55 protein-coding genes (2 of these 55 cut by a window edge) are annotated in these 55140 nt (G+C 57.7%); 24 read left to right on the top strand and 31 right to left on the bottom strand.

Going from position 1 to position 55140, the window contains the following annotated elements; genetic code table 11:
• Positions 1 to 208: the 5' portion of a peptidylprolyl isomerase gene (locus ACGK9W_RS10930; protein WP_088556638.1), read on the bottom strand. The gene continues 71 nt to the left of window position 1, outside the view; 208 of the gene's 279 nt are visible here — the first part of the coding sequence; it begins with the start codon at positions 206 to 208; its stop codon lies off the left edge, out of view.
• A gap of 183 nt (positions 209 to 391) precedes the next feature.
• Between ACGK9W_RS10930 and ACGK9W_RS10925 the strand changes: the two genes are divergently transcribed.
• The 4 genes from ACGK9W_RS10925 (at position 392) to ACGK9W_RS10910 (ending at position 4584) form a co-directional block, all read left to right on the top strand.
• A complete protein-coding gene (locus ACGK9W_RS10925) occupies positions 392 to 1978 on the top strand; it encodes an ABC-F family ATPase (RefSeq protein ID WP_405416790.1) in 1587 nt (528 codons plus the stop codon).
• A gap of 192 nt (positions 1979 to 2170) precedes the next feature.
• On the top strand, positions 2171 to 2725 hold the full coding sequence (locus ACGK9W_RS10920; protein WP_092033599.1) for a DUF1415 domain-containing protein: 555 nt from the start codon (positions 2171 to 2173) through the stop codon (positions 2723 to 2725).
• A gap of 209 nt (positions 2726 to 2934) precedes the next feature.
• Positions 2935 to 3666, top strand: a complete 732-nt coding sequence (locus ACGK9W_RS10915) for a hypothetical protein (protein ID WP_008173917.1) — start codon at positions 2935 to 2937, stop codon at positions 3664 to 3666.
• A 15-nt stretch (positions 3667 to 3681) separates the two neighbouring features.
• Positions 3682 to 4584, top strand: coding sequence for an NAD-dependent protein deacetylase (locus ACGK9W_RS10910; protein WP_008173920.1), 903 nt, complete (start codon positions 3682 to 3684; stop codon positions 4582 to 4584).
• Positions 4585 to 4591: 7 nt separating this feature from the next.
• Here ACGK9W_RS10910 and ACGK9W_RS10905 read toward each other — a convergent pair whose 3' ends face one another.
• Positions 4592 to 6004 carry a sodium-dependent transporter gene (locus ACGK9W_RS10905; RefSeq protein ID WP_273017470.1) on the bottom strand — a complete coding sequence of 471 codons (1413 nt, stop codon included), beginning with the start codon at positions 6002 to 6004 and terminating at the stop codon, positions 4592 to 4594.
• A 90-nt stretch (positions 6005 to 6094) separates the two neighbouring features.
• Positions 6095 to 7192, bottom strand: coding sequence for a Glu/Leu/Phe/Val dehydrogenase (locus ACGK9W_RS10900; RefSeq protein ID WP_273069497.1), 1098 nt, complete (start codon positions 7190 to 7192; stop codon positions 6095 to 6097).
• Positions 7193 to 7563: 371 nt separating this feature from the next.
• Here ACGK9W_RS10900 and ACGK9W_RS10895 point away from each other — a divergent pair, with 371 nt between their 5' ends.
• From ACGK9W_RS10895 to ACGK9W_RS10885, 3 genes are all read left to right on the top strand, one after another.
• Positions 7564 to 8310 carry an AzlC family ABC transporter permease gene (locus ACGK9W_RS10895; RefSeq protein ID WP_008173926.1) on the top strand — a complete coding sequence of 249 codons (747 nt, stop codon included), beginning with the start codon at positions 7564 to 7566 and terminating at the stop codon, positions 8308 to 8310.
• Complete coding sequence (locus ACGK9W_RS10890) at positions 8300 to 8611, top strand: AzlD family protein (protein WP_008173928.1); 312 nt, start codon at positions 8300 to 8302, stop codon at positions 8609 to 8611. Before ACGK9W_RS10895 ends, ACGK9W_RS10890 begins: the two co-directional genes overlap by 11 nt.
• Before the next feature lie 88 nt (positions 8612 to 8699).
• Positions 8700 to 10016, top strand: coding sequence for a hypothetical protein (locus ACGK9W_RS10885; RefSeq protein WP_008173930.1), 1317 nt, complete (start codon positions 8700 to 8702; stop codon positions 10014 to 10016).
• Positions 10017 to 10150: 134 nt separating this feature from the next.
• On the opposite strand, the gene ACGK9W_RS10880 is transcribed toward ACGK9W_RS10885, so the two are convergent.
• The gene (locus tag ACGK9W_RS10880; protein WP_008173932.1) at positions 10151 to 10924 is read right to left on the bottom strand and encodes a DUF3750 domain-containing protein; all 774 of its coding nucleotides are present in this window, start codon (positions 10922 to 10924) and stop codon (positions 10151 to 10153) included.
• A gap of 192 nt (positions 10925 to 11116) precedes the next feature.
• On the opposite strand from ACGK9W_RS10880, the gene ACGK9W_RS10875 reads away from it, so the two are divergent.
• Entirely contained in the window at positions 11117 to 11332 is a 216-nt protein-coding gene (locus tag ACGK9W_RS10875) for a dodecin (protein WP_008173934.1), read from the top strand.
• 11 nt (positions 11333 to 11343) lie between these two features.
• Here ACGK9W_RS10875 and ACGK9W_RS10870 read toward each other — a convergent pair whose 3' ends face one another.
• Together ACGK9W_RS10870 and ACGK9W_RS10865 are read right to left on the bottom strand one after the other, a co-directional pair.
• Complete coding sequence (locus ACGK9W_RS10870) at positions 11344 to 12009, bottom strand: hypothetical protein (RefSeq protein ID WP_039882019.1); 666 nt, start codon at positions 12007 to 12009, stop codon at positions 11344 to 11346.
• 48 nt (positions 12010 to 12057) lie between these two features.
• On the bottom strand, positions 12058 to 13224 hold the full coding sequence (locus tag ACGK9W_RS10865; protein WP_405416787.1) for a GNAT family N-acetyltransferase: 1167 nt from the start codon (positions 13222 to 13224) through the stop codon (positions 12058 to 12060).
• Between the two features lie 173 nt (positions 13225 to 13397).
• On the opposite strand from ACGK9W_RS10865, the gene ACGK9W_RS10860 reads away from it, so the two are divergent.
• Both ACGK9W_RS10860 and ACGK9W_RS10855 read left to right on the top strand, forming a co-directional pair.
• Positions 13398 to 14084 carry a response regulator transcription factor gene (locus tag ACGK9W_RS10860; RefSeq protein ID WP_008173941.1) on the top strand — a complete coding sequence of 229 codons (687 nt, stop codon included), beginning with the start codon at positions 13398 to 13400 and terminating at the stop codon, positions 14082 to 14084.
• A complete protein-coding gene (locus ACGK9W_RS10855; protein ID WP_008173942.1) occupies positions 14081 to 15403 on the top strand; it encodes a HAMP domain-containing sensor histidine kinase in 1323 nt (440 codons plus the stop codon). The genes ACGK9W_RS10860 and ACGK9W_RS10855 overlap by 4 nt, the downstream gene beginning before the upstream one ends.
• Here ACGK9W_RS10855 and ACGK9W_RS10850 read toward each other — a convergent pair.
• Positions 15359 to 15559, bottom strand: a complete 201-nt coding sequence (locus ACGK9W_RS10850) for a hypothetical protein (protein WP_008173944.1) — start codon at positions 15557 to 15559, stop codon at positions 15359 to 15361. The two genes, ACGK9W_RS10855 and ACGK9W_RS10850, sit on opposite strands and share 45 nt — an antisense overlap.
• Before the next feature lie 12 nt (positions 15560 to 15571).
• Between ACGK9W_RS10850 and ACGK9W_RS10845 the strand changes: the two genes are divergently transcribed.
• From ACGK9W_RS10845 to ACGK9W_RS10830, 4 genes are all read left to right on the top strand, one after another.
• The gene (locus ACGK9W_RS10845; RefSeq protein WP_008173946.1) at positions 15572 to 16177 is read left to right on the top strand and encodes a YigZ family protein; all 606 of its coding nucleotides are present in this window, start codon (positions 15572 to 15574) and stop codon (positions 16175 to 16177) included.
• A gap of 81 nt (positions 16178 to 16258) precedes the next feature.
• Positions 16259 to 16786 (top strand): DUF4136 domain-containing protein, encoded by a 528-nt coding sequence (locus ACGK9W_RS10840; RefSeq protein ID WP_169702224.1) that lies wholly within the window; start codon positions 16259 to 16261, stop codon positions 16784 to 16786.
• A 34-nt stretch (positions 16787 to 16820) separates the two neighbouring features.
• Complete coding sequence (locus ACGK9W_RS10835; RefSeq protein ID WP_104269875.1) at positions 16821 to 17177, top strand: translation initiation factor Sui1; 357 nt, start codon at positions 16821 to 16823, stop codon at positions 17175 to 17177.
• A gap of 143 nt (positions 17178 to 17320) precedes the next feature.
• Positions 17321 to 18574, top strand: coding sequence for a D-amino acid dehydrogenase (locus ACGK9W_RS10830; RefSeq protein ID WP_405416784.1), 1254 nt, complete (start codon positions 17321 to 17323; stop codon positions 18572 to 18574).
• A gap of 53 nt (positions 18575 to 18627) precedes the next feature.
• Here the strand turns inward: ACGK9W_RS10830 and ACGK9W_RS10825 are convergent, their stop codons facing one another.
• The 15 genes from ACGK9W_RS10825 to ACGK9W_RS10755 all read right to left on the bottom strand — a co-directional run bounded on the left by ACGK9W_RS10825 (position 18628) and on the right by ACGK9W_RS10755 (position 32489).
• Entirely contained in the window at positions 18628 to 20271 is a 1644-nt protein-coding gene (locus ACGK9W_RS10825; RefSeq protein WP_008173954.1) for a fatty acid--CoA ligase, read from the bottom strand.
• 169 nt (positions 20272 to 20440) lie between these two features.
• Positions 20441 to 20722, bottom strand: coding sequence for a pyrimidine/purine nucleoside phosphorylase (locus ACGK9W_RS10820; protein WP_008173956.1), 282 nt, complete (start codon positions 20720 to 20722; stop codon positions 20441 to 20443).
• 66 nt (positions 20723 to 20788) lie between these two features.
• Positions 20789 to 21199 (bottom strand): monovalent cation/H(+) antiporter subunit G, encoded by a 411-nt coding sequence (gene mnhG / locus ACGK9W_RS10815; RefSeq protein ID WP_053112757.1) that lies wholly within the window; start codon positions 21197 to 21199, stop codon positions 20789 to 20791.
• Positions 21192 to 21464 carry a monovalent cation/H+ antiporter complex subunit F gene (locus ACGK9W_RS10810; RefSeq protein ID WP_008173960.1) on the bottom strand — a complete coding sequence of 91 codons (273 nt, stop codon included), beginning with the start codon at positions 21462 to 21464 and terminating at the stop codon, positions 21192 to 21194. The genes mnhG and ACGK9W_RS10810 overlap by 8 nt, the downstream gene beginning before the upstream one ends.
• Before the next feature lie 9 nt (positions 21465 to 21473).
• Positions 21474 to 21947 carry a Na+/H+ antiporter subunit E gene (locus ACGK9W_RS10805; RefSeq protein WP_008173963.1) on the bottom strand — a complete coding sequence of 158 codons (474 nt, stop codon included), beginning with the start codon at positions 21945 to 21947 and terminating at the stop codon, positions 21474 to 21476.
• Positions 21944 to 23458 (bottom strand): Na+/H+ antiporter subunit D, encoded by a 1515-nt coding sequence (locus ACGK9W_RS10800; protein WP_405416780.1) that lies wholly within the window; start codon positions 23456 to 23458, stop codon positions 21944 to 21946. The genes ACGK9W_RS10805 and ACGK9W_RS10800 overlap by 4 nt, the downstream gene beginning before the upstream one ends.
• A complete protein-coding gene (locus tag ACGK9W_RS10795) occupies positions 23455 to 23802 on the bottom strand; it encodes a Na+/H+ antiporter subunit C (protein WP_008173967.1) in 348 nt (115 codons plus the stop codon). The genes ACGK9W_RS10800 and ACGK9W_RS10795 overlap by 4 nt, the downstream gene beginning before the upstream one ends.
• Positions 23803 to 23850: 48 nt before the next feature.
• The gene (locus ACGK9W_RS10790; protein WP_008173968.1) at positions 23851 to 24276 is read right to left on the bottom strand and encodes a Na+/H+ antiporter subunit B; all 426 of its coding nucleotides are present in this window, start codon (positions 24274 to 24276) and stop codon (positions 23851 to 23853) included.
• The gene (locus ACGK9W_RS10785; protein WP_405420957.1) at positions 24273 to 26582 is read right to left on the bottom strand and encodes a putative monovalent cation/H+ antiporter subunit A; all 2310 of its coding nucleotides are present in this window, start codon (positions 26580 to 26582) and stop codon (positions 24273 to 24275) included. Before ACGK9W_RS10785 ends, ACGK9W_RS10790 begins: the two co-directional genes overlap by 4 nt.
• Before the next feature lie 121 nt (positions 26583 to 26703).
• The gene (locus ACGK9W_RS10780; protein WP_405420954.1) at positions 26704 to 27036 is read right to left on the bottom strand and encodes a Na+/H+ antiporter subunit G; all 333 of its coding nucleotides are present in this window, start codon (positions 27034 to 27036) and stop codon (positions 26704 to 26706) included.
• Positions 27037 to 27051: 15 nt separating this feature from the next.
• The gene (locus ACGK9W_RS10775; RefSeq protein ID WP_008173972.1) at positions 27052 to 27321 is read right to left on the bottom strand and encodes a K+/H+ antiporter subunit F; all 270 of its coding nucleotides are present in this window, start codon (positions 27319 to 27321) and stop codon (positions 27052 to 27054) included.
• Positions 27318 to 27806 (bottom strand): Na+/H+ antiporter subunit E, encoded by a 489-nt coding sequence (locus ACGK9W_RS10770; protein WP_405420951.1) that lies wholly within the window; start codon positions 27804 to 27806, stop codon positions 27318 to 27320. The genes ACGK9W_RS10775 and ACGK9W_RS10770 overlap by 4 nt, the downstream gene beginning before the upstream one ends.
• Positions 27806 to 29323: a monovalent cation/H+ antiporter subunit D gene (locus ACGK9W_RS10765; protein WP_008173978.1), complete on the bottom strand. Its 1518-nt coding sequence runs from the start codon at positions 29321 to 29323 to the stop codon at positions 27806 to 27808. The genes ACGK9W_RS10770 and ACGK9W_RS10765 overlap by 1 nt, the downstream gene beginning before the upstream one ends.
• Positions 29320 to 29688 (bottom strand): Na+/H+ antiporter subunit C, encoded by a 369-nt coding sequence (locus ACGK9W_RS10760; RefSeq protein WP_008173979.1) that lies wholly within the window; start codon positions 29686 to 29688, stop codon positions 29320 to 29322. The genes ACGK9W_RS10765 and ACGK9W_RS10760 overlap by 4 nt, the downstream gene beginning before the upstream one ends.
• Complete coding sequence (locus ACGK9W_RS10755) at positions 29688 to 32489, bottom strand: monovalent cation/H+ antiporter subunit A (protein WP_008173981.1); 2802 nt, start codon at positions 32487 to 32489, stop codon at positions 29688 to 29690. Before ACGK9W_RS10755 ends, ACGK9W_RS10760 begins: the two co-directional genes overlap by 1 nt.
• 353 nt (positions 32490 to 32842) lie before the next feature.
• On the opposite strand from ACGK9W_RS10755, the gene ACGK9W_RS10750 reads away from it, so the two are divergent.
• Positions 32843 to 34897 carry an FAD-dependent oxidoreductase gene (locus tag ACGK9W_RS10750; RefSeq protein ID WP_405420947.1) on the top strand — a complete coding sequence of 685 codons (2055 nt, stop codon included), beginning with the start codon at positions 32843 to 32845 and terminating at the stop codon, positions 34895 to 34897.
• Complete coding sequence (locus ACGK9W_RS10745; RefSeq protein WP_273084279.1) at positions 34894 to 35916, top strand: CNNM domain-containing protein; 1023 nt, start codon at positions 34894 to 34896, stop codon at positions 35914 to 35916. Before ACGK9W_RS10750 ends, ACGK9W_RS10745 begins: the two co-directional genes overlap by 4 nt.
• A 15-nt stretch (positions 35917 to 35931) precedes the next feature.
• Here ACGK9W_RS10745 and ACGK9W_RS10740 read toward each other — a convergent pair whose 3' ends face one another.
• Entirely contained in the window at positions 35932 to 36096 is a 165-nt protein-coding gene (locus tag ACGK9W_RS10740; protein ID WP_014577861.1) for a hypothetical protein, read from the bottom strand.
• Positions 36097 to 36206: 110 nt separating this feature from the next.
• Positions 36207 to 37202, bottom strand: coding sequence for a GlxA family transcriptional regulator (locus tag ACGK9W_RS10735; protein ID WP_273084276.1), 996 nt, complete (start codon positions 37200 to 37202; stop codon positions 36207 to 36209).
• Between the two features lie 114 nt (positions 37203 to 37316).
• Between ACGK9W_RS10735 and ACGK9W_RS10730 the strand changes: the two genes are divergently transcribed.
• Positions 37317 to 39119, top strand: a complete 1803-nt coding sequence (locus ACGK9W_RS10730) for an acyl-CoA dehydrogenase (RefSeq protein WP_088556670.1) — start codon at positions 37317 to 37319, stop codon at positions 39117 to 39119.
• Positions 39119 to 39898 (top strand): crotonase/enoyl-CoA hydratase family protein, encoded by a 780-nt coding sequence (locus ACGK9W_RS10725; protein ID WP_273084270.1) that lies wholly within the window; start codon positions 39119 to 39121, stop codon positions 39896 to 39898. The genes ACGK9W_RS10730 and ACGK9W_RS10725 overlap by 1 nt, the downstream gene beginning before the upstream one ends.
• A 214-nt stretch (positions 39899 to 40112) precedes the next feature.
• On the opposite strand, the gene ACGK9W_RS10720 is transcribed toward ACGK9W_RS10725, so the two are convergent.
• Positions 40113 to 41381: an alkane 1-monooxygenase gene (locus tag ACGK9W_RS10720; RefSeq protein ID WP_405420941.1), complete on the bottom strand. Its 1269-nt coding sequence runs from the start codon at positions 41379 to 41381 to the stop codon at positions 40113 to 40115.
• 183 nt (positions 41382 to 41564) lie between these two features.
• Between ACGK9W_RS10720 and ACGK9W_RS10715 the strand changes: the two genes are divergently transcribed.
• The gene (locus tag ACGK9W_RS10715) at positions 41565 to 41816 is read left to right on the top strand and encodes a hypothetical protein (protein ID WP_288365144.1); all 252 of its coding nucleotides are present in this window, start codon (positions 41565 to 41567) and stop codon (positions 41814 to 41816) included.
• 91 nt (positions 41817 to 41907) lie between these two features.
• Entirely contained in the window at positions 41908 to 42201 is a 294-nt protein-coding gene (locus tag ACGK9W_RS10710; RefSeq protein WP_405420938.1) for a hypothetical protein, read from the top strand.
• 83 nt (positions 42202 to 42284) lie between these two features.
• On the opposite strand, the gene ACGK9W_RS10705 is transcribed toward ACGK9W_RS10710, so the two are convergent.
• A complete protein-coding gene (locus tag ACGK9W_RS10705) occupies positions 42285 to 44471 on the bottom strand; it encodes a PhoX family phosphatase (protein ID WP_405420935.1) in 2187 nt (728 codons plus the stop codon).
• Positions 44472 to 44796: 325 nt separating this feature from the next.
• Here ACGK9W_RS10705 and ACGK9W_RS10700 point away from each other — a divergent pair, with 325 nt between their 5' ends.
• Both ACGK9W_RS10700 and ACGK9W_RS10695 read left to right on the top strand, forming a co-directional pair.
• Positions 44797 to 46437 carry a methyl-accepting chemotaxis protein gene (locus ACGK9W_RS10700; RefSeq protein WP_405420932.1) on the top strand — a complete coding sequence of 547 codons (1641 nt, stop codon included), beginning with the start codon at positions 44797 to 44799 and terminating at the stop codon, positions 46435 to 46437.
• 68 nt (positions 46438 to 46505) lie between these two features.
• On the top strand, positions 46506 to 46871 hold the full coding sequence (locus tag ACGK9W_RS10695) for a hypothetical protein (protein WP_053112750.1): 366 nt from the start codon (positions 46506 to 46508) through the stop codon (positions 46869 to 46871).
• Between the two features lie 14 nt (positions 46872 to 46885).
• Here ACGK9W_RS10695 and ACGK9W_RS10690 read toward each other — a convergent pair whose 3' ends face one another.
• From ACGK9W_RS10690 to ACGK9W_RS10670, 5 genes are all read right to left on the bottom strand, one after another.
• Positions 46886 to 48199, bottom strand: coding sequence for an MFS transporter (locus ACGK9W_RS10690; RefSeq protein WP_053112749.1), 1314 nt, complete (start codon positions 48197 to 48199; stop codon positions 46886 to 46888).
• An 83-nt stretch (positions 48200 to 48282) separates the two neighbouring features.
• On the bottom strand, positions 48283 to 49377 hold the full coding sequence (locus tag ACGK9W_RS10685) for a DUF1513 domain-containing protein (RefSeq protein ID WP_053112748.1): 1095 nt from the start codon (positions 49375 to 49377) through the stop codon (positions 48283 to 48285).
• A gap of 13 nt (positions 49378 to 49390) precedes the next feature.
• Positions 49391 to 50425, bottom strand: a complete 1035-nt coding sequence (locus ACGK9W_RS10680) for an imelysin family protein (RefSeq protein WP_053112747.1) — start codon at positions 50423 to 50425, stop codon at positions 49391 to 49393.
• Between the two features lie 9 nt (positions 50426 to 50434).
• Positions 50435 to 51841: a di-heme oxidoredictase family protein gene (locus ACGK9W_RS10675; RefSeq protein ID WP_053112746.1), complete on the bottom strand. Its 1407-nt coding sequence runs from the start codon at positions 51839 to 51841 to the stop codon at positions 50435 to 50437.
• 2 nt (positions 51842 to 51843) lie between these two features.
• Positions 51844 to 53130 (bottom strand): imelysin family protein, encoded by a 1287-nt coding sequence (locus tag ACGK9W_RS10670; RefSeq protein ID WP_092031047.1) that lies wholly within the window; start codon positions 53128 to 53130, stop codon positions 51844 to 51846.
• 193 nt (positions 53131 to 53323) lie between these two features.
• Here ACGK9W_RS10670 and ACGK9W_RS10665 point away from each other — a divergent pair, with 193 nt between their 5' ends.
• Together ACGK9W_RS10665 and ACGK9W_RS10660 are read left to right on the top strand one after the other, a co-directional pair.
• A complete protein-coding gene (locus ACGK9W_RS10665) occupies positions 53324 to 54163 on the top strand; it encodes a 23S rRNA (adenine(2030)-N(6))-methyltransferase RlmJ (RefSeq protein ID WP_405420926.1) in 840 nt (279 codons plus the stop codon).
• A 32-nt stretch (positions 54164 to 54195) separates the two neighbouring features.
• Positions 54196 to 55140, top strand: partial view of a hypothetical protein gene (locus tag ACGK9W_RS10660; protein WP_241956150.1) — the 5' portion only. It continues 324 nt past the right edge of the window; only the first 945 of its 1269 coding nucleotides appear in the window; its start codon is at positions 54196 to 54198; its stop codon lies off the right edge, out of view.

Here is a 55140-nt window from a genome sequence, read left to right as displayed (position 1 = left end):
CTTCACCGTTGAAAACCGCTTTGTCGAACTCGGGAACCATCTGGCCCGGGCCAAAGGAGCCAAGATCTCCGCCGTTGCGACCGGAGGGGCAGGAGGAGTGCTGCTTTGCCACTTCGGCAAAGTCCTGTCCGCCTTCAATCGCCTTTTTCAGTTCTTCGCATTTCGCTTCGCTGTCTACCAGAATGTGACGCGCTGTAGCCTGTGCCATGATCAATGTCCTTGTGTCGGATGAATGTATACATCAGAACCGGAATGCTGCCCGCAGAGCTCGTCAGAGGCAAGCCCTTTTTATCCGTGTTTCTGCGGCCTCACAGTCCACCGGGCAAACCTGTACAATGCCGGCTTTCTTTTCGCCGGCGCATGCCCGGCCCCACATCGACAGGTTTGTTTCTTGATCTCCACCGCCAATATCACCATGCAATTCGGGGCTAAACCCCTGTTTGAAAACGTCTCCGCCAAATTTGGTAACGGTAATCGCTATGGCCTGATCGGGGCCAATGGCTGTGGCAAGTCCACACTGATGAAAATCCTGGGTGGCGATCTCGAGCCCTCCGCCGGCCAGGTCATGCTGGAGCCCAATGTCCGTCTGGGTAAACTGCGCCAGGACCAGTTTGCCTATGAGGATTGCTCGGTGATCGATACCGTGATCATGGGCCATGAGGAACTCTGGAACGTCAAGAAAGAGCGTGATCGGATCTATTCCCTGCCCGAGATGAGCGAAGAAGACGGGATGGCGGTCGCGGACCTGGAAGTCCAGTTCGCTGAAATGGACGGCTATACCGCCGATGCCCGCGCCGGCGAGCTGTTGCTTGGCCTGGATATTCCGCTGGAGCAACACAACGGCCCAATGAGCGCGCTGGCACCGGGCTGGAAGCTGCGGGTGTTGCTGGCCCAGGCGCTGTTCTCCGATCCTGATGTGTTGCTGTTGGACGAGCCCACCAACCACCTGGACATCAACACCATCCGCTGGCTGGAAAACATACTGGTGGCCCGCAACAGCACCATGATTATCATTTCCCACGACCGCCACTTCCTGAACAGCGTGTGCACCCACATGGCGGATCTGGACTATGGCGAACTGCGCCTGTTCCCGGGCAACTACGACGAATACATGACCGCCGCCACCCAGGCTCGCGAGCGTATGCTGTCGGACAACGCCAAGAAAAAGGCGCAGATTGCCGAACTGCAGCAGTTTGTCAGCCGCTTTTCGGCCAACGCCTCCAAGGCCAAGCAGGCTACCTCCCGTGCCCGCCAGATCGACAAGATCCAGCTGGAAGAGGTGAAGCCCTCAAGTCGGGTGAGCCCGTTTATCCGTTTTGAACAGGGCAAGAAACTTCACCGTCAGGCGGTGACTCTCAAGAACATGACCAAGGGCTTTGATGATAAGCCCCTGTTCAAGAATCTGAACCTGCAGGTAGAAGCCGGTGAGCGAATCGCCATCATTGGTCCCAACGGCATCGGCAAAACCACGCTTCTGCAATGCATGTCAGGGGCCTACACGCCCGACAGTGGCGAGGTGAAGTGGACCGACAGCGCGGAAGTGGGCTACTTCGCCCAGGACCACACGGCGGACTTTGCCGAGGATGAAACCCTGACCGACTGGATGGCCCAGTGGACCAAGGGTGGCGAACAGCTGGTGCGCGGCACCCTGGGCCGCATGCTGTTCTCCGGTGACGATATCGGGAAATCGGTGCGGGTGATCTCGGGCGGCGAGCAGGGCAGGATGCTGTTCGGCAAGCTGATTCTGCAGAAGCCCAATGTGATGCTGATGGATGAGCCCACGAACCACCTGGATATGGAGTCCATCGAGGCATTGAACCTGGCGCTGGAGAACTATCCGGGTACACTGATTTTCGTCAGCCATGATCGGGAGTTTGTTTCTTCGCTGGCTACGCGAATTATTGAGCTTAAGGCTGATGGGGTGACTGACTTCAGTGGCAACTATGATGATTATCTTCGGAGTCAGGGATACGTCTGAGCCTCTGAGTTTTCTCTTGAACCCAAGATTTGGGGGCTGGGCAGCCGGGGAGGGCTGTCCAAAACACGCTCCTGGCGGCACATCCCTGTGACGCTTGGGCTCCGCCATCCATGGCTCCGCACAGTTTTGGACAGCCCTCCCCGGCTGCCCGACCAGACTTCTGTGCGGGCCTCGAAAAAAAGAGAATCCAGTATGGATGAAACAGGGATTATTGCTGCAACCCGAAAGTGGGTCGAGGACGTGGTCGTCGGCTACAACTTGTGCCCGTTTGCCAAACGGGAACTGGTCCGCAACCGGGTTCGGTTTGTGGTGTCGGAAGCCGAAACGGAAGACGAGCTGTTACAGGCCCTGCACTCGGAGCTTCAGAGGCTGGAAGACGAGCCGGAGATTGAAACCACACTCCTGATTCATCCGGCTGTATTGCAGGATTTCGGGCCCTACAATGAGTTTCTGGATGCGGCAGATGGTTTGTTGGCGTATCTGGAGATGGAAGGGGTGTACCAGATCGCCAGTTTCCACCCGGATTACCAGTTTGCGGGCACCGAGCCTGATGCGGCGGAGAACTACACCAATCGGTCGCCATTTCCCATGCTGCACCTTTTGCGGGAAGCCAGTCTGGAAGCGGCGATTGACAGTTATCCTGATGTCGATGCGATCCCCGAGCAAAACATTGGGTTGATGGAGAAGCTGGGTGCAGAGAAGATGCAGCGGATTTTAAAGTCGTGTCTTGAGGTGCCTAATCCATAGCGGACCGGGGAGTATGCGGTAGGAGCGGCTGGGAGGGCCCTTTCAAAACTGTGCGGAGCCAGGGATGGCGGAGCCCAAGCGTCACATGGATGTGCCGCAAGGAGCGTGTTTTGAAAGGGCCCTCCCAGCTGCTCCTGGCACGGACTTTAAGGCTGGTAGCGACGAACTCAGGGGTATCGTTTTCAGCTAAAACATAAGAGTTGGAATTAATGGGACTGCTTTTCGAGCAAATTGACAGCCAGCCTTCGGTAATCGGTGAGATCACGCTTCGCAGACGCCGGATTCCGGCGATTGGCGACAGGGATATCTACGAGGTGAAGCTGGGCGAGGAATTCCTGATGTCCAGCATGTTCGTGGATGCCGAAGTGGCTCTCTCTGATATCGGGCTGGGCGAAACCGAGGGCGATGATCTCCGGGTAGTTGTTGGTGGCCTGGGCCTGGGTTACACCGCGGTGGCGGCGCTCAGGCACGAGCGTGTTGCCGAACTGCTGGTGGTTGAGTATCTGAAACCCGTTATCGGATGGCATCAGCAGGAGCTGGTGCCTCTTGGTAAAGATCTGAATGCCGATCCCCGGAACCGCTACGTCCATGGCAGTTTCTTCGACCTGGCAATTGCCGATCCGGCAGAGGGTGGTTTCGATCCGAAGAACCCCGGCAAGCCATTCGATGCCATTCTTCTGGATATCGACCATTCCCCCCGGGCGCTGCTGCACGATTCCAGTGCCAGCTTCTACACAGCCAACAACCTGCGGCTGATGGCGCGGCAACTGAAGCCCCGAGGGGTGTTTGCCATGTGGTCGAACGAGGGCGAAGATGACGAGTTCATGGCCGTTCTCAACGAGGTGTTCACCGATGTGGCCTGCCATGTCGTATCCTTCTTCAATCCATTTCAGAACAGGGAATCGTTCAACACCGTGTATGTGGCCCGTAAGCCGGGCTGAGAAACCGGAGCCTGTATGTCTTTAACCACGCACCGCAGCCGACCTTTCAGCTCCAGCCAGCGCCTGCCCGAGCCGGAGCAGCCGCCGGTGTTGCATGAGCCGGAGGAGGCCGGGGCGTTGCTGGCGGAGTTTATCCAGCGCCATCCTCGCTTGCTGATCCTGACTGGCGCAGGGGTCAGTACCGATTCGGGCATCCCGGACTACCGGGACGGCGATGGCGCCTGGAAGCGCAAGCAGCCGGTTCAGCACAAGGCGTTCATGGAAGACGTCTACACCCGCCAGCGCTACTGGGGCCGGAGCCTGATTGGCTGGCCGGTCATGCGTAATGCCAGGCCCAATCCTTCCCACCATTACATCTCTGACCTGGAACTGCTCAACCACAGCAGTCTGGTGGTTACCCAGAACGTGGATCGGTTGCACCAGAAGGCAGGCACCCGGGGGGTGACGGACCTGCACGGGCGGGCCGATCAGGTGGTGTGCATGAGTTGCGGCTACCGTTGCCCGCGGGATGAGGTGCACGACCGTTGCGCCGATCTGAACCCGGGGTTCCAGAAATACACCGCCGAGACAGCGCCGGATGGCGATGCCGATCTGGATGTGGATTTCGAGGATTTCCGGCTGGCGGATTGTCCGAAGTGCGAAGGGATTCTGAAGCCGGATGTGGTGTTCTTTGGTGACTATGTTCCAAAAGACCGGGTGTATTCGGCCCTGGATACGCTGAAGGCCAGTGATGGCCTCTTGGTAATCGGTTCGTCGTTGATGGTGTATTCCGGGTTCCGTTTCTGCCGGTACGCCAACGAATGGAACAAGCCCATTGCCACCCTGAACCTGGGGCGGACGCGGGCTGAAGATCTGGTAGATTTGAAGTTGAACGCGAGGATCGGGGAGACCCTGAAGGCCTCCCTCGATCAGCTTTAGCGGCGGCTTACATCAGGTTGTAGATAAACACCACTGCCACGGCAACCGGAGTGATGAAACGCACGGTGATCAGCCACAGGTTAAACATGGCCGGTGACAGTGCCAGTTCACGCTCCATGGCCTGACGTGACATCACCCAGCCCGCAAACAGGGCCACCAGCAGTCCGCCCAGGGGCAGCATTATGTTGGCGGTGAAGAAGTCCAGCAGGTCGAAAATGGTCTTGCCTTCCAGCATGGGGACAAAGCCAAGCGGTGCGAAGTCGGACCAGAGGTTCAGGGACAGAATCGAGGCAATGCCCAGTCCCCAGCAGACAAAACCGGCGCCCAGTGTGCTGACGGTGCGGTTCATGCCTTTACGCTCTTCCAGCCATTCCACAATCGGCTCCAGAAGCGAAATCCCCGACGTCCAGGCGGCAAAGATCAGAAGTACAAAGAACAGGGTGCCGAACAGGGAACCCATGGGCATCTGACCGAAGGCCAGCGGCAGGGTCTGGAAGATCAGCCCCGGCCCCGCTCCCGGCTCAAGGCCGTTCGCGAACACAATCGGGAAGATGGCCAGGCCTGCGAGCAGCGCCACGCCGGTGTCGATGACCGATACGCTGATCGAGGTCTTGGCAATGGAAATGTTCTTAGGCAGGTAAGAGCCATAAGCCATCATGACCGCCATACCAAGGCTCAGGGTGAAGAACGCGTGCCCCAGGGCTACCAGTATTCCGGATGTTGTGAGCTTGGAGAAATCGGGCTGGAACAGGAATGCGGCGGCTTGCCCGAAGTGCCCGGTTGTCATTGCATAGCCGACCACGATCAGCAGCAGTACGAACAGGGCCGGCATGAGAATGCTGACAGCCCGCTCAAGCCCCGAGCGAACGCCTCGCACTACCACAACCATCACCATAGCCATGAACAGGGTATGCCAGGCCAGCAGTTTGGTGGGATCGCTTAGAAGGCCCGAGAATATCGCGCCTACGGCATCGGCAGACTGCCCGGCAAGCTGGCCGCTGGCGGTTGTGCCTACGTAGGAAATGGCCCAGCCGCCGATGACCGAGTAGAACGACAGAATCAGAAAACCCGCCAGAATGCCGATGGCACCGACCAGCTTCCAGGCCGGCTTGAGTCGGTCATGCTCGGCGATCAGGCTCAGACTCTTGACGGGGCTCCTGCCACCGCGACGACCGATCATGACTTCCGCCATCATGATAGGAATCCCGACGACCGCGATGCACAGCAGATACACCAGCACGAAGGCGCCGCCACCGTTCTCACCGGTGACATAAGGAAATTTCCAGATATTGCCCAGGCCCACGGCAGAGCCGGTAGCGGCAAGAATAAAGGCCAGACGTGATGACCAGAGCCCGCGTTGGGCGTTTGAACCTTCAAGCGCCCCGGAATAAGCGGCGGAATCTGAAGAAGTGACGGACATAACTATCTCCCGGAGTATTTGTTTTTGTATCAGGGTTTAAGAGGGAAGCTGCAGCTATCCGCAGCTTCCTGGGGGTGCGCCGGTGTCAGCTCAGCCGGTGCGGGCCAACCGCTCGGACGCCTGTCCGGCTCCGGCGATGTGCTTTTTGAACCGTTCCTCGGCAAGCTCGTTGGCAATCTCCCCGGTGGGGCGACCCGAGCGGTCGGAACGGTTGAAGATTTCGGTCAGGGTATCGCCGATGGTATCGACGTGGGCGCGAACGGTTTCCGGTGTGGCGCCGGCGCGCTCGTAGAACACATCGATGATGCCGCCGGCATTGATGGCAAAGTCCGGTGCATAGAGAACGCCCCGGTCCCGCAGCATGGCATCGTGCTCAGGGTGTTCCAGCAGATTGTTGGCGGCGCCGGCGACGATCCGGGCCTTCAGTTGGGGAATGCTGTCATCGTTCAGTACTGCCCCCATGGCACAGGGCGCTACCACGTCCACAGGCAGTGACAATATGTCCTCGGCAGCCGCTGGCTTGGCTCCCAGCTGATCCACGGCCCGCCGCATATTGTCGTCATGGATGTCATAGACCCAGAGATCAGCGCCGGCGTCCTTCAGGTGTCTGGCCAACCGGAAACCGACATTACCGATGCCCTGAATGGCTACTTTCAAACCGTTGAGGTCGTCCCGCCCAAGTTTGTGTTTTACCGCTGCTTTGAGGCCGATAAAGGTGCCGTAGGCTGTCGCCGGTGACGGGTCGCCGTTGCTTGGGTTGCCGTCGAAGCCGGTGCGCGAGGCAATTCCCGCAACGTGGCTGGTGTGTCGGCCCATGACCTTGAGGTCGGGGACGCTGGTGCCCGAGTCTTCTGCCGCAATGTACTGCCCGCCAAGACTTTCCAGATGGCGGCCCATGGCCTCCATCATCGCTTCGGTTTTCTGTTTGCGCGGGTCGCCAATAATCACGGACTTGCCGCCACCCAGATCCAGGTTGGCGAGGGCCGATTTGTAGGTCATACCCCGCGAAAGCCGCAAGACATCGCGAACCGCCTCTTCATCGGAGGCATAGGGAAACATTCGGCAGCCTCCCAATGCGGGGCCGCGGGAAGTGTTATGTATGGCAACGATGGCCTTCAGGCCGGTTTCGGGATCGCAGAAAAAGGACAGATGTTCGTGGTTATCGAACTCGGGATGGCTGAATAGCATTGTGAAATCCTCTCCCACCGGCCGGATCTCGGCATGAGCGGGTATCTTGTTCTTGTCTGCCGGCTTGTGGCCGGCGTTCCGATTTCAGGTGTCCGGTATATCCGCTGGGGGGTGGCCCACCGAAAGTGCCCTTTTGGGGCTGGACGAAAAACAAACTAGCGGCAATTGACGTTAACGTCAACATGCGAATGTGAACTATCCGATACAAGGCTCATCCCCGGATTCGGGCGCCTCCCCGGTAAACATTTGAGGCAATCATGAGGTTAAATGCCCTCATGCGTTGCGCGGATCTGGTCCATTAGTCGCAGATGTGCCCCTTTCTGCGGAAACTACCTATACGCGGATCGGGGAAACTGACCTAGTTTCCCCGGATGTCTGTCGCTTCCTATTCTTATCAGCTACAGCCGGCCCGGGTACGGGTGGAGTTTTTCCGGCTGCTTCCCATCTCGTTATTCGTGGTGGCGTTTGGCGCTGCCTTTGGATTGGCAGCTACCCAGAAAGGCCTTGAGCCGCTCCAGGCGGTGCTGATGAGTGCGACGGTGTTTGCCGGGGCCTCCCAGTTTGCCGCCGTCGATATGTGGGGCACCGAGGTATCTGTACTTCCGATGATCGCGGTGGTCTTTGCCATCAATTCCCGCCATCTGCTTATGGGCGCTTCGCTGTACCCGATGCTGAAAGATGTATCGCCGGGCAAGCGCTATGGTCTCTTGCTGTTGCTGACCGATGCCAACTGGGCGGTTTCGGCCCAGGAATACCAGAGTGGCCGACGAAACCTGGAGGTTATCCTTGGTGGCGGGTTGGCTCTTTGGCTGGCCTGGATCATCGGGACCGGTCTGGGCGTCTATTTTGGTGGCCTTCTGCAGGATCCCAAATCCCTGGGCCTGGACATGGTTCTCGGCTGCTTCCTCCTGGCCATGGCACTGGGCGGCAAGAAATCCCCGAGAGTGCTCGTGGCCTGGACCGTCACAGCGCTGGCTTCATTGGCGGCCTGGAAATGGTTGCCGGCGAATACCCACGTCGTCGTGGGCGCGCTCGCCGGTGGTGCGATCGGGTTCTTCTGGCTCGAGCGAAAGCCTGCGCCTGCTTCTGACGCGGAGGACAGCACCCATGACCGTTGAGACCACCACAGCCGGTATTCTGTTCCTGATTGCGATCATGACCGCCGTTACACTGGTAACCCGTTTTGGCGGCGTGTTCATCATGTCGTTCGTGAAGATCAATCCTCGTATCGAGAGCTTTATCAACACCATGGCCAGCTCGGTCCTGATTGCCATCATTGTGCCCATGGCCGTGACGGGGGACGCTGGTGCGCTGGCGGCCCTGACCACGACGGCGGTTACCATGCTGGCGTTGCGTAAACCTCTCCCGGCCATTGCCGCCGGGATTGCCGCTGCCGGAATCGTGCGGTTTCTGGCCTAACCTCTCGAATCTGAAGTGATTAAAAAGTGCTCAAGTCCGGGGGGCTGCGGCCGATATACCTGTGTAGTAATTACAGGTGCCCAAAGCCATGATTTCCTCCAGCCAGATTTCGCTTTTCCAGGACAGTTCCCGCCAGGTATCGGCTTTCGACAGCACGCAGCTCCGCATCAACCGGCAATCTGCCGCTGCGCCGCAGGCCAATGAGAACGCGGTTGGCTCAGAGTTAACGCTCATGCGCCAGGCTGCCTATCGTTACAGCAGCCAGGAGCAGCTCGCCTTCAGCGGCAGCAGCACCGTGACGGATGGCGGTCAGCAGAGCGTCTTTACCAGTGCGCAGCTTGCCGAGAAAACTTCAGAGTTGTTTCTGATGGGCCAGCAGGCACTGAGCGTTAGCCGTGCCGCGCTCGGTGGTGATGCGGGTGTCGAGGGTCGGGGCAGTCTCTCGGTTTCTGCCGGACGCTATATGTTTTACTCGGAGAGCGAATCCAGAAGCTTTGCCTCCACTGGCACCATCGCATTGGAGAATGGCGAGACCATCGACTTCACCCTCTCACTGCGACAGTCCCAGTCCCGGACCTACGAGTACTCGGAACTGGTGCAGATTCAGGAACGGCCACTCACCGACCCTCTGGTGATCAACTTCGGCACTGCCACAGCCCGCCTGACCGATACCCTCTTCGAGTTCGACCTGAACGGTAACGGTGAAACCGGGCAGTTTGCCACCCTGGGCAGCGGTAGCGGCTACCTGGTGCTGGACCGAAATGGCAACGGCAAGGTGGACGACGGCTCCGAACTGTTTGGTCCCCGGAGCGGCTCCGGCTTTGGCGAGCTGGCCCGGTTCGATGACGACGGTAACCGCTGGATTGATGCCAGTGATGAGATCTTTAAATCGCTGTCCGTGTGGGTGCAAACCGCGGACGGCTCCCAGGCTTTGAAATCCCTGGAGGAAGTCGGGGTTCAGGCGCTGTACGTGGACAATGTAGAAGACCGCTTCACGCTGGCCAACAGTCAAGGTGTGCCGCTGGGCCAGATCAAGGGTTCGGGAATCTATCTGACGACCGACGGTGAGGTTCGCACCCTGGAAGAAATTGATCTTGCCGAGCAGAACACCGCCGACGCGCCGGCCGCCGAGACGGTACTGAGTCGCGACAGTGGCTCGCCGGATCGCGGTGGTAACGGTCTGGTTGAGGCCCGGGTGGAAGCGATCCGCTCCGCGCTTGAGAAGCTCAATGAAATCCGCGAGAAGCAGAAGGCATTTATCGAAGAGTCAAAGGATTCCGGTAAGCCGGAATCTCCCATCGTCGATTACCTGAAACTGATCGACAAGATGCGCTTGGAGATGCTGAACAGCCAGGATGAGAAGAAGCAGGCGGCGAGCCGGTATCTGGAGTTTGCCAGCTTGTAGGGATTGACTCCGAGGCAGGTCCGGTCGGGGGCAAGGCTCCCAAAAATGTGCGGAGCCAGGGATGGCGGAGCCAAGCGTACACGGACGTATTCACAGCGTTTTTTGGGAGCCTTGCCCCCGGCCGCGCCGTCTGTTTACTCCATGGAGGGCTTGGTCATTGGATTGGTATTTATCAGGGCCAGCTCTCCAATGCCGGGTAGTTTTACCCCCAACGCCAACGGGTTAATACCGAAAGAGAGGCCTAGAAGGTTCAATTCCAGTCCCTCGCGAATGCCTGCCAATACGCCAAAATACCCGCCCAGCGAGACCTGATAACCCGCGCCACCCGGAACCTCTGCGATAATACGGTCGCCGAGGTAGTCCTTGCCGATCGCGTGGTTCGGCAGAGCCACATCGAGACCCTCAACCTCCCTGATTACCCAGGCCACGAAGGTGTTGCTGTTGGGGCCGGGCCAGGCTTCGTATTCGGTCGGGTAGGGGTAGGACGCCACTGCCTGGTAGATGTCGGGAATCAGCTTTTCGGCTTCTTCGCCGCGGATATCGGCATAGAGGTCCGGCTTTGCACCGTACCAGTGTCTGTCGGGCTCACCGGGCCGTGAATTTACCACGTAGCTGCGCCAGCCAGTCACCTCATGAACCCGATAATGGCTGGCCCCTTTTTCCTTGGTGGCTATCCAGGTATGGACAGCAAAGTAACCTCGCCAACTCCAGGCCCGGGCGCCGTATACCTGAACGATGGCTTCCTCGGCCTGTTCTGGCAGAGGGGCAATTCGGGCGCTTTCCCGGGTGGCTGTTTGCCAGCTCTCGGCTCCCTGCAGGCTGCCACTGGTGGCCAGCAGAATCGGGCCAGCCAGCAGCAGGAGCACGGCGCCGAAGAACCAGCCGGTGTATCTGAAAAATCGTTTCATGAACTCAGTCCGAAGCGTGGGGTAGACGGGACCCTCTGAGTGACAGAAAGTTCCTCACGACTACCTGGATTATAGGGGACAGATACGCCAGCCGTGGGTTGGCGGATGAGGCTTGTACCGGTCTGTGGTTTGCCGTGAGGACGCTTGTCTTCTAGGCTCAGACATACAAATCGCAATTCCCAGGAGGCTTTAATGTCTGACCATCACGTGTACAAAAAAGTGGAAATTGTCGGGTCTTCCAAGAAAAGCATTGAAGACGCCATTGAGAATGCACTTGAGGAATGTGGTAAAAGCGTTCGCAACATGGAGTGGTTTGAGGTAACCGAAACCCGCGGCCATATCGTTGATGGCAAGGTGGGCCATTATCAGGTCGTAATGAAAGTCGGTTTCCGTATCGCCAACAGCTGAACAGGCGCTCCCTAGTTACTGCGAATTGCCCGGTGCCGAATGGACGAGACCAGCTGGTTCATCAGCTCCCGGGCCTCGCCCTCGTGCAGGCTGTGGCATTTGTCCTGCAAGACCCGGCGATCGTGATTGGATGAGTCGCTAGGGACATCTTTTAGCAGGTCCAGATACTGGCAGGCCGCAAGGTGCGCCTTGATCTCGGCATCAATCAGCCGGGTAACCAGTTCATCGACGGACTCTGTGCAGAAGGGGCGGTTCCGGTTAAGCAGCTCTCGGGCCTCCAGGGCCGCATTGCGAGCTTCCAGTCTGAGTTCGCCGGCCGCTTCGCCGCCTTCAACCGCCCTCAGGAACATGCCCAGGCGTTCATGAAGATTCCATACCTGTGGCCAGATCCTGGCGTAGGCTTCCACTTCTTTCTGATAGCGGGCTTCTTCAACTGGGGAGCCTGAAGCGCCATTGCCGGACTCACCCGGACGATTGAATTGTGCTACCCGTATGTCGTCAACTTCCCGCCACAGCGTATCGGAATGCTCCCGTAATGCGGTCAACTGGTCCTCGCTACGCCGGCGAGCGCCCGATCCGATGAACAGGGCAATCACGGCCAGGCCCAGGGCGGCCGCTGAAAGCAGAAGCGGCAGGCCGCCTGCCGATAACATGCTCCACAATGGGTCTGTATCCATGGTGTCTGACCCCCGCGTAAATCCAGTCTGGGTCTATCAGTATAGAAGTTAATCCGGCGTCTGCTGTCGGAAGGGCAGGGCGGATTCCGCATCGCTGAAATAAGCACGCACGTGGTCCGCCTCCTCTCGGGTGAAGTTTTCTATGGCTTCGCGGAAGCCGGGGTGCAGAACGCCATGCCAGGAGTGGGTGATTACCGGCTCAAAGCCACGTACCAGTTTGTGTTCGCCCTGGGCGCCGGCATCAATATGGCTGAGGCCGAGGTCCATCGCCAGTTCGATGCCCTGGTAGTAGCAGGTTTCAAAGTGCAGGTGGTTATATTCGTCAAGGCAACCCCAGTAACGCCCGTAGAGGGTGGTTTTGCCCGCCAGGAACAGGGCACCGGCAATCATTTCGCCCTCGCGCACTGCCATCACCAGATGTACGTGTTCGGGTAGCTGTTCCAGAAGCAGCTCAAAGAATCGCTTGTTGAGGTAAGGTCGTTGGCCCCGTTTCAGATAAGTCGCCTGGTAAAACACATAGAACGCGGAAAGCACGTGCTCCGGAATATCCCGGCCATGAAAGCGTGTAAAGGAAATTCCCTGGTCCGCAACCTGGCGACGTTCCTTGCGGATGGACTTGCGCTTGCGGGAAGTCAGCGCCGCCAGGAAGTCCTCGAAATTACGGTAATCATGGTTATGCCAGTGGAACTGGCATCCGATGCGATGTAAGGCCTGCTCGTGTTGAAGCAGCTCCTGGTCCTCTTTGCCGGGAAACAGCAGGTGCCAGGAGTGGGCTCCAAGTTCATCGGTCAGCCTGTCCAACAGGTGATGAACCTGTTCCGGTACCAGCTGTTGTCGAATGTCCGGATCCAGCAGCAGCCTTGGGCCTGAGGATGGCGTGAAGGGAATGGCGATCAGTAATTTTGGATAGTACGCCAGCCCATGCCGCTGGTATGCATCGGCCCAGGCCCAGTCAAACACATATTCCCCCATGGAGTGGCCCTTCAGAAAAGCCGGCGCAAGGCCGACGATTCTGCCAGCCTTTCGGAACACGAGGTGACGTGGCGACCACCCGGTCTCCGGGGATGTGCATCCGGACGCTTCCAGTGCCTGGAAAAACTCGTAACGAAGAAATGGATTGCTATGCCCAGCCAGCCGCTCCCACTCAGGGGCGGGAATATCATTGATGCTGGTGCAGGTTTCCAGTGTGAGAGTCGCTGGTCCGGGTTCTGACATGGTGAGGGAAAACTCCTTTATGTACCCGATACCATACGTCAGAAGACGGCTTTTGATCACCCCGGGGTCAGTGTAAAGGTTCTGCAAAGTGACCTGGCCCGAATCAGTGGTTTGCGGGTAGCGTGTTAGACTTCAGCAGCAACTGTGGTCGGCACGACAGGTGGAGAAGCGACATGCAGAACAGGGTGTTACTGGTCGAGGACGATGATGAATTGCGGGAATTGCTTGCCCGTTACCTGACCAATCAGGGATTTACCATTCGGGAAGCTGCCAATGGCCGGGACGGCCTCGCCCTGGCGCTGGGTCAGGACTGCGATATTGTCGTGCTGGACATCATGCTGCCGGATATCAGTGGCCTCGAGGTGTTGCGGGAACTGAGGGCAGAGACCCATCTGCCCGTGGTATTACTGACCGCCCGGGGCGACGAAACGGATCGAATCGTCGGTTTCGAGGTTGGTGCCGATGACTATATTCCCAAACCCTGTAATCCGCGCGAGCTGGTGGCCCGGCTGCAGGCGCTTTTGCGGCGGATTGCCTGGGACCAGAAAACCGAAGTCAATGCGGCCCGGACCTATGGCGACCTACGTGTCGAGCCGGGCCATCGCCGAATTTACCAGAATGATGTGGCGATGGAGTTGACCGCCACCGAGTACGAGGTTCTGCAGGTTCTTCTGGCACACGCAGGCAGCGTGGTCCGCAAAACCGATCTCATGCAATGGGCGCTGGGCCGGCGCCTTGAAGCTTACGACCGCACCCTTGATATGCACATCAGTAACCTTCGCAAAAAACTGGGCAACGACGACCCGCCCCGTATCGAAACCGTTAGGGGGCTGGGGTACAGCTATCGGGTGCCAGAATGAAACAGCGGCCCATGTTCCCTCTGTTCTGGCGGATCTTCCTGTCGATCTGGCTGGCTATGGCGGTCACCGTGGTGGCCAGTAACCTTGCAACCAGGATGCTTCTGGACCGGGAGCGGGAAGCCATCGAGCGCCAGGCAGGTCTAAGGGATCTGGCCGAAGAAGCTATCGCAATTCGCGAGGCCGGCGACCGTGGCGAAGCGTGGCGTTTTCTGCGGGACGAAGGCGAGCGTCTTGAACTGTTTCTGGTGTTGCTCGAACAGGATGAAAACGATGGCAAGCTGCCCTCGTTCATCCGCGACCGCATGAAATCCGGCTGGTACCCGCAGAAACCCGCGGTACTGGACGTTGGCGGCGGTTACCGGTTGGTGGCCTGGCCACGGGTGCAGGGCGCCGGCTGGCTCAACCCGAGATTCTTCAGGGCCATCGAGCTCGGGCTGGCCCTGCTGATGATTTCACTGGCGTGCTGGTGGATCGCCCGCCTGGTATCGCGACCGTTGAAACACATGGAAAGCACCGCCCAGGCGATTGCGGCCGGTGATAATTCTCTGAGAGTCAGCGAAAAGATCGCCCAACGCCGGGATGAGGTGGGGCAACTGGCCACGGCTTTCAATGCCATGACCGAACAGCTCTGCAGTCTGCTGGAACGCCAGAAACATCTGCTTCGGGATATTTCCCACGATTTGCGAACGCCGCTCACCCGCCAGCGTATAGCCATTGAGCTGGCAAACGAGGCCGGTGCAGATGAAGAGCTGATGGCCAGCATTCTGCGCCAGAACGAACGGCTTGAAACCATGACCGGTCAGATACTGACGTTATACCGGGTTACCGAAGCCGGCGGCGATATCGAGCGCGAGCCCCTCCGGCTGGTGCATGTGATCAATCAGGTTCTCAAGGATGCAGCGGACTATGCCGAACACCAGGGTGTGGACTGCAAACTCGTGGTGTCGCCGGAAAGTTCAAGGGCGTCGGTGCTGGGTGATGAAGGGCTTTTACAGCGAGCCATCGACAACATCCTGCAGAATGCCCTCGACCACACGCCACCTGGCAGGGCTGTTCATCTGGCCGTGACGGTGGCCGATGACTGGTTGACGCTAACGGTTGATGACGAGGGGCCGGGCGTTCCGGATGAGCTGATCGGCCAGCTTTTCGAGCCGTTCTTCCGCGCAGACAAGTCTCGCGGGGGCACGGGCTGGGGGCTTGGCCTGGCCATTGCCAGAGACATCGTAGCGGCCCACGATGGCGTGATCGGGGCAGCAGCGGGAGAAACTGGCGGCTTACGGGTGACGCTTCGCCTTCCGGTGTTTTTCGGGGGCGGCTGACTCCGGCTCCGGGTCGGAAGGTTTCAGTTTTTCGGCGCCGGAAAAGTCGATACCCTCCTGCAGCTCGTCTTCGTCAAAGCGGATTCCGCAGGCCGCTTTCCGAATCTTCGCGGGCTTTGCCGTGCCCGGGTTGTTGTATTCGTCTTCAGAGGCCATAGGTCGTTGTCCATGAAAAAAGATTACCCCGTTCCGGCAGGATACCTTGAGCGTGAAACGGAAGTGAAGAAAAGCCGGTTCATTGCCCGGGTAGCCCCGGTGAGTTCGCGGGAGGAGGTGAAGGACTGGCTGGAACAGGCCCACCAGGACCACCCGGACGCCCGGCATATCTGCTGGGCCTACCAGATCGGGCGTCCCGGTTCTGCCGCCGAAGCTGGTATGAACGATGATGGTGAACCGTCTGGAACGGCCGGGAAGCCGATTCTCAACGTGATTCAGCACAAGGATATGGGAGATGTGCTGGTGATGGTGGTCCGGTACTTTGGTGGCATCAAACTGGGCGCAGGTGGCCTGGTGCGAGCCTATGCCGGAGCTGCAGAGAGCGTGCTGTCGGCTGTTGACCGGGTGGTCCAGAAGCCCATGGTGGACGTGCTGGTGCTCCTGTCATTTGCTGACGAGCAACCGCTGCGGCACTGGTGTGAGATGAACGGGGCATCGGTGGAATCGGTGGATTACGGGGCCTCGGTACGGGCTGGTGTTCTGGTCCCCGAGGATCAGGTCGAGGCATTCGGAGCCTTCTGCGATGCCCATAAACTGGATTACAGTTTAGAAAGGTGACGGATCCCGGGGGCATCGTTGTGCGTCTGCGAGGCGTATACTGTTCGTAAATCTGAGTCTCAATCGAGGACAGGAATCATGATGCGTTTTCTGATGTTAGCGGTTGTCGCACTGGCCATGACCGGTTGTGCCAGCAACGTGGTGACCGACTACAACTCTTCCGTGGTTTTCGGTAATTATTCCTCCTGGGCGTTTGCCGGTGGCACCGATTCGTCTTCCTTTACCTCACTCGACGGCACTCGGGTGCGCAGTGCCGTTGAGCGAGAGCTGAATCGCAAAGCGCTGAAACAGGTCCCTGAAGCAGAGGCGGACTTGCTGGTGAGCTGGCAGATCGTGCCCGAAGAGCGCCTTGAGCAGACGGGGCTGGGACTCGGATTTGGTTTTGGTAGCGGGAATTTCGGCTGGGCCCTGTCTGCGCCGCCACCGGTACGTGAAATTGAAGAGGGAAAGCTGGTTGTAGAGCTGGCAGACAGCAAGTCGAAAGAAGTTGTCTGGCGCGCCGCCAGTCGGCGCTATCTTAATGAAAACCAGTCACCCGAGACCCGAAGAGAATTGATCGACGAAGTCGTGGCCGAAATGTTTACCAAGTATCCTCCTGGTCTCGATTGAAGGCGTTACAAGACAGGAATAGCACGGAGACAGAATGAAGAAGCGATCTGAGGGCGGTCTGGTTTTTTCGACCGAGCAGGGGCGTATGTGCCCGGATTGCCGTAACCCCGTGAATGAATGTACCTGCGGTACATCATCACGGCCTGCCGGGGATGGCATTGTCAGAGTAAGCCGGGAGACCAAGGGCCGCAAGGGTAAGGGTGTCACCCTGATTACCGGCATTCCACTGGACGACAAAGAACTGAAAGCCTATGCCAAGGTGTTGAAAGCCAAATGCGGCACCGGTGGCACAGTAAAAGATGGTGTGGTCGAAATCCAGGGCGACCAGCGGGATCTTCTGGTTCCGCTGCTTGAGCAAAAGGGGTGGACGGTGAAGCGCGCCGGTGGCTGATGGTATAACACGCAAATCCCCCACGCTCACGTTACAATAGAGCCCGCGTTAACAAATCCCGACTTTCATACCAACCGGAATCTGCCCAGAAATCCCTGCAATTATGCCGTTGGATGGCGGATTCTGTTCGACCGGAGGCAAGCATGCATATACTGGTTTTGGGCGCAGGCGTTGTGGGTACTACCACGGCCTGGTATCTGCAGAAGCAGGGGCACCAGGTAACTGTGGTTGATCGCCAGAACCAGGCCGGCCTGGAAACCAGTTATGCCAACGGCGGTCAGATCTCCGTTTCCCATGCGGAGCCGTGGGCCAACCCGTCCGCCCCTCTGAAAGTCATGAAATGGCTGTTCCAGCCCGACGCGCCCCTGCTGTTCCGGCCAAGACTGGATCCCGCTCAGTGGCGCTGGGCGCTCTCTTTTCTGGGGCAGTGCACCTCGGCCCGGGCTGCCCACAACATCCGCCAGATGGTAAATCTCGGCACCTACAGCCGCAGCCAGTTGCAGGCCCTGCGTAAGGAAGCGGGCATCGAGTACAACCATCTCGAGAAGGGTATTCTGCACTTCTACACCAATCCTGCAGAGTTTGACGGTGCCATGGAGCCGACCCGGATCATGCAGGATCTGGGGTGTGACCGTCAGATTATCGATGCAGACCGGGCGGTAGAGCTGGAGCCGGCACTCAAGCCGATCCGCAACCGGATTGCCGGGGCAACCTACACCTCGGAAGACGAATCCGGTGATGCCCGGATGTTTACCCAGAACCTTGCAAAACGCTGCGCGGAGGCCGGCGTAGAGTTCCGGTACGGCACTGAAATCCTGGGCTTCGAACGCGCCGGCGAGCGGGTACTCGGTATCCAGACGCTCCGGGACGGCCATCATGAGACGCTGCGCGCGGATGCCTACGTGCTGAGCATGGGCAGCTTCAGTGCGGCGCTCGCCAGTCAGCTCGGTATTTTCCTCAACATCTATCCGGCCAAAGGCTATTCGATTACGGTACCGGTGAAGAACGAGGAGGCGGCGTTCAACGTCAGCCTCACTGACGACGAGTACAAGCTGGTTTATTCCCGCTTGGGTGATCGCATGCGCGTGGCGGGCACGGCCGAACTGAACGGCTACAGCCGGAAACTGAACTATACCCGCTGCCGCGCTATCGTGCGCCGCACAGCGGAAGTCATGCCCGAAGCAGGTTACTGGGATCAGGCGGAGTTCTGGACCGGTTTACGGCCTGCGACGCCCTCCAACGTGCCGTACATCGGAAAAAGCCACTTCGCCAACCTCTACCTGAATACCGGACACGGCACCCTTGGATGGACCCATTCCTGTGGTTCCGCCGCGGCCCTTGCGGACATTATTGACGGCCGCAAGCCTGAGGTGGATTTTACGTTTTCCGGCCTATAAAAAAGGGGCCAGATGAGGTGTGTCATCTGGCCCCTTCCCAAACGCCTCACTGATTACTGCAACTGATCCCGAATCAGTTTCTTGTTGATCTTGCCAACACTGGTCTTCGGAATATCTTCCACGAAATCAATATGCTCCGGGATCGCCCATTTATTGATCTCGCCGCTTTCCACAAACTGCTTCAGATGGTTCTGGATATCCTCGGCACTGGCTTGCTCGCCCGGCTTCAGGGTGACCAGAGCATGCGGGCGTTCGCCCCATTTCTCATCGGGCACGCCAACGACCGCAGCACCGGCGACAGCGGAATGCTGGCTGATCAGGTTTTCCAGATCCAGTGAAGACAGCCACTCACCACCGGTCTTGATCACGTCCTTGATGCGATCCTTGATGGTGATGGTGTTGTCCGGCTCCATGGAAGCTACGTCGCCGGTGTGTAGCCAGCCACCTTCCCAGAGCTGTTCGCCTTTCTCGGGCTCCTTGAAGTAACCCTGGGTCAGCCATGGCGCGCGGGCCACGATCTCTCCCTTGGCCTCGCCATCATGGGGGACCGGATTGCCTTCGGGGTCCACAATTTCCAGCTCAACCATGGGCGTCGCAATACCGGTCTTCACCCGGATCGCAGTTTGCTGCTCAAGAGGCAGTTCCAGGTCTTCGGGTTTCAGGTGCGACGCGCAGAGCAGCGGACAGGTCTCAGACATGCCGTAGGCGGTGTAAAGTTTGATGCCGAGCTTGGCCCCGGCGTCGCAAAGCCCTTTGGTAAGCGCGCTGCCGCCAATCAAGACGTGCCAGTTGCTCAGATCAGCCGTCTTGATGGATTCGGTGGCCATCATCATCTGCATGATGGTGGGCACGCAGTGAGAGAAAGTCACTTTGTGTTCCTTGAGCAGATCCACCAGCAGCTCCGGCTCATAGCGGCCCGGATATACTTGCTTGATGCCCATCATGGTGGCGGCATAGGGCACGCCCCAGGCATGCACATGGAACATGGGCGTCACTGGCATGTAGACCGACGAGGAACGCATCAGCGGCATCTCGTCGAATGACGCAACGGTGCCCGTCATGGCCAGCGTGTGCAGCACCAGCTGGCGGTGGCTAAAGTAGACGCCTTTGGGATTGCCGGTTGTGCCCGTGGTGTAGAAGGTGGTCGCTACACTGTTTTCGTCGAAATCGGGGAAGTCGAACTTGTCATTGGCCCTGGCGAGAAGGTCCTCATACTCCCCGACAGCCTCAACAGGTGCCTGTTGTGCGGTATTGCTGTCGGTGAGCTGAATCCAGGTCTTGACCGTTTTGATCTCGTCTTTGACCGCCTCAATGATCGGGAGGAAGTCGTCGTGAACCAGAACCACATCGTCTTCGGCGTGGTTCATGGTGTAAACGATCTGGTCCGGCGACAACCGGATGTTGACGGTGTGCAGAATGGCGCCAATCATCGGAATGGCAAAGAAGCACTCCAGGTACCGGGGGGTATCCCAGTCCATGACCGCAACGGTATCGCCCGGTTTCACGCCGGCATCGGTCAATGCGTTTGCCAGGCGGTGAATGCGCTCGACGAGATCGGTATAGGTGTACTTGCTGCGGTTGGAGTAGACAATTTCCTGGTCTGGATTGTACCTGGGGCCCGAGAGCAGGAGTCGTTTGATCAGCAGCGGGTACTCATAGGCGTTTTCAGCCGGGGGTAGAATGCGTGTCTGTGCCATTACGTGTGTCCTCTTTCCCAGTTGTTGGTGTTATCGCGAGAAACAGGGATAAATCTGACACAGTTTGGCTGAAACAGGAACCGGTAATAGTGAAAAAATGCAGAGCGAACGGTGGCTTAGGTGCGAAGTCCGTTTCGCTCTGCGGACGCGCCCGTCAGGGGCGGGGATATTACTCGTAGGTGCAGAGGTAAGCCGTGTCGATGTCGGTCTTTGCCTTGAAGCTGGCCTGGCCCGCTACATCAAAACTCTCGCCGGCACCGTAGGTCATCCACTCTTCCATGCCTGGGAGCAGCACAGTGAGGGCGCCGCTGATGACGGTCATGGTTTCTTTCTTGCTGGTACCGAACTCGTACTCGCCCGGGCTGATCACACCAACGGTGGCTGGCAGAGTCGAGGTCTGGAAGGAGATGGATTTTGCCTTGCCGTCGAAATATTCGTTCACTTTCAGCATTGGCTGAGCTCCGTTAATTGATGGGGAGGCTACTATACGGGAATTTCATGCACTTCCAATGACAAATCACGAATCGATTCGATCTGACTCCTTGCTTGACCCGTCCGGTTTGTCCTGATTCTCAAGACCGCTTTCCAACGTGTGCAGGTGAGTATCGTAGCGCTCCCTAAGCTCATCCTTGACCGTGCCTTCCCAAAGCTCAATGCCGGTAAAGTACCCGGCACGCCCTATCACGTGGGCGGCAATCGGCGCTGTCAGGAAAATGAAGACCACAATGGCAATTGCCCTGGCCGCCACGGTACTGTCGCCGAAGTGGAACGCCACGCTAGCCATGATCAGCATGGCGCCCAGCGCACCGGCTTTGGTGGTGGCGTGCATGCGGGTGGGCAGGTCCGGTAGCCTCAGGACCCCGATGGAGGCCAGAACCATGAACGCAGCGCCCAGGATCAACAGGAAGGAAACCAGCAGCTCACTCATCCTTAACCCCTCCACGTTCGACAAACCGGGCGAAACCAATAGCCGCCAGAAAGGCTGTCAGCGCAATCACAATGGCCACGTCCAGAAGGCTGGCGACGCCTGTTTCTATCGCATGAACGCCCACGTAGCCAACCACAATTGAGGTGATCAGCTCCAGCGCTACCACACGGTCCGGCAACGAAGGCCCTCGGGTCAGGCGAATAAACGCGAACAAAAGCGCGAGAGACAGCATGAAATAGACAACGTTTATTGATACGGAAAGCATTGCAACCCCCTAGCGCATGACCTTCAGCACACGGCGCTCCAGCTCCCTGAGATCATCTCTCAGTTGCTCTTCATCGTGCAGGAACATGGTGTGTATGAACAGTACCTTTCGGTCGTCGGAGACATCCAGGCTGAGCGTGCCAGGTGTTAGTGAAATCACGCTGCTGACAAACAGGATCTCCATGTCGGTTTCCGCGTTCAGAGGAAACGCAATCACGCCTGGCCTCATGTGCCACACTGGTGTGGCCACGTCGTAGGCCACCTTAAGATTGGACTTGACCAGCTCCTTGAGAAAGAAAACGAGAAAAGCCGCAAGGCGGGGGATTCTCCGGGAATAGCCTTTCAGTGCCGGCACCTGCTTTTGCAGCACCATCAGTGCAGCGTAGCCAAACAGTAGGCCGGCCAACAGGTTCATGGCCGTCACGCTGCCGGTGAGGGTGACCCATGCCAGCGCCAGCAGCAAATTCCAGAACAGACCAATCACTGTGACTGCCCTCCAAGCACTGCTTCAATATAAAGCTGTGGATTCATCAGCTGGTCCGCCGCCGTTTCCGCCAGAACGTAAATCGGCTGGCCATATAAACCAATAATCAACGTACACACTGCAAGGCCTGCGACCGGCAGGTACAGGGCCCAGCTTCTCGGGTGCTTCATCTCGCCTTTGAGCGCGCTGTCATCGGTGACGTGCTCCGGCAGCTTCTTCCAGAACACTTCCGCCCAGATCTTGATCATCGAATACAGTGTTAGCAAGCCAACGAGGAGCGCAATCCCCGCAACCAGATACTCGCTTGCCTCAAGACTCGCTCGGACGACGATGAACTTGGCGAAGAAGCCGGACAGTGGCGGAATGCCCGCCAGCGACAGGGCAGGAATCAGGAACAGCAACGCCAGATAGGGGCGCTGGCGGTAGACACCGCCGAGGTCTTTAAGCTCGTAGCTGCCCAGTAGGCGGTAGGTAATGCCGCTGACCAGGAACAGGTTCGTCTTAACAATGATGTGGTGCATGATATAGAACACTCCGCCGATGAGGGCGAGGGGTGTAAACAGGGCGAGCCCCAGGATCATGTAGCCGATCTGGCTGATGATGTGGAAGGATAGTATGCGCCGGAATTCGAACTGCGCGGCCGCTCCCAGAACCCCGGTGAGCATGGTCAGCGTGGCTCCCCAGAGCAGTATCGTATGGGTATAGCCGACATCCTGGGTAAATATCAGCGTAAACACCCGGTAGAGCGCATATACGCCCACCTTGGTCAATAGTCCGGCAAACAGGGCGGAGACGGCCACCTGGGGCGTGTGGTAGGACGCTGGGAGCCAGAAAAAAAGTGGAAACGCCGCAGCTTTGATACCAAAGGAAATCATGAACATCATCGAGACCACGGTCACCATGCCCGGGTCGTCGACGCTGCTCACCTTCTGGGCGATATCGGCCATGTTCAGGGTGCCCACCATGCCATAGAGCAGGCCCACTGCGGACAGGAACATGGCCGATGAGAACAGGTTAAGGGTGACATATTTGATGGCACCTTCCATCTGCGCCCGCTCGCCCCCGAGGGTCAGCAGGGCGAACGACGCCAGCAGCATTACCTCGAACCAGACGAACAGATTGAAGATGTCGCCGGTGAGGAAGGCGCCACCGACACCGGCCAGGAGCAAGTGCATCAGGGGAAAGTAGCCGAACCTCTGGTGCCCGTTGGGAATGGACGCCAGGGAGTAGATGGCAATAGCCAGGCCGATAATACCGGTCAGTACGATCATGATGGCGCTGAGTACGTCGGCCACGAACACAATGCTGAACGGTGCGGGCCAACTGCCCATTTCTACCACCAGGAAGCCTTGGTCCACTGTGAGCAGCAACAGCCAGATACTTGCTGCCAGCAGCAGGCCGGTGGCTACTACGCCAATCAGCCGCTGGAGCCGGATGGAACGCCAGCATGCCAGTGACAGCGCGCCGGCGACCAATGGAATAAGGATCGGGAGAACAGGTGCCAGGTTCAAGTATCAGTATCCTTCATCTGGTCCAGGTCATCGGTGCCAACCACCTCGTATGCGCGCCGTATCAGAACCACGGCAAAAGCGAGAACACTGAAGGCGATCACGATGGCGGTCAGGATGAGCGCCTGAGGCAATGGGTCAGCGACTGTCCCGGTGATTTGCTGTGCGCCCTCGGCAATCAGCGGCGGAGCGCCGCGGGTAAGGCCGGCGACCACGAAGATCAGAAGGTTGGCTGCGTTGCTAAGGATGATCAGACCAATCACCAGTTTGACGATGGACCGTCGGAGCATCATGTAGATGCTGGCTGTGAACAGCAATCCAATCACATAGGCCATCAAGGTTGCCATCTCAGAGCCTCCCCGGGATCAATGGACAGACATGAAAGATGATTAGGCTCATTCTCTGACCTCCATCAGACTGATTACAAAGGTCATCAGCGTGCCCAAAACCGCGAGGTACACGCCAATGTCGAAGATCAGCACCGTTGACAGCTTCAGGTAGCTCTCTCCGGGTAGGGGAAACTGCCACCAGTGGGCCGTTAGCAGTGGTTGGCCCGACAGCAGAGCGGGAATAGTGGACGCCAAGGCAAATAGCAGCCCGGCGGCGAGGATATCTCGGGGACTGACGCGCAGCAGTCGAAGAGTTGACCGGGCGCCGAAGGCGAAGGCATAGAGCACGAAGGCGCTGGCCGCAACCAGCCCACCGATGAATCCGCCGCCGGGCTCGTCATGGCCGCGCAGCAGCAAAAACACCGAAAACATCAACTGAAGCGGGACAATAGCCAGGGCGGCTGTGTTCAGAATCAGGGAGCTGGATCTCATGGTCTGTGCTGGTCCTCCGCCCTAAATTTGATCATGGAAAAGACGCCGATGGCAGCCAGGCCAAGCACGAAGATTTCACCCAGTGTATCGAGCTGTCGGAAGTCAACCAGGATCACGTTCACAATGTTTTTGCCGAAGGCCAGTTCCGAGCTGTTTTCGATGTAGTAGCTGGAAATGCTTTCAAAGAACTGTATATCCATTGCAGCCAGAATCAGCAGGGTCATCACTATGCCCGCGAAAACGGCCACCGCCAGGTCCCGATAGCGTTCCAATGGGGACGAAAGGTTGACGAAAGGCGGCAGTTTGAAGAGCACCAACACCAGAAGAATTACGGTCAGGGTCTCCACCAGCAGCTGGGTAATACCCAGGTCCGGGGCGCTGAAGTGGATGAAGATGAGGGCGACGCCAAAGCCAGTGACCCCAACGGAGGCAACTGAACCCAGGCGGGACCTGGTGGCGCAGGCGAAGAGCGTGGAAACCACCAGCAACAGAGCAATACCGAATTCATAGAAATAGCCGTCGCTGAAATCAAAACTCAGTTCGAAGCCGTGACGCGTGAGCAAGGTGTAGCCGGTCAGACCGAAGGTCACCAGCACAAGAATCAGCAGGTAAATCCCGAGGACGCCGTTCTGCAGAAGCCGGGTTTGCCAGTCGGCCACCTGGGTGATGCCCAGCATGAACCGAAAATAGCCAGCCTCCGGACCAAAGCGGCTGCCGGCGGTGTTAAGGGCGCAGAGATTGGGTTGCAGGCGCTGCCACTTGTAGAGCAGCAGCGAACCGATCAGCAGACTGACCACTGAAAGAATCAGCGGTACGTTCACCCCGTGCCACAAGGCGAGGGCGGTCTCAACCGCTGCGCCATGAACTGACGAAATCGCGGCGTCCAGCAGGATGCCAGCTGGTACAAAGGGAACCACGCCAAAAATCAATGCCAGGAGCGACAGCACGGCGGGGCCAATCAGCATGGCAAAAGGCGCCTCGTGGGGCTGCTTCGGGGTCTTGAGTACTTCGCCAAAAAACGGCTTGATGGCAACCAGCCCTGCGACCGCAACCACCAACATGGCAGACGCGACGGCCACCACCAGGAGGCCCAAGGACCACGCCGGAGCCTTGAGCAGTGATTCGAGCATTAGTTCCTTGGCAACGAAACCAAACAGGGGCGGCAAGCCTGCCAGCGAGAGTGCGGCCAGGCAGGTGATTGCCGCGGTAAGAGGCATGCTTTGCCTGAGACCTCCCATTTTTGTGATGTCCTTGGTGCCGGTCTCATGGTCCAGTGCACCGGCGAGCATGAACAAGGCGCCCTTGTAAAGGGAATGGGCAAGGAGGAAACAGATGAAAGCGGTGATAGCCAGCTCTGTACCGACCCCGATCAGCATGGTCAGGGTACCCAGGGCCATGACCGTGGAGTAGGCCAGTACCTTTTTGATACCAGTGCTGCTGAACGCCAGATAAGCACCGGTCAGCATAGTTGCAGCACCGAAAAGCATCAGTGAGCCACTCCAAAGCGCATCTCCGCCCAAGGATGGATTGAGACGGGCCAACAGATAAACGCCCGCTTTGACCATCGTTGCCGAGTGTAGGTAAGCAGAAACCGGCGTAGGGGCCGCCATGGCATTGGGCAACCAGAAATGGAAAGGCACTTGAGCTGATTTCGTGAAAGCGCCGATGAGAATGCAAATCGTCGCTGCGGTGTAAAAGGCGTGTTCTTGAATTTGCAGATCGGAAGCAAGTATTTCAGTAAACGAGTAACTTCCGGTAATGAAGCCGAGCAATATCAAACCTGCCATCAGGACGAGCCCGCCCCCGGCGGTAACGAAAAGCCCCTGAAGTGCACACTTGCGCGCTTCCTCGTCCTCGTGGTTGAAGCCAATCAGCATGTAGGAGGTGATGCTGGTTAACTCCCAGAAAACGAAAAACGCGATGAGGTTATCGGATAAAACCAGCCCCAGCATCGACGCCATGAACGACAGCATGATGACGTAGAATCGTCCCAGATCTTTGTGGCCTTTCAGATAGGAGCCGGCATAAATCAGGATGAATGTACCGATGCCACTGATTAGAAGGGCAAAAACCAGAGACAGGCCGTCTACCATGAAATCGAGGGTTATGCCGAGGCCCGGCATCCACTGGTTCTCAATCAGAAGGATTTCACCACGGCTGATTGAGGGAACAAGGCTGGCAAAGTATACGGTAAGCGATGCCGGAAGAAGCGCCAGAAGCCATCCAATGTGTTGGCCGGCGAAGCGGCGGAGCGCCGGCACGGCAAATGCCATTAAAAAACCCGATAGTACAGCCAGTGACATCATTTAAGGGTGCTCCGTTAGAACCCAGTTCTTAGCGTTATGCAGTTATCAGATTCCGGCCTTTGCACTTGGATCATACGCTGTTAAGCGGCAATCGACTCAACAACTCTTTGGGTTGAACCTTTTATTGATCCCAGGTCTGGCCGCGGGTGTTTTCTGTGGTTTTGACCCCCAGGTGCATGGCGGCTTTGGCCAGGAAATTAGCGCTGACGGGTGCCGTCATGAACAGAAAGGCTGTGATCAGAACCTCTTCAATGCCGATGCCCCTGCCGAGGGTACTGAAATAAATCACCGAGCTGACAACAATGGCGCCCACGCCGACCGTGGTTGCCTTGGTCGGGCCATGCAGGCGGGTGTAAAAATCCGGCAGGCGGGCCAGGCCAATCGCTCCGATCAGGGTAAAGGCGCCGCCTACAAGCAGCAAAGCGGAAACGGCATATTCGGCGAAGGTGCTCATCAGGTTTTCTCCGGGTTACTCAATAACGCTGCCGCGCTTGAGGTATTTTGCCATTGCAACGGTTCCGACGAATCCCATCACCGCAATGAGCAGGGCGGACTCGAGGTACATGCGTGTTTGTAGCGTTATACCGAGCAGAACGATGAGCGCGATGGCATTGACGTAGAGAGTGTCGAGCGCCAAAACCCTATCGGGCGCATCGGGCCCCTTGATCACGCGATAGACGTTCAGTAAGGCTGCCAGCGTGACCATGGCGATGGTGATGTAGAGCGCAATAAGAATCATCGGAACATCTCCAGCAGTGGCTTCTCATAACGGGCTCGAATCGTGTCGATGACTTCCTGCTCATCCTCGGCGTCCAGTGAATGGATGAGAATCAGTTTGTTGTCATCACTGACATCGGCGCCGACCGTTCCGGGCGTCAATGAAATAGTGCTGACCAGTATGCTGATGGCGAGTGGGTGATCCAGCTCAAGAGGATAACAGATGAACATCGGGCGAGGCTGCCGCGGGCTGAGTATGAGCTTTGCTACTTCAACACTGGCAACAATAATATCCCAGAGAACCCGCAACGCGTAGGCTGGCGCCCGCCAGCCCCTGATTACAGCGGGGCGGTCGGGCCAGAACCCCCGGGTCAGTTGGGGTATGCCCCAGGCAAGTACAATGCCCAGGACGACACTGCCCCCGCTTATGCCGTCACTCAGAAACTGCCAGGTGGCGAACAAGGTAAGACTTAGCCAGGGCTGAGGAAAACTGAGGCGATCGAGCATTAACTGCCCTCCCTGACCATGGGTGTTTGCAAGATTTCGATGTAAGCGTCGCTGTTGTGCAATTGCGCTGCAGTTGCATCGGTATAGTTCATAATGGGGCCAGCCAGCACTACCATGACAATGGCCATGGCAGTGAGTGCTCCCGCTGCCACGGAAATTCGGCCATTGAGCGGATCCGGTTTTTCCAGATGACCATCCACGGTGCGCCAGAACACGATGCTACCAGCGCGGCTGTAGGCAATGAGGGTCAGGAAGCTGCCGATCAGCAGTACTGACCATAGCCAGGCCATCTCGGTTCCCGATTCAACAGACTGCAAAATCAGCACCTTGCCAAAGAAACCGCTCAGGGGCGGCAGGCCGGCCGCTGCCACGGCACCCACCAGGAAGAGGACACTGAGGAAGGTGCGGCTCTGCATTTTAGGCGCTGTAACAATGCGGTCTTTCGCCGAACCGCGCTGGTTAGCGACCAGCTCAGAAACAAGGAACAGGCCGCCCACCGTCCACGTTGTGCTTAGCAGGTAGAAAAGCGCCGCAGACAATCCGGCCTGAGAACCAAGTGCAATCGGCGCCAGCAAGGTGCCCACCGAAATGATGACCTGCCAGGCGACCAGGGTCTTCAGAGTGCCGGAGCCCAGTGCGCCGATAACGCCCATGGCCAGGGTGGCCAGGGCGATCGGGAACAGCCAGTCCATGCCGAGATTGGCGAGCTCGCCTGCATCGTCGCCGAAGATAAGCAGATAGACCCGTAAAATGGCGTAGATGCCAACTTTGGTCATAACCGCAAACAATGCCGCAACCGGCGCCGTCGCTTTTGAGTAGGCCCGTGGTAGCCAGAAGCAAAGGGGCAGAATGGCTGCTTTAAGGCCGAAGACCACCAGTAACATCATGCCTCCGGCCTTGACGATGTTCAGGCCTTCTCCGGAGATTTGCGGAACCTTGACCGCGAGATCTGCCATGTTCAGAGTGCCGGTAACGCTGTAGATCATGCCGACGCTGATCAGGAACACGGCAGAGCCGATCAGGTTAAGCACGACATAGTGCAGGCCCGGAACGGTTCTGACTGTCCCGCCGCCATGCATCAGCAGACCATATGAGGCGATGAGCAGAACCTCGAAAGCAACAAACAGGTTGAACAGGTCGCCGGTGAGGAAAGCAATGTTTAGCCCCATGAGCTGGAAGAGGAACAGGCCATGGAACTGACGGTTTCCTTCATCGGCACCGCCTATGGCGAAGAGGTGGCAGAAAAGGGCCAGAATGGCAGTCATTATCAGCATCAGGGCGGCCAGTCGATCCAGCACCAGCACGATCCCGAAAGGTGGTTGCCAGTTACCGAATGCATAGATCCGATAACTGCCATCGTTTGCCATTACGAGGAGCACAACGGCGGATACTAGCATCAATACCGTTGTGGCCAGCGCCAGCGTCCGCCTCAGGTGGATAGGCGCGTAGCCCATAAAAGCCTGGAGAATGCCGCCGAGCAGGGGAATAAGAACAGGAGCGGTAAGCCAGTGGTTCATTTACCGGTAACCTCCGATTCTTCCTCCGGTGCGGGTGATTTGTAAGGCTGCTTCCCATCCACATGATCGTCCTCATTGTCCGCCAGGTTGCGCAGGGAGAGCACTACAACAAACGCAGTCATCGCAAAGCCAATCACAATGGCTGTAAGTACAAGGGCTTGTGGTAGAGGGTCAGAGTAACTGGCTGCAGTGCCGATGATCGGCTGCTGACCGGTCGCCAGGCGTCCACTGGAGAACAGAAACAGGTTGACGCCATAAGAAAGAAGCGTCAGGCCGACCACTACCGGAAAGGTCCGAGCACGCAGAATCAGATAGACGCCGGACGACGTCAGTGCGCCAATAACCAGTGCGAAAACGAGCTCCATTACGCACTCTCCTGTTTGGGTTTAATCGCAGAATGGGGCGACAACCGGCCGACAGTCACCAGCGACAGAAGGGTAGCACCGATAACTGCCAGGTAGACGCCGAGATCAAAGATCAGGGCCGAGGCAACCTCGAACTTGCCCACCACCGGCCAGGTGATGTAATCGAAGGTGGATGTGAGGAACGGGTAGCCGAAGGCGAAACTGCCAAGCCCGGCAACCGTTGCGAACAGCAGGCCCAGCCCGATGACGTTGTGGTAGCGCAGACGGATTCGATCCTCTGTCCACTCCATGCCGCTGGCAATGTATTGGAGAATCAGCGCAATCGAGGTAATAAGACCGGCGATAAACCCGCCGCCCGGCAGGTTGTGGCCGCGCAGGAAAATGAATGCGGACACCATCAGGGCAAGCGGTAACATTGGCCGGGCAATCAGGCTCAACATCAGCGGGTGCGCATCCCGGGCCCATGCGTGGCCGGCGCCATCGCTGGGCGGTGGCGTCAATACGGTGTCTTTGAGCATGGCGTAGATGCCCAGGGCGGCAATGGCCAGGACCGTGATCTCGCCCAGGGTATCGAAGCCCCGGAAGTCCACGAGAATGACGTTGACCACGTTAGTGCCGCCTCCGCCCGGCTTGCTGTTCTCCAGGAAGAACTCGGAGATCGAGCTGAATGGCTGGGTCAGCATGGCAAGCGTCACCAGTGTCATGCCAATACCTGCGACCGCCGCAATGGCCACATCGCGGAGACGACGTTTGAGAGGTGTTTCGACTGGCGTCCAGGGATGCATGTAGTAGATGGCCAGCATCAACAGAACAATCGTCACCACCTCCACAGAGAGCTGGGTCATGGCCAGGTCCGGTGCCGAAAAGCGGGCGAAGGCCAAAGCTACGACCAGTCCTACAACGCTCAACAGTACCAGTGCATAGAAACGCTGTCGGTGCAGTCCTGCCGTTGCAAAAGCGCAGAGTATCAGCACAGCGGCCGCAATCGCCGTTGGCGCATCCACCGGGCTCAGGCCGTTCTCACCGACAAAGACCCCCAGATCAAGCAATGGCATTGCTGCAACAGCGATCACACTGACAAACAGCAGCAGAGCGTAGCGCTGTAGCGAGCCGTTCTCCAGCCGTGAAGTCACGCTGTTGGCAAAGTCTACAATCCGCAGAACAACGCTCTCGAATACGGCCTTTTCATCGATTTCCCGGAACCGTGCGTGAAAATCGAAAAAGCGCTGGCGTTGGCTGTACATGAGCAAACCGCCGGCAAAAGCGAAAAAACTCATCATCAGCGGGAGGTTGAAACCGTGGAACGCCGCGAGTTGGTAATCCGGCACATTGCCGCCAAATGTGGCGGATGCCGCCATGTAAAGCAGCGGGCCGACCGAGATGGCCGGAAAGATGCCGATCATGACGAGCGCAAACACGAGAATCTCCGCCGGGATCTTCATGTAACGGGGAGGCTCGTGTGGAGGGTAGATCGGAAGATCAACCGGCTTGCCGTTGAAGAAAACGTCGTGGATAAAACGTGCGGAGTAAGCCACCGTGAAGACGCCCGCCAGGGTCGCCACGATTGGTGGCAGCCAGGCCCAGAGCCCCGGCAGGTTCAGCGCCAGTGATTCGGCGAAGAACATTTCCTTGCTCAGAAAGCCGTTCAGCAGCGGCACCCCGGCGTTCGATGCGGCAGCAACCATGGCCAGGGTGGCCGTGTGCGGCATGAAACGCCAGAGCCCGTTAATGCGGCGCATATCCCGGGTGCCGGTTTCATGGTCGATGATACCGGCGGCCATAAACAGGGAGGCTTTGAACGTGGCGTGGTTGATCACGTGGAAAATCGCCGCAACGGCCGCAAGCTGGGTGCCCATGCCGAACAGCAGGGTAATAAGGCCCAGTTGACTCACCGTTGAATAGGCCAGCAGGCCTTTCAGATCGTGCTTGAACATGGCGGTGTAGGCGCCCAGCAGCATGGTGGCCATGCCGGTAAAGCTGACCATGTAGAACCACTGTTCAGTACCTGCCAGGGCCGGATACAGCCGGGCCATGAGAAAGATGCCGGCTTTGACCATGGTAGCCGAGTGCAGGTAGGCAGATACCGGTGTCGGTGCCTGCATGGCGTGAGGCAGCCAGAAATGGAACGGGAACTGGGCCGATTTGGTGAACGCGCCCAGCAGAACCAGGGTCAGGGCGACCGGATACATGGCATGAGCCTTTATCTGGTCTCCGGCTGCCAGCACGTCATCAAGCTCGAAGCTGCCAACAATGTTGCCGATGATCAGGATGCCGGCGAGCAGTGCAAGGCCGCCGCCGCCGGTTACCGCGAGTGCCATCCGGGCGCCACGGCGGGCGTCCTGTTTATGGGTCCAGAAACTGATCAGCAGGAACGAGGTCAGGCTGGTCAGTTCCCAGAAAATCATCATCAGGAGGAGGTTGCTTGAGAGCACGATGCCGAGCATCGATCCCTTGAAGCACAGCAGCAGGGCGTAGAACTTGCCGACGTTTTCATGGGCTTTCAGGTAATAGCGGGCGTAAAGAATGATCAGCAGCCCGATGATCAGGATCAGCAGAGCGAACAGCAGGGACAGCCCGTCCAGACGAAAACTGAAGGAGAGGCCGAGCGCGGGGAGCCATTCGTAGCTGTGCAGCACAACGCCGCCGTCAGCAAGGGTTTCCCAATGGGGGAAAAGGGCAGCGAGTGCGATCAACGCGGGTACAGAAGATGCAACGGCAATCGCCGTTCTGCCGCCCTGGGCGAACAGCGGTGCGGCTAAAGCACCCAGAAAAGGCAGTAAAACAACCAGCGGTAGCGACATCGCAACCTCGTTATTGGTTTTCTTTTACGTGAGTATTGAAGGCATGTTTGCCTGAGTCTAGTCTCCGGCCGGCCACCCTGCACATTGAGCACCGATGCCCTTACGGCATGGAAGGTGGGGTGGATCAGCAGAAAACAGGCGGGTCCGGGAAGTACGGTAAACGTCCCCGGTGCCGCGCTATGTCAGCGGTCACAGGTGGGCGGGTAACTCTTGTGCAGCCGAAGGACCTTGCGGTCATGGTTGCTCCGTCAATGAAACTTGATTGCCGATGATACGTGCCCCGTCTGGAAGGTCAAGTCAACTTGCCATTGATCAAGTGTATACTCGCGATAAATATTTACTGAGAGAGTCCCATGAGCGACATCTATCCCAACCTTCTGAAACCCCTGGATCTCGGCTTCACTGAACTTAAGAACCGAGTGCTGATGGGGTCCATGCACACGGGCCTGGAAGACAGGTTCTGGAACATCCACAAGTTCGCGCGGTACTTTGCCGAGCGCGCAGAAGGTGGCGTGGGGCTCATGGTGACGGGCGGTTTCTCGCCCAATCTGGTTGGGCAGCTGGCCCCGCTTGCCTCAACCATGAACAATCGGGCAACGGCTCTTTTGCATCGTCATGTGACCGGTGCGGTGCATGAGGCAGGCGGTAAGATCTGTATGCAGATCCTGCACGCAGGGCGTTATGGCTATCAGCCGTTGATTGTCTCGGCATCGGCAACCAAGGCCCCGATAAGCCCGTTCAAGGCCCGCGCCCTTTCCTCGAAAGGGGTTGAAAGGCAGATCAACGATTTCGTCAGTGCCGCGAAGCTCGCCAAATTTGCGGGTTATGATGGCGTTGAGGTGATGGGCTCCGAAGGCTATTTCATCAACCAGTTTTTGTGTGAGCGGACCAACAAGAGAACGGACAAGTGGGGTGGCCCTTACGAGAACCGTATGCGCCTGCCCGTGGAGATTGTCCGCCGTATGCGCGAAGCTGTTGGGCCTGAATTCATCATTATCTACCGGCTGTCCATGCTGGACCTGGTCGAGGGTGGCCAGACCTGGGAACAGATTGTGACACTGGGCAAGGCCATTGAGCGGGCAGGAGCCACCATCATCAATACCGGGATTGGCTGGCATGAAGCCCGGGTGCCCACCATTGTTACCTCGGTGCCCCGTGGCGGCTTTGCCGATGTCACCGCCAAGTTCTATGGCGAAGTGGATATCCCGGTGTGCACGACCAATCGAATCAACACCCCGGAGAAAGGCGAAGAGATTCTGGCGGCGGGCAAGGCGGACATGGTGTCCATGGCCCGGCCTCTGTTGGCGGATAGCGAGTTTGTTCGCAAGGCCGAGCAGGGCCGTAGCGACGAAATCAACACCTGCATTGCCTGTAACCAGGCCTGTCTGGACCATGCGTTCCAGGCCAAGCGGGCTTCTTGCCTGGTGAACCCCCGAGCCTGTCACGAAACCGAGCTGGTATTGACGGTAGCGCCTGTTGTTCGTTGGGTTGCCGTTGTAGGTGCCGGGCCGGCGGGACTGGCGGCGGCGACAACCGCTGCGAAACGGGGCCACAAAGTGACCCTGTTCGAAGCGGATGACCAGATCGGCGGCCAGTTCAACTACGCCAAGCGCATCCCGGGCAAGGAAGAGTTTTACGAAACCCTTCGCTATTTCCAGCGCCAGATCGAGCTGCTGGAGATTGACCTCAAGCTCGGCACTCGTGTGGATGCCGAGTCACTTAAGGCGCAGGGTTTCGACGATGTCGTCATCGCCACCGGCGTGAAGCCGAGAACTCCGTCCATTGAAGGCATTGATCATCCCAAGGTGCTCGGCTACCTCGATGTACTTCGCCATAACAAACCCGTTGGCAAGAATGTGGCGGTTATCGGCGCCGGCGGCATCGGTTTTGATGTCAGCGAATTCCTGACCCATGACTTCAGCCATCATCCCGAAGGCGAGCAGGTCAGCGTTGCCGACTGGCAGGCAGAGTGGGGCGTTCATCCGGATTTTGATGGCCCCGGTGGGCTGGCGGAACGACAACCGACTCCGTCGCCCCGCAAGATTTATCTGATGCAGCGAAAAACCGGCAAAGTCGGCGGGGGCCTGGGCAAGACCTCGGGCTGGGTGCACCGCAACAGCCTGAAGCATCGCGAAGTGGAAATGCTTCGGGGGTGCCGCTATGAGCGCATCGACGACCAGGGGCTGCATATTTCCGTGACCGACAAAGAGGGCAAGGTGACGGAAAGTCGGGTGTTGGCCGTGGACAATGTGATTATTTGTGCAGGCCAGGAACCTTATCGGGAACTTTTCGACGAGTTATCGGACTCTGGGGTGTCCGCGCATCTGATCGGCGGTGCAGACGTCGCCGAAGAACTGGACGCCAAACGGGCCATCCGGCAGGGAACGGAAGTCGCAGCTAAATTATGACATTACTAATTGCCTTCGCAGTGCTCTCGATTGGCTTCTCCTTTTTATGCTCCATTCTAGAGGCGGCCTTGCTTTCGGTGACTCCGAGCTACATCGCCTCACTGAAAAAAGAGAAGCCGAAGCTTTTCGCCCGGTTGCGAAAACTGAAAGATGATGTGGATGATCCCCTGTCTGCAATCCTTACACTGAACACGGTTGCCCACACCGTGGGCGCCACCGGCGTTGGCGCCCAGGTGACTGTGGTTTTTGGGGAAGCCTGGCTCGGCATTGCCTCTGCGGTAATGACCCTGGCTATCCTGATATTCTCGGAAATTATTCCCAAAACCATTGGCGCCAAATACTGGCGGAGTATTGCGCCACGGCTGCCAGCTATTCTGGGGTTCATGATCAAAGCGCTGCTGCCGTTCATTTGGTTGTCCAAACAGGTCACCCGCCGAATTGGGTCTGGTGAGGCCGACGTTGATATCCGTGCGGAGATCAGCGCCCTGGCGGAGATCGGCAAGGATCAGCAGGCCCTGGACGAAGACGAACGGCGCATGATTCACAACGTCCTGCGATTCCACGAGATCAAGGTCAGTTCTGTGATGACACCAAGGACGGTCTGCAAATACGTTGATCCGGGCATCACTTACGACGAGTTCCGGGAGCAGGTCAGAAAGTCACCGTTCTCCCGATACCCGGTAATCGATGAGGAAGGCGAGGCACTCGGGTACCTGCATCGGGCAGATCTGATCAACCTCGATTCCGATGTCGACCTGCTCGATCACATGCGCAAGATCAAGCGAGTGAAAGGCAACACCAACATCGAATTCCTGTTCTCGGACATGCTGCGAGAGCGGCAACACCTGGCCGTCGTCTATGACGAATTGGGAACCTGGCTGGGAATAGTGACGCTGGAGGACATACTGGAGACACTTTTGGGCACGGAAATCATGGATGAAACCGATAATGTCTCGAACCTCCGCCGGTATGCGAAGCAGCGCTGGAGCCGGCGTTTGAAGAAGTATGGCTCCGGATAGGAGGGTTTGGTTTGGTTAGCGGGCGGCTTTCAAGGCATTTGAAATCGCCTCGGCTTCAGCTTCAAGTACCTGACTTCGAAGGCTGTTTCCCTGCTGCAGTGCCTGCTCGATCTGCTTGCGCTTCATGTCGTACAGCCTGCTCAGAATCTCTGCCTGGCTTTGTCTGATCGGTGCATTCATGGCGGACCTCCCCATAGTGACACCTGTCGGTATTCTTTACGTTTCAGGCCGAACATTGGCCTTCATTGGAAACCGATGCATAACCCGGGCCAGGCAGGGCCGACCAGACATTATCTGACAAAGCGAGAGCGGTAGGCACCCGGTGAAAGCCCGGTATGTTTGCGGAACAGACGCGTGAACGAACTCACGTCTTCGTAGCCCACCAATTGAGTGATTTCATCAATCGGTAACCGCGATTTCTCTAAATGCTGACGTGCCACCTCAATCCGTAGAAGTTGCAGATACCCGGTGGGCGTGTCGCCAGTGGCTGCCTTGAATCGGCGAATCAGAGAACGCTCGGTGAGTCCACTGAGTGAAGCGAGGCGTTGCAGGGTAACAGGTTCCCGGTAATGACTGTCCAGCCAGTCCTGCAGCTTCAGAATGGCGGCATCAGAATGGTAGCGGCGAGCCTGCAGGGCGCTATAAGGCGCCTGGCTGGTCCGCCCCGCATCAATCACAAACGCCTTCGCCAGCTCCCGCGCCACCTGAGCCCCCGCGTAACGTTCGACCAGATAGATCCCCAGATCCCACCAGGCCATGCCGCCCCCGGCACAGGCAATGTCGCCGTCCACCGTTACCAGCTTGTTCGGCTGAAGGTTCACCGCCGGAAAGCGCTGGCGGAACTGATGGCTGAAGCCCCAATGCGTCGTCGCCTGACGACCATCCAGCAGCCCCGCCTCGGCCAGCATGAACGCACCGGTGCAGTTACTCGCTACCCGCACCTGCCCGGCGTCTGAAGACCGAAATTCGCTCAGCCATTCAATAAGCTCCGAATTCCCGGCCAGAACGACTTCGATAGGACCACCAATAGTCGGTATCACCACCAGATCGCTGTCGTCGCCACCCGGTAACAAATCGTTCCAGGCTCCGTCTGGCTGAATAGTCAGTCCGTTAATGCAGCGGCAGGGCGCTCCGTCCTTCGTCAGAAGCCGGGTTGTGAACCGGGGTGTCGGCGCTTCATCGTTAATCCGCGCCCAGGTAACGCCGGCAAGACGGAAAAGATCAATAATGCCAGTGATGGCGCTGGCTAAAGCGCCATCAAAACCGATAACAGAGACCGTTCGCATACATTCTCCAAATTAGGCCACCTTTGGCAATATTGACCATAATTATGTCATAAACGCCGGTTTCCAGGAAAAACCAGTTGTGAGAGGCTAACGACAACAAACAGGAGACCAAGCATGACCGACACCCTGATCGACCGCCGCGACCTGGCGTTCCAGCTCTACGAAGTTCTCGATACCGAAAACCTCACCACCCGCGAGCGCTTCAGCGAACACAACCGCGACACCTTCGATGCCGTCATTGAAACCGCCGACAAGATGGCCCGGGAAAAGTTTGCCACCCATAACAGCGCAGCCGACAAGGACGAACCAAAGTTCGTCAACGGCCAGGTCGAGATGCTGCCGCAGGTGAAGGAAGCCTTCGACGCCTATGCGCAGGCCGGCTTTATCGCAGGACGTTACGACTATGAACTGGGTGGCATGCAGTTGCCTGAATCGGTCATGGCCGCCTGCAACGGTTTCTTCACAGCTGCCAACCCTGGTACCGCCGGCTACCCGTTTCTGACCACGGCTGCCGCCAACCTGATCCGGGTTTTCGGCAACGAACAGCAGAAAACCACCTTCCTTCCGAACATGCTCAGCGGTCGATTCAGCGGCACCATGGCGCTGACCGAACCCCACGCCGGTTCCTCCCTCGCGGATATCCGGACATCCGCGTCGCCCACAGATGAGGGGCACTACCTGATCAAGGGCGCGAAGATTTATATCTCCGGTGGCGAGCAGTCCATCACTGACAACATCGTTCACATGGTGCTGGCCAAGATCAAAGGGGCGCCGGCGGGCGTGAAAGGTATCTCCCTGTTCATCGTGCCCAAGTTTCTGGTGGATGATGAAGGCAATCCCACTGAACGCAACGGCGTCAGCCTCGCTGGCCTGATTCACAAGCTGGGCTACCGTGGCACCACCTCCACAGCCCTGAGCTTCGGTGATGATGCTCCCTGTCACGGCTATCTGGTTGGCGAGCCCCACCAGGGCCTGAAGTATATGTTCCAGATGATGAACGAAGCGCGGGTCGGTGTCGGTTTCGGCGCTGCCGTGATCGGCTATCGGGGTTACATGCACAGCCTCGAATACGCCAAAGACCGTCTTCAGGGGCGCAAGGCCAGCGAGAAGAATCCGGAAAGCCCGCAGGTGCCGATTATTGATCACGCCGATGTCCGTCGCATGCTGCTGGCCCAGAAAGCCTACAGTGAGGGTGGTTTGGCTTTGTGCCTCTACGGCGCCCGGTTGATGGATGACCAGCACACCCATCCCGATGAACAGAAACGCCAGGAAGCCGGAAAGCTGCTGGACCTCCTCACTCCGGTGATCAAAGCATGGCCTTCCGAATATGGCCCCAAGGCTAACGACCTGGCTATCCAGGTATATGGCGGTGCGGGTTACACCCGAGAGTATCCGGTAGAGCAGTGCTGGCGTGACAACCGTCTGAACCCGATTCACGAAGGCACCAACGGTATCCAGGCCATGGACCTGCTGGGCCGTAAGATCTGGCAGGATCAGAGCCACGGTTTGCAGCTGCTCATGCAGGAGATGCAGGTAGATCTGCAGGCAGCCACCACCGATCGTTGCCAGCAATGGGCCCTGTCCCTGAGTGAAACCCTGCAGCAGGCAGTGAAGGTTACCCAAAGCCTGGGTAAATCCCTGATGGAAGGCGATCCCGACAAAACCCTGGCCAATGCCTCGTGCTACCTGCACCTGTTCGGGCACATTATGGTGGCCTGGATGTGGCTGCGTCAGGCCAATGCGGCCTCCCACGCCCTGGGTTCCGCAAATACCGATGATGAGCGCAATTTCTACCAGGGCAAACTGCAGGCGGCCCAATACTTCTTCCATTGGGAATTGCCAACCGTGGCTCAGGATCTGGTGCTGCTGCGCAATCAGGACGATACCTGCCTGAACATGAAATCGGAGTGGTTCTGATGGCTCTGGTAAATGTTGAGAAGAAAAATCACATCTTGCTGATCGGGCTGAACCGCCCGGAAAAAATGAACGCCATGAACCGCGAGATGTACCACCAGATTGCGGCGGCCTACCACCAGCTGGAAAACGACCCGGAGCTACGGGTCGGGCTGATGTACGCCGAGGGCGACCACTTCACCAGCGGCCTGCAACTGGACGACTGGGCGGGTGTGTTTGCCAACGGCAAGGGCATTGAACCGGGTGAGGGCGAACTGGATCCCTTCCACATTACCGGTCAGGCGCTGACCAAACCCGTGGTCTTCGCCGCCCAGGGCATCTGCTTCACCTGCGGCGTTGAGATGATGCTCAACACCGACGTGCGCGTCGCGGCCAAAGGCACTCGCTTTGCCCAACTGGAAGTCAAACGCGGCATCTTTGCCTGCGGTGGTGCCACCATCCGCCTCCAGCGTGAAATCGGCTGGGGCAATGCCCAGCGTTACCTTCTGACTGGCGATGAGTGGACCGCCGATCAGGCGTATCAGTGGGGGTTAATTCAGGAACTGGTGGAACCCGGCGAGCAGTTTAACGTTGCGTTGGAAATCGCTGAAAAAATTGCCAAGGCTGCACCGTTGGGTGTGCAAGGCAGTCTGAAATCCTCGAAGATCGCTGTCAGCGAGGGACAGGAGGCTGCGAAACAGCGTTTGTTCCCGGATCTGCAGCCGGTCATGGCCAGCGAGGACGTAAAAGAGGGAATCCAGTCTTTCCTGGAACGGCGCGAAGCTGTTTTTAAAGGCAAGTGACTTCTAAATTTCCTCGGGAAACACGGGCTCTAGGGGCTAAAAGAAGCTGGCGAATTCATCAGAATTATGGGCAGCCGACCGGAGTCTTCCTTCCGGGAGTGTGAGCAGCAGGGATGCTGCGATCAAGCCCCCATGGATGGGTTCACGGCGTCTCCCGGAAGGAAGACTCCGGTTGGCTGCATGCTCTATAACGTCAAGGCTTGGGGGCAAGACTTCAGGCGGCCTCGGAATTCCCGGGTTCGCGACGAGCCTTCGCTTCAGCCGCTACCTCCGCAGCATAATCCGAATACTTGGCCATCAGCTCCTCCTTCCGATCCGGATCCCAATTGATTTTACTCAGATCCCCCTCGTAATGATCAATCACCCGCTTATCCATGGTTTCATACCACCACTGGGGCAGGTACGCCGGCAAGAGCATCGAGGCATAACCACCGGGTAACTGTGGCGCCTTCTCGAAATGCCTCAGAGCCTGGAAGCTGCGCTGAGGGTGAGCGTGATGGTCTGAATGCCGCTGCAGTTGATACAGGAACAGATTGGTCACAATGTGATTGCTGTTCCAGCTGTGTTCCGGTTGGGTTCGCTCGTACTTGCCGTGCTTGTCCTTCTGGCGCAGCAGGCCATAGTGTTCAATGTAGTTCACGCTTTCCAGCAGGCTGGCACCGTATACCGCTTGCGCTGCGAGGAACGGAACCGCTCTCGGGCCGCAGGCCAGCGTCGTCGCACCAAAGAAGCCAGCGCTCATGGCCCAGCCCTGAAGAAGCTCGTTGTCCAGGCTCCAGAAACCCTTGCCTTTGCGAGCAAGCCTTGCCTTCTCGATCTTGATGGATGATTTGATACCGCCAAGCACCGTACGCGGCAGGAATTTCCAGAAACTCTCACCCATGCGGCTGCTGGCCGGATCCTCCGGCGTTGCCACCCGCTTGTGATGGCCGAAGTTATGCTCAACAACAAAGTGGGTGTAGCCAGTGGGCGCCAGGGCTGCCATCGCCAGCAACTTGTTCAGTCTGTTCGACTTGTGGCCGAGTTCGTGGGCCGTGTTGATGCCCACACCGTTGATGGCGCCGACCGTCAGCGTCAGTCCTACCTTGTCGTCCAGCGGTGTGCTTTTGCGGCTGGCAAGCCAGGCACCCATGAAAGTCATGGCGTACTGGGTGGGAATAAACGCCTTCACAATCCGGTCGTAGTACTTGTCCTGCTCCAGTGTCTTCACCGCGGATTCTGGAGGGTTGCTTTGATCCTCACCAATCGCACGGTCAAGGGCGGGAATGATTCCATGCACCAGAGCAGGGCCGGTCCAGGCCAGTGCTTTCAGTTTTCTCGGGGCCAGTGCGTAGCCGGTCAGCGCGGCAAGCCCGATTCCCGGCAGGGCGGGACCAAGCAGCCACATGTAGCGTTTCGGGTCTTTCCAGTTGCCATTGGCGTCTTCTTCGACAGGTGATGTGATCTGATGTGATTGCAGGTTGTCTTGGGTTTTGGCGTTCATTGTTTTCTCCCGTTCGGTGCTCGTACCTGCAATTTATGTCGGACAATCGAGCAATGCAACGGCCGTCCAGATTCAAAAACAACCTTGGCTCGAAATGACAAATGGCATTTCTTTGGCAGAAAGCGGGTTTCTGGGCCAGACTGATTTAGACAAGAAGAGCTTGATCACAAGGAAGAATCAGCCATGACTAACCCTTCTTCTGCTATTGCCTCATGCTCTGTCCAGGGGATGCTGCGTGAGTACCTATCCTCTGGCAGGCTTACCGAGGTGGTCTACCGCGACAGCGCGGGCCAGATCTGTCTTGTTCATGATGTGATCCGCGATCTCTTTAGCCGGGCCGGTCAGGATTTTCTGCTGCTCGGGCGCGGCACCATGCTCCCGTTTGATCACGTCATTACCATCAATGGCCAGGTGCTCTCCGAAAACGCTGGTTAACGAAAGGGTAATCGCCCGGTAATTGCTTCGATGTCTGCCCCGGCCGTAATCTGTGCGCCGTTGTAAATACTTACCAACAGAGGGATATGGTATGAACAAGCTCACACTGAGTGCGCTTCTGATGTTTCTTACACTCGGCCTGGCTGCCTGCAGCTCCGAAGACAACGAAGGGGTGGATGTTGAGCAGGCTGCGGATAACGCCGGAGATATAATGGAGGACGCGGCCGATTCCACCGAGGAAACCGTGGAAGAAGCGACCGGACAGGATGAAAGTGCCATGGGCGAGTTAGAGGAAGGCGCCGAGGAAGCCGGTGAAGCCATGGCCGATGCCGCCGAGGAAACGGGTGATGCAATTGAAGAAAGTCACGAGGAAATGACTCAATAATAAGAGAGGTTGTCGCCGCTTAGGCAGTTTGGCCAGCGTCTTTTGCTGGCCAAACTGGGCGGTCAATGAACGATGTTGTTCGATTAAATTGCGATTTCTCCACCGTCCTCGCGGTATATGACGATAGTGGCCGAGCGGGGGCGATTGTCTGCCTCACCGAAGGCTGTAGCGTCACCGGAAGTTGCCGGCCAAGTGCTCACGTTTCGGTTGAAATCTTCTTCTGAACCGCCCTCTCCTGGGTGCTGAATATTGATAAAAAGCGAGCGGGCATCAGCAGTCATACTGATTCCTGTGATCTCACAGCCATTTGGTCCGACCAGAAAGCGCTTCAATTGAACAGCCTCTGCATTTCCGCCGACAAAAGTCTGGATAGACTCCTGGCCATTGCCGTCAGAGGTCGTGACTGTGACGCTTTCACCATCGCCAACTTCTCCCGGAATAGCCACCAGCATCTGATTATTGGTTTTGCCGCGGATACCTGATGAGCCATCGTCGGTCTGAATCCAAATGACGCCACGGGGGTCAATGAACAGCCCGTCCGGACTGGAGAATTCGTTATCTGCTGTCAAGCCGGATACGTTGTAATCAGAGGACGCGTCTGCGCTGGAGCCGAACAGGAAAATGTCCCATTCAAATGAAGTTGCTGCATGATCGCCAGCTTCCTCGCGCCAGCGGATTATATGACCGTTTGAGTTAACTGCGCGAGGATTGGCGCCGTCCAGATCTGTAGAAGGTCGATTGCTGGAATTGCCATTGGTCAGGGTCAGATAAACGTCGCCAGTGTTAGGGTGCACCGTTGCCCATTCTGGCCGATCCATAGGCGTTGCGCCTACCACATCGGCCGCCAGGCGAGCACTTGCAAGAACCTCTGCGTCAGAGGCAAAGTTGTACTGGTAGACCGTTCCATTATCATCGTATGAATGCGTGCCAGCCAGATCCATGTTGGCAGTAGATAGCGCTTTCCAGGCGCCAGTGCCATCGTCATTGAATACTGCGACGTAAAGCGTACCTTCATCCAGGTACTTGTCTCCTGCAGAAAGCCCGCCGTTACGATCCGCCTCTGACCAGGCAGCCTTTGATACAAATTTGTACATATACTCACGCCGAGAGTCATCGCCGGTGTAGATAACGATGGGAGCACCTTCTTGCACCGGAGCAACCCAAGCTCCTTCGTGGGAGAATCGACCAAAGCCGGTGCGTACTCTCGGCTTTTGAGTAGGGCGGAATGGATCAACTTCGGTTACGTAGCCGTGCAGGTTCGGCTCATGGCGGAAGTCCTCTAGGGCGGTGGCGCCGGAGGTCTCGACACCAAAACGCTTATACTGATCTCCCGGCACTCTATCCCACTGCCGATATGACCAACCAGCGCCTTCTATTCCGTAACGTGCAAGCCAGCCTCGGTGTTTTTCGGAGAGGTTGTCAACGTTGCCCACCTGGAAATAGGCGTACCAGTTTTCCTCGGCGGCCAGGTAAGTTCCCCAAGGAGTATAGCCGTTTGCACAATTGTTCATAGTACCGTAACGAGTGGTGCCTGTAGGCGTCAGTTTGGTTTTGACGAAATCTTCGCCAGCAACCGGACCACGCATATCCATTTCAGTGAAGACGGTGAGACGGCGATTGTAGGGAGAGTCGAGAACAACGGACCATTTGCCGTTGTCCTTTCGAATTTCGACGCAAGACACGCCATGGCCATTCATCTCACGATCAACGATTTTCTTCAGTTCTTGGAGGTTGTTAGCGGCGATGGCATCTTCTTTGGCGGTTGGGGTCTCGTGTAAAGTGGCGTCTTCCAAGTTTTCATGGTTCAGCACTAGAATGCCACGGTCTGATGACTCTGGGTCATATTTGCCGCTGGAATCCATGCCAAAGAAATGCATGCCGTCATGCTCATCGCCGGAGCGGCTATCGTAATCCACGTCAGTGCCATCATTCTTGAAATCTGCGAGTCCGGAAAAAAGCGGATCGCCTTTAGCGTAGAGCACGTCAGCTTTGTAACCAGCTGGAAGAATAACTCGGTCTTCGATTCCTCCGGCCACCGCTTTAAAGTCGAGTTGCTCGGGGTTCATTGTAACTGCGGTAGATGGAGTTGTAGATGTGCCTGAACTGCTGCTTCCGCCGCAACCTGTCAGAGCCAAGGAGCCAAGGACGCCAACGGTGGCTGCTGATGCGGTTCCGGTAAGCAGGCGGCGACGAGAAAGGCGTGTTTTGACGATATCATCGAATGGGCGGTTACCGCTTCTGTTACTGTCTTCTACTGGGTGATGTCCCATTTTTCTCTCCTTGTTTAACGACTTGATCGCAAATGAAATGCTTGGATTTTCCGGCCGTTTCGTTTAAGCCGGATAGACCAAAAGTGTCGTTAAATTTGATGACAGATTGGGTTCATCACCGTGACAGAACTGAGAACAAATTATTGCAGTGCATGAACTGCGGCGAGTGTCGTCGATTGAAATTGATAAAGAAAATTCAAGCCCAGCCGATGAGCATGATAAATACACTAAAGTATCAGTTATTAACTCACGTCAATTCTTTAGTCTCCACAATGGCCTTTAATAACAAAATGTTTGCAGAAGCAACGAAAAAGAAGAGGTTTCTATGGGCTTACTGGATCGGGCTTCACTTCTATGGGGGTTGGCGGTTGCCGTTGTTCTTGCAGTCGTCTCTGCAGTGGTGGCACCTTTGTTAGGCCTGGAACCTGCGTCGATTCTGATCGGGCTCGTCGTCGGCCTGGTGACTGCTGGCGGCTTCCTCATTGTCAGGGTGTTGGAGCCAACGGAGCGGGGCCTTCAGGCTCTGAATGACGGCACTCTGGCCGCCGATCATCCGCTGCAGGCTCAATGCCGCCAATTGCTTGCCGAGGCCAGGGCGGGGCGCGCTTTGGTGAAAACTCTGTCTGGGAGCGCTGATAAGAACGCTATCTCTGCGGCCCAGGTGTCTTTTGCCGCCGACCAACTGAAGCTCCGGCTGGACCGCCAGGTTGAAGAGACCGCGCAAATGGCCGATTACGCCGGCCAGATCACCGAGACTGTTCGGGAATCCTCGGAACAGGCGACCGATGCAGCCACCATGGCGCTGCAGAACAAGCAGGTGAGTACCGAGGGTCGTGAAGCCCTGATGTCGGCCATCGGGAGCGTGCGGGCTGTGCACGAGCAGTCCGGGGAAAACCTCCGGCTGATCCAGGAACTGAACGAAAAGTCCAACAAGATCCAGGGTGTGACTACCACGATTCAGGGCATTGCCGAGCAGACCAACCTGCTTGCACTCAATGCCGCCATCGAAGCGGCCAGGGCAGGTGACCAGGGTCGCGGGTTTGCAGTGGTGGCCGATGAAGTGCGCCAACTGGCGGGGCGAACCGCTCAGGCAACGGGAGAAGTGGCGGAAACCCTCGAGGAAATACGGTCCGATACCACACTGATTGTATCCCGCATTGAAGATCTTGCCCGCAGCATTGAGGAGGGCCTGACGTCTGTGGAAAGCGTGGGTGAGCGTCTGGAACAGATCGGCGAACAATCTGATCGGGTCCAGCAGCAGGTTGCCCGGATAGCCGAAATAGATCAGAACAACGAGCAGAGTCTGGCCCAGGTGTTCTCCGCCATTGAAACGGTGCGTGACCAGATTTCCGAGAGCGATACCAGCGTTTCCTCGCTGGCGGAGCAGGCTGCTACTTTGATGGAGCTTGCGGAAAAAGCCAATGCTTCATTTGCCCTGAACAGCGAAGCCAGTTATCACCGGCCGTTCTTCGATCAGGCCAGAGCGGGCGCTGACCAGATCGGCCAGATGTTCGAGCAGGCAATCCGGGATGGCAAGCTCTCAGAAAGCGCGCTGTTCGACAAGAGCCGGACTCCCATCCCGAACACGCACCCGCCAAAGTACTCAAGCAGCTTTGACAAATTTACCGATCAATACCTGCCGACCATCCAGGAGCAGGTGAAAAACGCCCATGAGGCCATTGTCTTTGCCATAGCCGCTGCGCCTGACGGGTATGTACCGACCCACAACAGGGATTTCGCCCACGCACCGACCGGAGATCCGAAGGTGGATCTGGTCAAGAGCCGGAGCAAGCGGCTGTTCAACGACCGAACGGGCATTCGTTGTGGCACGCACACCGAGAACATGCTTTTGCAAACCTATCGCAGGGATACCGGCGAAATCATGCATGATCTCTCCGTACCTATTTATGTGAATGGCAAGCATTGGGGCGGTTTCCGCCTGGGCTACCGTCCGGACAATCACTGACCGCGGCGGGATTTTCGGCCACGGGGGCTGTGGTAGACTCCGATTAATAGATCAATAGGAGACTTGTCTTGGCTGAACCGGAGTTTATTCCTGCCGACACGGACCCCGCCTCCCGCCGAAGTGATCCGGCGCGTAACCTGGCGGTGGTGGTCTACATCCTTCAGGCGCTGTCGTTTTTCGTAGGAGGCATTACCGGTCTGGTGGGCGTGATCATCAATTACGTCAAACTGGACGACGTCCGTAATACCTGGGTGGAGCGGCACTTCCGCTGGCAGATTCGCACCTTCTGGATCGGCCTGCTCTGGACCGTGATTGGCATAGTGACCACGCCGATCATCATCGGATGGTTTATTCTCCTTGGTATTTCTATCTGGATCATCTACCGGATCGTGAAAGGGGCTCTGGCCCTGAATGACGGCAAGGCGCCCTCCTGAACGGGCGACCGTTATCAGTCTTCGGTCACTTCCTTCAGCCCCATGGCACTGAACATCCCAGCCAGCCCCATCAGGCCCAGAACGATGATGACCGCCACTTCTGAGATCATTGACACGAGGGCGGTGAGGCCGCCGGTAACAAGCAGCAGAACACCGATGACCGTGTTGCTCACCGCCGTGTAATCGGTACGCTTGTTGCCCCCTGCCATGTCCACCAGATAGGTTTTACGCCCCAGCCTGACGCCCGCATGGGCAATGCTCAGTACGAAAAACGCAATCGGGTAAAACCAGACGCTGCCGATTTCCGTCCCGATAAACAGCGCGGTGAAGCCGACGATCAGGCACACACCGCTGGCCATTGCCGCCCCACGGATCATGACTCTCCGACTGGAGGTGTCTGCAGCCCAGCCCCAGAAGCTGGCACTGAGCGAGCTGGCGAGGCTGCTGGCCAGCAGGAAAACGCCCAACATCCAGCCAATGTCGGATTCTTTCTGTGCCAGTACGACCAAATAGGGTGAAGCCAGTGCCGAGCTGAGCAGCAGGGCCCGGGTAATCACGAAGTTCCGGAACGGAACGTCATCCCGGAGCAGGGACAGGCTTCGAAATGCCTCGTTGATGGCATTTCCGCCGCCACCGGTTTCACCGTCGTATTCTTCCACTCCGGCAAACAGCAGGCCGGCGATCACCCAGAGTGCCGCGGCCAGAAGTAATAATACGGTGTAAAAGGCGAGGGTGGGGTCGCCGCGTTCCCAGAACAGCAGCGCGGTCAACACAACGGTGGCGGTGCCGCCAATGGTGGAGGCGAGCCCGCCGAGCCTTCCCCGGCGGGTTTTCGGGATGCATTTGCCCTGTACATCTTTCATGGATACGGAGCAGAATCCACGGGCGAGGGAAAATACAATGAGGGCTGCAATGATCCCGGAACCTGCGGCATACCCCTCGAAAAACCAGATGCTGGCCGCCATGGCCACAACACTGGCGGCCTGTCCGAAGCTTCCAAGAGTCCAGAACCACTTGCGAACAGGTTTGCGGCGGACCCAGGCCGCAATGACCATCTGTGGGACGAGGGAACCGGATTCCCGGATCGGCACCAGCCAGGCCACCAGCGCGGGTGCACCAATGGCGCTCATCAACCAGGCCAATACGGTTTTGGGACTGATCAGCAGGTCGCCCAGTTTGGTCAGGACGTTGCTGGCAAGAATCAGAAAGAAATTGCGCGGCACTTCGCGACAGGCGTCATCGGAGATGTCGGTACAGACCCGTGCATCCTCTTCGTTGGCAATCAGGCCATAAAGTTGTTCGATGGTGTCCTTTCCGCTCTCAGGCAAACCGCTATCCTCCGGAAAATGTGTCGAAAGGATACCAGTGTGGCGCGGTATCCTTAAGTCCGGATTACGGCAACTGCGAGCGATCAGACCAGATGGTGGTCCCAGTGAACGGATAGATCTGCGAGTTCTCTGGCGGGTTTGCCGGCGCCGAGCCGGATAAGTTTTCCCCGTCCGGAGGAAACAAGAAAATCCCCTCCGGCAAGGGTCTGGATGCCCGCGCAATCGGCGATGTGTGCGCGGCTGACCAGCTCACCGGTCTTGCCCCGAAAGATAATGGCCGTTCCACCAATCGGCGAAGCCGCAGCCACGAGGTCGTTTTCCGGATGCGCAACCACGCTGGAGATGTAGTTGGCCAACGCTGTCCGGGTATCCTCATCGAACCGGTATTCCCGCAAAGTTCCCTCTTCAAGACGTGCCAACAAAGGCGGCGTTTCGTAGAGTGGGCCCTGGTGCTGATAGGCCACATACACGCGGCCATCGCCGCTGACGCTGACATGGCGGGCGCTTTGCTGGTGGTGGGGCGGCCTGAAACGGCCAACGATTTTGCCGGAGTGACGATTCATAAGTACCAGGGCTGGATCCATGGTGTCCAGATTCAGTTTCATGCGGTCGTAATCCGGGTGAGTGAGGATGCCTCCGAGACCGATCACCAGGGTTTCGCCGTCGGGGTGCAAGGTCAGCTCATGGGGGCCGATTCCCGCCAGATCAAAGGTTTTTGTCCGCCGATAACCCTTTTCGGCATCGTAGACTGCGATGATCCCCGCGCCCTGATCGTACCGGCTGGCGGTGACGTAGAGGCGTCGGCCATCGGTCGAGAACACACCGTGGCCAACAAAGTGTTCGCCCGGCTCGGCTGAAATATGGTGTTTCCGGGCACCTGTAGTGCTATCGAAAACGTAGAATGACCAACCCGGGCGGCGCTCGAAAAACAGGGTCTCTTGCTGGTGCGGTCGGTTGCAGCCGCTATGGCAGCGGGAATCGACAGGCGCCTGCCACACTATCCGGCCGTTGCGGTTGAATGCGCTGACTCCAAAACTGCCATCCGGGAACCCGACGGCGCCGGCATAGCCATCAGGTTGGACTGACGCTTTTCGGGGCAGCAGGGAACAGCCGGTCAGGCCCACGGCAACGCCGCCGGCAATGGACACCTTGAGAAGGGCTCTCCGGTTCAAAAGCATAGGATCAGGTTCCTCAGTCGCCATCGCTCGAGTTGAAGCCTCGTACTACGCCAAGTGCCACTGCCGCCTGGTCATTCACCAGCGTGGTCAACTGGGAAATATCAACGTAAAGGCTCTGCAGAGCCCGGAACTGGTCTTCTTCTTTCAAAGCCGTTGCCAGGGGTAGGTGGGCTCCGGGAAAGTTCTGCTGAACCTCGTTGAATTGTTTGCGAATGCGGTCTGCCAGGTCGGACGCCCCCTTTGCTTCCAGCGAAATTTCGAGCCCTGGTAAAAAGTACCGGTTCAGGCCGTCGACAGTCGCCGCGACAGTCTGCAGGCTTTTGCCGCTGCGCCAGGCGTCCGCGATGTAAGGATTGCGTTTGTTACTGCCGCGAAGACCCATGGGTTGGGCCAGCCTTCTTTCTTCCAGAATTTCCAGTGTTGCCATACCCGCTCGGATAGTGGTGTCGAAGTACTGCTCGGTCTCCAGATAGTGCGGTCTGAAAGCCTGCCAGCCAGCCATCAATGCGTCACTGTTGCTTTTCAAGTGTCCCGCGACGTTCGTTAGCAGCTCGCAGGTCCGGGCGACTGGGAGTGAAGTTTCCCCGGCATTGAACTCTTGGTCGAACAGCAGATATTCGATCATCGGGAAGCCTTGCACAGCGACACCGGACTGATTGATCACGCTCGGGGTGATCGGTTCGTCGTTTCCGATCAGGTAAGCCGCTTTCCGTGCAATCAGATTCTTCGGATCCGGCCAGAACTGGAACTGCCAGGAAAGGTTGTTGTTTTCGACCGGGCCGAAATCGACTAAGCGCACCTTCTGCCAGGCCAGGAAGGCATTCAGCCAGGCGGCTTCCACGTGTTCCCGGCTTCCCTCGGCTGGATTCTGGCAGTAGTCACGGGCGGATTCAGCCAGCTCTCCCGCTTCTGTGGTCAACGATTGATAGCCGGTCGCAATGCCTTCATACCACTGCTGGCGGGCCTGGGTGTTGGCATCGCTTGCCCACGCCAGGGGCGAGGTTAGTGTCAGGATAGATGTGCACAGCAGTCTGGTGATCCCTTGCATGGCTGATCCTCAGAGTGAATTCAGGAAATCGATCAGAGCGGATCGATCTTCGGGCGACATCTGGCGGTATCGGTCGGCGGCCGCCTGAGCCTCGCCACCGTGCCAGAGCACGGCTTCTTCCAGAGTTCGGGCGCGGCCGTCGTGCAGGAACCCGGCTTGCGGATTCACCACTTGGGCCAGGCCAATGCCCCAGAGCGGCGGGGTTCGCCATTCATTGCCATTGGCCAGGAATTCATCGCGGCCGTCGGCCAGGGCAGGACCCATGTCGTGCAGCAACAGATCCGAATAGGGCCAGATAGTCTGATTGCTAAGGTCCGGGCGATCGGCAACCTCGCCGGTCTGATGTCTCGGCGTATGGCAGCCAGCGCAGCCACTTTCGTTGAACAGCCTTGCTCCCTGCCGGACGGATTCAGACTCAATATCTCGACGCGCGGGTATTGCCAGACTCTTGGCGTAGAAGGTCACGAAGTTGGCGACCTTGTCGCTTACTTCCGGTTCACCGCCATGGGTAAACCGCTCACAATTCTGCTCGGGCATGCAGTCGGTTTTAGGTTTCAGAGTAGAGGTCAGTCCCATATCTCCGGCGAACGCACCCATGCTTTGCTGGTGGACATCGGGCTCGGCTGCCTTCCAGCCGAATCGACCGGGCACTGTCTGTTCCGTTGCCAGATCCCAGACCTGGTTAAGCTTTCCGGAGATGCCGTTTCCGTCCGCATCATCAGTGTCTTGGAGGGCTTGCAAATCTTCGATGGGGATGGCTTCCAGCAGACCCATTCCGATCATCTGCGGTGCTACCCGGGGCGATACCAGAAGGTCCTCGGGCAGTGGCCCATAATTTGGGTTCTCAATGCGGTACACGGGCTTGCGCAGTTCCACCACCGTCCCATCCGCGAGTGTTTCCTTCACTGGCGTCCATTCGACTATCAAATCAGCCTCTGGTTTGGCTGCAGGAAGCGCGGCTGTCTGGAGCTGGCTGCCATATACTGGCGCCGGTTTAAAACCGTGTTTGCGCAGAATGTCCGCGTCCAGCTCCGGATCAGCAGGGACTGCCAGTCTCAAAAACAGGGAGACCGGCGGCTCGTCGACACCGGGTGGGTGTCCGCGACCATCCTTGATATGACATCCCTGGCAGGAGTTGGTATTGAACAGCGGGCCCAGGCCGTCACGGGCGTCAGTGCTTGCCGGGGCTTCGACCCAGGGGTTCCGGAAGAAACTGTTGCCGACACTGAAGTCCAGACGTTTGGTCATGGACAGATTGCCCTGGGGAAGCGAGTAGGCATTGGTGTCTGACTGTTGTACGGTGCCCTCACCACCAGAGGCCGGAGATGTCTGGATCGGATAGCCCTCGTGAGTCTGGGCACAAACGTGGGCGCTGGCGATCGCCAGCGCCCCGATTAAGGCAAGCGGTTTCATCATGCTCAGGACGCGTGGCCGGCATCATCGGGAGACAGGGCTTCAATGCCCAGGTCGCGCGCAGCCTGCTCAATGGAACCGGTCTGTGCGACGAGCGCCATGATAGCGCCGTTGACGATACGAGTGCCCTCGGCATTCCCGGGTGCAATCATGGTGTCAAAAGCCATGGGATTTTCGCTGCTCTCCGCGCGGGCCTTCATTAGCGCCAGGGCTTCCATGGAGGCGTCCAGCTGGTTGTTAAGACGCGCGTCCAGCTCTGGGTCGCTCTGCTGAACCAGATCAGACAGGGAAGGGCCGGTCACCAGGCTGCCATCCACGCGACGATAGGTACCCGTGTAGACGTTCTGGATACCCTGGCCGTTGTAGTAGTGCGAATTGTGGGTATTGTCGCTGAAGCAGTCGTGCTCGTCCTCATAGGAGTTGGCTTCCAGAGCAACCTTCATTCGCTCGCCGGCCAGCTCGCCCAGAGACAGTGAACCCATGCCGAACAGCATTTTCTGAACACCCTGATTGGCGTCTGCAGCGGTCAATTGCGCCCGGTAGTTGTCACTGTCGCCCGGGGCCCACTGGGCCACCATCCACTCGAGGTCGGATACCAGAAGGTCTGTTACCGCATCCAGGTATTCGCCACGACGCTCACAATTGCCATTGGTGCAATCAGCGCCCTTCGCGTAATCCGTGACCGGACGCTCACCGGCGCCGCTTTCAAAACCGTGGAGATCCTGACCCCAAAGCAGGAATTCAACCGCGTGGTAGCCGGTAGCAACGTTGGCTTCAGAGCCGCCAACTTCGTTCAGATCTGCGAGCAGTGCAGGGGAAAGAGATGCCACATTCAGTGTCTCACCACCCACATTGATCCTGTTGCTTGCGATGATGTTTGCGGTGGCACCGGCGTTGCCCAGCTCGTGCTGGTACCCGTCTGCCTTCACATAATCGATCAGGCCTTCATCAAGCGGCCAGGCGTTCAGCTGGCCTTCCCAGTCATCGACAATAGCATTGCCGAACCGGAACACTTCTGTTTGCTGATAAGGAACCCTAGCTGCCAGCCAGGCTTCTTTTGCGGTCGCCAGATTGGCTTCGGTCGGATTGGCGATCAAGCGGTCAGTTGCTTCGTCCAGCGCGCGGGCGGTGATCAGGGCATCTTCGTAGTTGGCATGAGCCAGATCGGCGTAGTGATCGACCACTGAGTCTTTGGTTGCTGGCTGATAGTCCTTGGTGGACCAGGGATGATTAGCGCAGCCTGCAGTGAGCAGAGCGGTTACTGTCAATGCCAGGGGTGCTGGACGAAACATGGGCGTCATTCCTTTTCCCAAGTTCTGTTAATAGTAGTAATAATGAGAAATATTCGCGTTAAATATTATGAGTTCCGTTTTATCGAAACGCAAGCGGGAAACGGACTCGATCGATCAGGTTTGACGATTGTGCTCTTGCCCCGGGCAACCGTGATCGGGCTTAATGGCCCCGTCACCAGGGAGCTATTCTTGTATGTTGAGTTATTTGCACGCCTTCCACGCCGGCAATTTCGCCGATGTCCAGAAACATGGAGCCCTGGCACTGGTCCAGACCATGATGCGGGCGAAGGCCTCCGGTATTGCCTGTTTCGATACCCATGCCGGCAGTGCCATATACGACCTGCGAAGTGAGCGGGCCCGCAAGACTGGAGAAGCCGACCACGGAGTTCAGAGACTTTGGGGCGCCAGAGATCGGTTGCTGTCCGGGGACTGGAAGCCGTTTCTGGACGTGCTGAAAGGATTCAATGCCGGCGGTGGTGAACTGTCCGTTTACCCCGGTTCTCCTGCGTGGTTTCAGCATTTTCTACGGGATGGAGATGCGCTGACGCTGTTTGAACTGCATCCATCTGAGGGCGAGCAACTGGCGGACTGGGCTTCCGAGGCTCCGATTCGGGTGCTCAGACAGGACGGCCTGGCAGGTCTGCTAAGACAGTTGCCTCCCAGACAGCCGCGCCTGCTGACGCTGATTGATCCCTCTTACGAGGTCAAAACCGACTACATTGAAGTGGCGCACACTTTGGGGAAAGCATGGCATAAGTGCCGTCATGGCATTTTTCTTGTCTGGTACCCGATACTGACCAGTGGCCTGCAGGAACAGTTGAAAGATGCGGTCAGGGGCACTGATGCGCGCAAGATACTCTGCAGTGAGGTGCATCTGAATAATCCGCCGGAGCGAGGTATGGTCGGATCGGGCATGCTGGTGGTAAACCCACCCTGGGGTTTTGACTCCCGGTTTGCCGCAATGATGAGCGATGTTGCCGGGTCGGACGTTTTGAATTTGTCTCACGATATTGGTTGGCTGGTTCCTGAGTAATTGAAAGGACGGCAAGCAAGGGAGCAACGAGGTTGAAGGATAAGCCAGTAAACAAGGCAGGATCCGTGTGGATGCCCGGCGGCCTGATTCCGGTTGAGCAGTGGAAAGTGCCTGAAACGTCCGTGAGACGTTCACTCAAAGATGCGTTGCGCCATGCCCTGGCCCAGATTCGGGCGGGCGTGGTTGCAGAAAAGGAAGTGTTTGAAAGCCTCGATAACCTTCCCGAACTTTCAGCCGCCCGGCTCGAATCCTTTGCACCCCGGCCAGATCCAAGCGTGCTGGCGGAAGTGCTCTCAAGGGCCCTTGAAGAGCTTGGGCTAAACCATGATTCCGGCAAGAGAGTTGCGTTACTGGTGGCTCCACCGTTCTCAGGTATTCGTTCTGCCCTTGAGTGTTTTCCCGAGCTTGAATTGCAGCAAGAGGGCGAGGCGGGCCGGTGGTCGCTGATCCTGCCACCCGAGAATCTGCTTCTTGATGAACAGGGCGCCAGGGAGTGGTGGGACACGCAGGATCTTTCCAGGCCGTGGGTGATTCCGGAACTGGCTGATTTCTGGCTGCGCCATCTGTCCGGACTGGCTCTGGTTCGGGAATTACTCCGTCGGGTTGCCGCGGGAGGCACTGCTCCTGGCGCTATTGGTTGCTCGAGCTGGTGTTGGCAATTCTGGTCCTCTTACTTCAGGGATGCGCACTTTTCGCCGATGACACCTGCGCCGATGGCAGCAGTCGAACTTGGTGAATGGTTTGAATCCCTTGCTGCCGGTGATAGTGATTACTCAATCACGGCCCGAATGGCAGACGATGGCCTATGGGTATTGCCGATGACGGAAGGAAATGACGGGAAAAAGCGCAAACACAGTGGCTTTCTCCGGGATCTCGCCTCAGTAGCAAGAGGTAATCCCGGTGTTGCGCTGGCTATATGGCGACGCGCGCTGAGAGACCGCCCTGAAGAAGAGGCGGGCACGGAGGAATCCGGCCCG

This window comes from Marinobacter flavimaris (assembly GCF_045057155.1).
In the GTDB taxonomy this organism is placed as follows: domain Bacteria; phylum Pseudomonadota; class Gammaproteobacteria; order Pseudomonadales; family Oleiphilaceae; genus Marinobacter; species Marinobacter manganoxydans.
Note: the sequence above shows the minus strand (reverse complement) of the source record. Positions and strands in the feature narration are given on the sequence as shown.

What these genes read in the sequence shown, in the direction of transcription:
- ACGK9W_RS10920 (WP_092033599.1), top strand. Translation starts at nt 2,171, where the DNA reads ATGGATGAAACAGGGATTATTGCTGCAACCCGAAAGTGGGTCGAGGAC.
- ACGK9W_RS10915 (WP_008173917.1), top strand. Translation starts at nt 2,935, where the DNA reads ATGGGACTGCTTTTCGAGCAAATTGACAGCCAGCCTTCGGTAATCGGT.
- ACGK9W_RS10910 (WP_008173920.1), top strand. Translation starts at nt 3,682, where the DNA reads ATGTCTTTAACCACGCACCGCAGCCGACCTTTCAGCTCCAGCCAGCGC.
- ACGK9W_RS10905 (WP_273017470.1), bottom strand. Translation starts at nt 6,004, where the DNA reads ATGTCCGTCACTTCTTCAGATTCCGCCGCTTATTCCGGGGCGCTTGAA.
- ACGK9W_RS10900 (WP_273069497.1), bottom strand. Translation starts at nt 7,192, where the DNA reads ATGCTATTCAGCCATCCCGAGTTCGATAACCACGAACATCTGTCCTTT.
- ACGK9W_RS10895 (WP_008173926.1), top strand. Translation starts at nt 7,564, where the DNA reads ATGTCTGTCGCTTCCTATTCTTATCAGCTACAGCCGGCCCGGGTACGG.
- ACGK9W_RS10890 (WP_008173928.1), top strand. Translation starts at nt 8,300, where the DNA reads ATGACCGTTGAGACCACCACAGCCGGTATTCTGTTCCTGATTGCGATC.
- ACGK9W_RS10885 (WP_008173930.1), top strand. Translation starts at nt 8,700, where the DNA reads ATGATTTCCTCCAGCCAGATTTCGCTTTTCCAGGACAGTTCCCGCCAG.
- ACGK9W_RS10880 (WP_008173932.1), bottom strand. Translation starts at nt 10,924, where the DNA reads ATGAAACGATTTTTCAGATACACCGGCTGGTTCTTCGGCGCCGTGCTC.
- ACGK9W_RS10875 (WP_008173934.1), top strand. Translation starts at nt 11,117, where the DNA reads ATGTCTGACCATCACGTGTACAAAAAAGTGGAAATTGTCGGGTCTTCC.
- ACGK9W_RS10870 (WP_039882019.1), bottom strand. Translation starts at nt 12,009, where the DNA reads ATGGATACAGACCCATTGTGGAGCATGTTATCGGCAGGCGGCCTGCCG.
- ACGK9W_RS10865 (WP_405416787.1), bottom strand. Translation starts at nt 13,224, where the DNA reads ATGTCAGAACCCGGACCAGCGACTCTCACACTGGAAACCTGCACCAGC.
- ACGK9W_RS10860 (WP_008173941.1), top strand. Translation starts at nt 13,398, where the DNA reads ATGCAGAACAGGGTGTTACTGGTCGAGGACGATGATGAATTGCGGGAA.
- ACGK9W_RS10855 (WP_008173942.1), top strand. Translation starts at nt 14,081, where the DNA reads ATGAAACAGCGGCCCATGTTCCCTCTGTTCTGGCGGATCTTCCTGTCG.
- ACGK9W_RS10850 (WP_008173944.1), bottom strand. Translation starts at nt 15,559, where the DNA reads ATGGCCTCTGAAGACGAATACAACAACCCGGGCACGGCAAAGCCCGCG.
- ACGK9W_RS10845 (WP_008173946.1), top strand. Translation starts at nt 15,572, where the DNA reads ATGAAAAAAGATTACCCCGTTCCGGCAGGATACCTTGAGCGTGAAACG.
- ACGK9W_RS10840 (WP_169702224.1), top strand. Translation starts at nt 16,259, where the DNA reads ATGCGTTTTCTGATGTTAGCGGTTGTCGCACTGGCCATGACCGGTTGT.
- ACGK9W_RS10835 (WP_104269875.1), top strand. Translation starts at nt 16,821, where the DNA reads ATGAAGAAGCGATCTGAGGGCGGTCTGGTTTTTTCGACCGAGCAGGGG.
- ACGK9W_RS10830 (WP_405416784.1), top strand. Translation starts at nt 17,321, where the DNA reads ATGCATATACTGGTTTTGGGCGCAGGCGTTGTGGGTACTACCACGGCC.
- ACGK9W_RS10825 (WP_008173954.1), bottom strand. Translation starts at nt 20,271, where the DNA reads ATGGCACAGACACGCATTCTACCCCCGGCTGAAAACGCCTATGAGTAC.
- ACGK9W_RS10820 (WP_008173956.1), bottom strand. Translation starts at nt 20,722, where the DNA reads ATGCTGAAAGTGAACGAATATTTCGACGGCAAGGCAAAATCCATCTCC.
- mnhG (WP_053112757.1), bottom strand. Translation starts at nt 21,199, where the DNA reads ATGAGTGAGCTGCTGGTTTCCTTCCTGTTGATCCTGGGCGCTGCGTTC.
- ACGK9W_RS10810 (WP_008173960.1), bottom strand. Translation starts at nt 21,464, where the DNA reads ATGCTTTCCGTATCAATAAACGTTGTCTATTTCATGCTGTCTCTCGCG.
- ACGK9W_RS10795 (WP_008173967.1), bottom strand. Translation starts at nt 23,802, where the DNA reads ATGGCAACCTTGATGGCCTATGTGATTGGATTGCTGTTCACAGCCAGC.
- ACGK9W_RS10790 (WP_008173968.1), bottom strand. Translation starts at nt 24,276, where the DNA reads ATGAGATCCAGCTCCCTGATTCTGAACACAGCCGCCCTGGCTATTGTC.
- ACGK9W_RS10785 (WP_405420957.1), bottom strand. Translation starts at nt 26,582, where the DNA reads ATGATGTCACTGGCTGTACTATCGGGTTTTTTAATGGCATTTGCCGTG.
- ACGK9W_RS10780 (WP_405420954.1), bottom strand. Translation starts at nt 27,036, where the DNA reads ATGAGCACCTTCGCCGAATATGCCGTTTCCGCTTTGCTGCTTGTAGGC.
- ACGK9W_RS10775 (WP_008173972.1), bottom strand. Translation starts at nt 27,321, where the DNA reads ATGATTCTTATTGCGCTCTACATCACCATCGCCATGGTCACGCTGGCA.
- ACGK9W_RS10770 (WP_405420951.1), bottom strand. Translation starts at nt 27,806, where the DNA reads ATGCTCGATCGCCTCAGTTTTCCTCAGCCCTGGCTAAGTCTTACCTTG.
- ACGK9W_RS10765 (WP_008173978.1), bottom strand. Translation starts at nt 29,323, where the DNA reads ATGAACCACTGGCTTACCGCTCCTGTTCTTATTCCCCTGCTCGGCGGC.
- ACGK9W_RS10760 (WP_008173979.1), bottom strand. Translation starts at nt 29,688, where the DNA reads ATGGAGCTCGTTTTCGCACTGGTTATTGGCGCACTGACGTCGTCCGGC.
- ACGK9W_RS10755 (WP_008173981.1), bottom strand. Translation starts at nt 32,489, where the DNA reads ATGTCGCTACCGCTGGTTGTTTTACTGCCTTTTCTGGGTGCTTTAGCC.
- ACGK9W_RS10750 (WP_405420947.1), top strand. Translation starts at nt 32,843, where the DNA reads ATGAGCGACATCTATCCCAACCTTCTGAAACCCCTGGATCTCGGCTTC.
- ACGK9W_RS10745 (WP_273084279.1), top strand. Translation starts at nt 34,894, where the DNA reads ATGACATTACTAATTGCCTTCGCAGTGCTCTCGATTGGCTTCTCCTTT.
- ACGK9W_RS10740 (WP_014577861.1), bottom strand. Translation starts at nt 36,096, where the DNA reads ATGAATGCACCGATCAGACAAAGCCAGGCAGAGATTCTGAGCAGGCTG.
- ACGK9W_RS10735 (WP_273084276.1), bottom strand. Translation starts at nt 37,202, where the DNA reads ATGCGAACGGTCTCTGTTATCGGTTTTGATGGCGCTTTAGCCAGCGCC.
- ACGK9W_RS10730 (WP_088556670.1), top strand. Translation starts at nt 37,317, where the DNA reads ATGACCGACACCCTGATCGACCGCCGCGACCTGGCGTTCCAGCTCTAC.
- ACGK9W_RS10725 (WP_273084270.1), top strand. Translation starts at nt 39,119, where the DNA reads ATGGCTCTGGTAAATGTTGAGAAGAAAAATCACATCTTGCTGATCGGG.
- ACGK9W_RS10720 (WP_405420941.1), bottom strand. Translation starts at nt 41,381, where the DNA reads ATGAACGCCAAAACCCAAGACAACCTGCAATCACATCAGATCACATCA.
- ACGK9W_RS10715 (WP_288365144.1), top strand. Translation starts at nt 41,565, where the DNA reads ATGACTAACCCTTCTTCTGCTATTGCCTCATGCTCTGTCCAGGGGATG.
- ACGK9W_RS10710 (WP_405420938.1), top strand. Translation starts at nt 41,908, where the DNA reads ATGAACAAGCTCACACTGAGTGCGCTTCTGATGTTTCTTACACTCGGC.
- ACGK9W_RS10705 (WP_405420935.1), bottom strand. Translation starts at nt 44,471, where the DNA reads ATGGGACATCACCCAGTAGAAGACAGTAACAGAAGCGGTAACCGCCCA.
- ACGK9W_RS10700 (WP_405420932.1), top strand. Translation starts at nt 44,797, where the DNA reads ATGGGCTTACTGGATCGGGCTTCACTTCTATGGGGGTTGGCGGTTGCC.
- ACGK9W_RS10685 (WP_053112748.1), bottom strand. Translation starts at nt 49,377, where the DNA reads ATGCTTTTGAACCGGAGAGCCCTTCTCAAGGTGTCCATTGCCGGCGGC.
- ACGK9W_RS10680 (WP_053112747.1), bottom strand. Translation starts at nt 50,425, where the DNA reads ATGCAAGGGATCACCAGACTGCTGTGCACATCTATCCTGACACTAACC.
- ACGK9W_RS10675 (WP_053112746.1), bottom strand. Translation starts at nt 51,841, where the DNA reads ATGATGAAACCGCTTGCCTTAATCGGGGCGCTGGCGATCGCCAGCGCC.
- ACGK9W_RS10670 (WP_092031047.1), bottom strand. Translation starts at nt 53,130, where the DNA reads ATGTTTCGTCCAGCACCCCTGGCATTGACAGTAACCGCTCTGCTCACT.
- ACGK9W_RS10665 (WP_405420926.1), top strand. Translation starts at nt 53,324, where the DNA reads ATGTTGAGTTATTTGCACGCCTTCCACGCCGGCAATTTCGCCGATGTC.